Source organism: Psychrobacter sp. 1Y4 (genome assembly GCF_051847555.1).
Genome location: NZ_JBPYDE010000006.1, coordinates 115,343 through 173,013, shown reverse-complemented (window position 1 = coordinate 173,013; position 57,671 = coordinate 115,343). Strand labels below are relative to the sequence as shown.

Sequence of the window (57,671 nt, the reverse complement as noted above, 5' to 3'; positions counted from 1 at the left end):
CAATACGGCACTCGAAGGTTTGTATATGGCAGGCACTGGCAGTGATACCATGTTTGTCACTCAGTGTGAGCCAGAAGGCTTTCGCAAGATTACTTTTTATCCAGATCGTCCCGATGTGTTGGCGATATTTACCACGCGCGTTGAAGCGGATAAACGCTATCCGACACTGCTTGCCAATGGTAATTTGGTTGAGCAAGGGGACGTTGTAGAGGCGCCAGACCGTCACTATGCTATTTGGCATGATCCGACCAATAAGCCAAGTTATCTGTTTGCCTGTGTTGCCGCCGATTTAGATGTGCTTACCGATCATTATACGACCAGTGAAGGCCGTGAAGTCCTGCTTGAAGTGTACGCTAAGTCTACCGATATTGATAAATGTCATGTCGGTATGCAAGCATTAAAAGACGCCATGGCATGGGATGAGGTCAATTATGGCCGTGCCTATGATTTGGATCGTTATATGATAGTCGCGGTCAGTCAGTTTAATATGGGTGCAATGGAGAATAAGGGTCTGAACATCTTTAATACCGCTTGTGTATTATCTAGCCCTGAGACCACGACCGACGCGCGTAGCTTCAATGTCAAAGCCGTCATCGCTCATGAATACTTTCACAATTGGACAGGCAACCGTATTACCTGCCGTGACTGGTTTCAATTGTGCCTAAAAGAAGGCTTTACCGTCTACCGTGATCAATCGTTTTCGGCAGATCAGCAGTCAAGTGCAGTACAGCGTATCGATGACGTAGCGACATTGCGGGCGCATCAGTTCACGGAAGATGCAGGACCATTGGCGCATCCCGTACGTCCTGAAAGCTTCGTTGAGATCAATAACTTTTATACCACGACTGTCTATGAAAAAGGCGCTGAAATTGTACGCATGCTGGCTAATACATTGGGGTCAGACAATTTTCGTAAAGGCACTGACGAATATTTCCGTCGTTACGATGGTCAGGCCGTCACAGTTGAGGACTTTTTATCAGCCTTAAGTATCACTGACGATAAAATTGAGAACTTTATTGATTGGTACCGTCAACCAGGTACACCAATGCTGTCTGGTCATCAAGCCTATGATCGCGAAACGCAAACGCTGACCATTATTTTAAGTCAGAACACGCGCCACGTGAACGGATTTGAAGCGCCTAAGCCTTTACCAATTCCAGTCGCGACAGCGTTATTCGATAAAGCGTCTGGTGACATAGTTGGCGAGCGTATGTTGCTATTAGATCAGGCTGAGCAAACTTTTAGCTTCGATAATATTACTAGCGAGCCTGTGGTGTCATTGCTCCGTGATTTTAGTGCCCCAGTACAGCTCAATTATGATTATCAAGATGAGGACTTGGCATTTTTGCTCAAGCATGAGACCAACGGTTTCAACCGCTGGCAAGTGACGCAAATGCTCGTCAATCGTATTTTACTGCAAGGTCAGGGCACTAAAAGCAGTCCTGAGATATATCTGCAGGCATTGGCACAGACATTGCCAACGTTGGCGACCGATGATGCCATGTTGGCTGCGCGCTTGCTTGATATTCCATCCGCGCAAGAGCTGGCCTCTGCTATCCACAAAGACTATGATCCAGTATTGATTAAAGAGCAGCGTGAAGGCTTGTATCGCCAAGTAGCAGAGTCGCTATCGCAGCAGTGGACAGCGCTATATGAACAACTACCATTACAGTCTTATGAAGATAGCTCTGAGGCTCGTGGAAAGCGTGCATTGCGTAACGTAGTATTGGATATGGCATTGACTGCCAAAGTTGCAGGCGCAGCTGAGTGGGCACAGCAGCAGTATGATAATGCCAGCTGCATGACCGAACGCTTTGGCGCTTTAAAGGCGATGGTCAACCATCAGGTCGCAAAGGCTGATGAGTATTTGGCAGATTTTTATAATCGTTTTCAAGCAGACGATTTAGTTATTGACTTGTGGTTCAGTGTGCAAGCCGCTGCTGACAATGTAAGTACGGATAAGATTAACGATCTGCTGAATCATGCAGATTTTGATTGGAATACGCCTAATCGTGTGCGCTCAGTCATTAGTGCTTTTGCTTCTCAGCCGACCGTACTTTGGACATCAGAGGGCCTCAGGATTTATACTAATGTTATTCAAAGACTGGATGAGTCTAATCCTGTCTTGGCCTCGCGCTTATTGCAAGTGCTCGCACGTTGGTATACATTGGTTGAACCGCGTCGTCAAATGGCGCATGAGCAGCTTATCAGCTTGCAGAAAAAGGTATCTTCTAAGCATGTACTTGAGAGCTTAGATAGCGTGCTTGGTGCGACTAAGTGTTAGGTTGTTTAATAGTCTTTATTATCTAAACATAGAAATCTTATCTATTAAGCTAGACCCCATTAGTTGGATGCAACTTATGGGGTTTTTTTTCGTTACGATATATATTTTAGGTATAAACCCTCATAAGCTAACAGCTTTGAGAGATGGTTGCATAAATAGTAATCAATTAGTCTGTAATGTATTTGCATTCTTTGTTAGGCTAAATTAATAAATAAGGATTTAAAAAACAAGCGTTTAAGTCGTGTTAAGGGTTGATTTATAAGAAAAAATCAGGTCTGTATTAATAAGATTATTTGGATATCTTACGTTATTCTCGGAATAATAAGTTCCACTGTAAGACCGCAATGAATGTAGCGGAAATACGTTAGAGCCAGTTATCCTAAATCAGGAAGAGGGCATATGAGAATAAAGGGACAACAAATTGACAGCTCAGCGATCGTAGCGCGGCTGCTACTATTCTCAATAATCTGGTGGGCTCTCTCCGATGGTTCAGCTGCTTCATGGTTAATTGGCGCGCCAGCGGTGCTCTGCGCGTTGGTAGTCAGCATTACATTGTTACCTCCGGTAAGGCTGGTATGGTGGCGGCTGGCAGCTTTTATACCCTTTTTCTTTTGGCAGTCACTAAAGGGCGGTGTGAAGGTGGCACAGCTAGCATTTCAACCGAGTATGCCTTTATCTCCAAAGCTTGTTGAATACCACCTGCACCTGTCCTCAGGCCTAGCACGAGTAGCTATGATTAATATAATAAGCCTCTTGCCTGGTACTTTAAGCACCAAAATAAACGGAGATACATTAACCATACATGTGCTGGACAGCCAAGGGGATTTTCTAGTCGCTCTACAAGATTTAGAACGGGGTTTGGCGCAAATATTTCCAAACTCTGTTGAACCTGCTTTGATGGAGGATGAATGATTATGCAAAGCCTATACCTTGCACTAGCGTTGTTCTTGCTGCTCAATCTGAGTGCTGGTATATGGCGTGTACTGCGCGGACCCACGGCTGCTGACCGTATGTTAGCGGTGCAGCTATTTGGTACTACCGCTGTCGCTGTTTTATTGCTGCTGGCCGAAGCATCAAGTAGTGCAGCCCTGCGTGATGTGGCGCTGGTGTTTGCGTTGTTGGCTGCGGTGACTGCAGTAGCCTTTGTACGCCGTGCTTGGGACTTTGTGGAGGATAACGATGACCGCAAGTGATTATTTCTCTGCCTTAATGTTGTTCACTGGTAGCGTGTTCTTTCTGGCAGGTACGCTAGGTTTGCTACGCTTCCCAGATGTTTTTACTCGGCTACACGCGCTTACCAAAGCCGATAACTTGGGACTGGGTTTTATAGTGGTTGGCCTAGCGGTACAAGCGGAATCTTGGGCTGTGGTGGTTAAATTAATATTTATATGGCTGCTGGTGTTGCTTGCTAGCGCGAACGTGTCTTATCTGGTCGCACGCGGAGCACTGCAACGGGGGATTCGGCCATGGAGACGCTGATTGGTTCTGTTATTGATTTAGTCATTGTACTGCTGGCGTTAGGGTTGGCTTGGGGTGCACTTGCTAGTGCTAAGCTGTTTAGAGCTATTGTGCGATTTATTGCCTTTGGCTTAGTGATGGCGCTGGCTTGGGTGCGCCTGAATGCACCAGATGTTGCACTGGCAGAAGCCGCTATTGGAGCAGGTTTGACCGGTGCGTTATTCCTGGCAGCCTACGCCAAGCTGCGAGGAAGTACATCGATTATCGATATAGAGCTTGCCAGCCGCTTTAGCGGTATTCGTGTGGTCACGGGTCTGGTGCTTATGCTGTTTGTAGCGGCAGCACTGGGATATGCTGTATGGATGTTACCACCAGAGGCTGCTGGACTCAGCGCTATTGTCGCCGCCGATCTTGATAACAGCGGTGTCAGTAACCCAGTGACGGCGGTACTACTGAATTTCCGTGGTTATGACACCTTGCTTGAGTTATTTGTACTGTTGCTCGCGCTACTGAGCGTATGTTCGCTGGGTTTGCCAACACCACAACGAGAGGCAGCGCCGGGATTGGTTCTGGATACTCTGTCGGGGCTGCTTGCGCCCTTACTGATTCTGGTAGCGGCGTATTTACTATGGGTGGGCGCTTATGCGCCTGGCGGTGCTTTTCAAGCTGGCACTGTACTGGCAGCTGCAGGAGTACTAATGCTCTTGTCGGGTGCGCAGTTACCGGCTGCGCTGGCCAGTTGGCCTCTGCGTTTTGTGCTGGTGCTCGGGCCGACGATATTTTTGCTGCTTGGCATTATCATGGGACTTTTAGAAGGCAAACTTTTACAGTTTCCACCGGAGTGGGCTGGAGCACTTATCCTGGTTATTGAAACCACCGCTACTATCTCAATCGGGACTACACTTATTGCGCTATTTTTGGGCATACGCCGACAGGAGAAGCTGTAATGAGTACAGTGCTTATATATGGGCTAGCGGGTATAGGGCTTTTTGCAATTGGCTTGCATGGTTTGCTGAGCTATCGCCATCTACTACGCAAGATTTTGGCGTTAAACATAATGGGTAGTGGCGTATTTCTGGTGCTTGCAGCGTTGGCGACGCGCACTATTACAACCATACCAGACCCAGTGCCTCATGCCATGATCATCACTGGTATTGTGGTGGCAGTGGCCGCTACTGCGCTGGCACTAGTACTCATGCTCAAGTTGACAGCAGTGACCGGTCAGCCGGTACTACCAGACAAGCACAAGGAAACAAACACCTAATGGTTGATGTTTTGTTGAATGTTCCATGGGCGGTTACCCTGATTGTTTTACCGTTTATGACTGCGATGATAGTTTTTATGTGGCCCCGCGCTGCGCGATCACTGGTGCTGCTGTGTAGCTGTTTGATGGTGGTGGCCGTGTCGGGTTTGGCCTTGCAGGTCTGGAATCAAGGCGTGTTTCAGCACTCGATTGGGGGGTGGGGAGCGCCGCTGGGCATCGAATGGTACGCCGATGGCTTTAGTCTTGTGCTACTGGCTGCGACGGCTCTAGTAGGAGCTGGATGCAGTTTTTATGCCTCGGTGTATTTCAGTGCAGAACAGGCGCAACGGTTTTGGCCTATATGGCTGCTTTTGCTAGCCGCTTTAAATGCGTTATTTTTATCAGCCGATTTGTTTAATCTGTACGTTACGCTAGAGTTGATGGGACTTGCCGCTGTGGCCTTAACAGCGTTGTCTGGCAGTCGTGACGCTCTTAGTGGTGCTATGCGTTATCTGTTAGCGACGATGGCAGGGTCTATCACTTATCTGCTGGGCGTGGTGCTACTGTATCACACCTTTGGCAGCGTCGATATTTTCATCTTGGCAGAGCGTATAACCCCAGAGCCCGCAGCTTGGGCGGCATTGGTTTTGATGATCGTTGGGCTTGTGCTTAAAACCGCACTGTTTCCGCTGCATTTTTGGTTGCCACCTGCTCACGCCAGTGCTCCATCTCCGGTCAGTGCTGTGCTCTCATCGTTGCTGGTAAAGGCTTCGTTCTATATTTTAGTGCGTTTATGGGTGTCAATTTTTGACCCTATGTCCGGCGATGTTGTGGCAGAGCTTCTTGGCATGATGGGGGCAGTAGCCATTCTATGGGGGTCTGTTCAGGCCTTGCGCCAAACTCATTTAAAACTGCTGGTCGCTTATTCTACAGTGGCACAGATCGGCTATCTGTTTTTGGTATTTCCACTAGCAGCGTCGCCACGCGCTTGGAGTGCGGTGGCGATACTAATACTATCCCATGCGTTGGCGAAGTCGGCGATGTTTTTGGCAGCGGGTAACCTGTTCCGCTTTGGCGGTCACGATCGCATCTTAGATCTTGATCGTGTTGTGCAGCGCTTGCCTATCAGTGTCTTTGCCTTTGCTTTAGCTGGAGTTGCTATTATGGGTTTGCCGCCAAGTGGTGGGTTTATTAGTAAGTGGTTATTGTTAGAGGTAGCATTGGTACAAGGACGTTGGGATTTGGCGTTAGTGATACTGCTTGGCGGGCTGATTGCCGCACTTTATGTTTTTAAAGTGCTAGGACGCTGCTTTACACAAGCTAAGGTCACCCACGAGCCCAGGGCAGTTCCTGCACGTATGGAATGGGCAGCATTCTTATTGGCATGCGGCGCCATTATTCTGGGCTTTGCGGCAGTACCTTTCATCTCTTTATTGCAGATTGGTACACCTTTTAGCGGGAGCGGATTATGAATTCCAGTGCTCTATTGCCTTGTTTGGTTGTGCTAGGCTCGCTACTACCAGCACTTATCATATTCAAACTATCTGAGAAAAGTGTGACAGTTCGTACTGTGCTCAATTTGGCTGGTGCTATCTTCAAGCTGGGGCTTGTAGGATGGATGCTATGGGGCGTTACTCAGGGTTATAGCTATGAGGTGCAGTTCGTCTTGCTACCAGGTATTGAGCTGGAATTGAAAGCTGATCCACTGGCCTTATTTTTTATGAGCTTATCGGCATTTTTGTGGCTACTCACCACAATCTACGCAGTGGGTTATTTAGAAACTGAGCCCCACCGAAGTCGCTTTTTTGGTTTCTTCAGCCTATGTGTTACCGCAACCACTGGTGTGGCTTTGGCTGGTAATCTGCTAACCTTCCTGATTTTTTATGAACTACTAACGCTCACAACATATCCGCTGGTAGTGCATCGCGGTAGTGAAGCGGCGCGTAAAGCTGGGCAAACTTATCTGCTGTATACTCTTGGCGGTGGCAGCCTGATGCTGCTGGGGACGGTGTGGCTTTATACTCTGACTGGCAATCTGGAATTTATCGAGGGTGGTTTTCTTAGTAGTTTGAGCGCGCAGCATCATACTTCGTTGGTGGTTGTTTTTATTTTGTTGATGATTGGACTGGGTGTAAAAGCCGCGTTAGTACCGTTACATGGTTGGCTGCCAAAAGCTATGATAGCGCCTGCGCCCGTCAGTGCTTTGTTACATGCTGTTGCAGTGGTGAAAGCCGGCGCTTTCGGTATCGTGCGTGTGGTCTATGAAGTGTTTGGTATAGAGTTTGCGCAGCAGCTTAATCTTTTGAGGCCACTGGCTATTGCAGCGGCTGTGACCATTATATGGGGCAGCCTGCGTGCACTGTTTCAAAACGATCTAAAAAAACGGCTGGCCTATTCTACCGTCAGTCAAGTCTCCTATATTGTTCTAGGCGTTGCCTTATTTGGCCCTATGGGCACTATTGGGGGGCTTGTACATTTAGTGCATCAGGGCATTATGAAGGTTACCCTGTTTTTTTGTGCAGGCAACTACGCTGAGACTCTAGGTGTTCACAAGATTAGCGAGATGAATGGAATTGGACGACGTATGCCGCTCACCACAGTGTCATTTAGCATTGCCGCTCTAGGCATGATGGGCGCGCCCTTAACGGCAGGGGCTGTTAGCAAAGCTTGGCTCATGGAAGGTGCTGCAGCCGCACAAATGCATTGGGTGGTCTGGCTATTATGGACATCAAGCTTGCTGAACGCGACATATTTTCTCCCTATCTTATGGCGCGCATGGTTTCGCCCAGCACCTTCTGCATGGCCGAATAAATCCTTGGCCGCGCAGCCTTGGCCAACCACTTCTTGGCTACTGCTGCTACCACCAGCGATAACCGCCGCGACAGTGATTGCCGCTAGCATATTGGCAATGTATGATATTGGACCAATCGCTTGGGCACAGCTTATTGCTGATCGTGAGTATTTTAACACTAAGCTATGACAATAAGACTGCTTCGTAACGGTGTGGCTATTTGCTGACTGCTCCAAATAGTAATACAAGCTTCGGACATAAAAGACCCTATGATCCAAAGCAAAGCATATCGACAAATGGCTCATAATAAACTGACAGTCTGGCAGTGGCATGCTTCATTGAATTTAGAAAAAGACATATATACAGTCAAAGTCAAATCAATATTATACTGTCATTAAATGAGCTGTAACTATTATAATTGTCAAAAAACCTAGGCTGCAATCGATGATACTTAGAGAGTATAATAGCAGTACCTTGCACCGTTTTAATAACCGCAATGACAGAGGCATCAGCATCATAAGCTTTATTGGCAAGCCAAGTTTGGCTCATACTACATCCAAAGCTTAATGCTTGATAAGCAAAAAAACGCTGATGCTATTGCTGTTCGCCAAACCAAAGAACAAGGGGTTATAAATCATGAAAGCTAAAAAAATAATAAAAATGGTAGACGAATATATGGAGGTTGAAAACGTAAAGAGAAGATAAAATACTTAAAGCAAGCCCTCAAAAAGCTGAGCAAGCCTGAAAAAAAGCTGGAACTAAAATTTGTAGAAGAAGATGGCAGTAAAGAGAAAATATCTAATGAGCTTGCCTTGATTCATGCCCATAGAAAAAAGGACTACGCCTATTAAAACAACTTGAAGAGGAGCGTAGAGAAGCAAAAAAGGCGAAAGAAGCCAAAAAACAAGCGAAACCAAAAGGATAAAGAAACATAACCACGAACTAATACAAACCAATATGAAATATGACAACCAAAAAGCCCATCTAGCACTTTATTGATAGCACAAGATGGGCCTGATGTTTTTTATAAACGGTTATTAATTAGCGATTGGGCAAAATGTCTTTAACCATATCGCGTAGATTATGTATAGCAGTGACGGTACTATCCCAATCGAGACAACCATCGGTGATAGATTTACCATACTCAAGCTGACTTAAGTCCGCTGTCAGTTTTTGGTTGCCGCCTTTGAGATGGCTTTCAATCATCATGCCAATGATAGACTTGTTGCCTTTTTGAATTTGCTCTGCGACATTTTGAATGACCATAGGCTGTAAATATGGGTCTTTGCCTGAATTTGCATGACTTGAGTCAATCATAATTTTGCTGTTGGTTTTACCTTTTGCTAGCTCGTTTTCAGCTTGAGCAACTGCCGTCTCATCGTAGTTGGGCTTGCCATTACCGCCACGCAGTACGACGTGTGCATAAGAGTTGCCTTTAGACTTAATGATAGAGACCTGTCCATCTGATGATAAGCCTAGGAAGCTATGACCTTCTTTTACTGCTTGCATAGCATTCACAGCGACTGTCATGCCGCCATCAGTACCGTTTTTGAAGCCTACTGGGCATGATAAGCCTGAGCTCATCTCGCGATGTGTTTGACTCTCTGTCGTACGTGCGCCAATCGCTGACCAGCTGATCAAATCTTGCATGTACTGCGGCGTATTTGGATCCAAAGCTTCAGTGGCACAAGGTAAGCCCTTCTCATTTAAATCAAGCAAGAGTTTACGAGCAGTACGCAGGCCTTTTTCGATATCGAAACTGTCGTTCATATCAGGATCATTAATCATGCCTTTCCAGCCGACAGTGGTACGCGGCTTTTCAAAATAGACACGCATCACGACAAAGATAGTATCTTCGACTTCTTTTGCTAATACGGCTAGACGATCAGCGTATTCGTGTGCCGCTTTAATATCGTGAATAGAGCAAGGTCCGATAACCACAAATAAGCGCTTATCTTTGCCATCTAAGATGTCTTGAATAGTATGACGACCCTTTGAAACAGTTTCATAAGCTTCGTTTGAAAGAGGTAGCTCAGCTTTTAACTCAGCGGGAGTAATCAAGGGGATGAGTTGTTCAATATTCACGTCATCAATATCTGCGTTGTGGGTAGCTGTTGTTGTCATAATTCTACTTCATATAGCTAATATATAGGGATATTCATTATGCGGTCAAAATAGCGGGTTGGCAAGGGCAGTCGGCGAGTTAATTGACTGATAACTGGAATGTTAAAACCAAAATTTTGTTATACTTGCCTATTATTATAGGATGTAGGGCATATTTTTGATCTGTATAGCGCAGTTATAGGCTATGTTTTTATGCACTCTATATATAAACGTGCTTAGTAGGTCGATTAACATACATCATGTCTGTCGGATTTTAAGCGTATGATTATTATATGTTTAGCCTAAGCGTCGATATATTTTAAATGGTTCGTCATTTGTCTTTGCGTTGTTAATATTGAGAGTTTGTCATGATTGATTCTGCCTCACCTTTTCAAGGTACCCAAGCGTCTGCCGACCCGTTTGGTATGGTAAAGGATGAACAACATTTACCCCATAAACCGTTGGTGATTGGTATTGTAGCAGGTGAAGTATCTGGCGATAGTTTGGGCGCAGACTTTATGCAGCAAATGAATAATCTGCGTGATGATATCGTATGGGTCGGGGTTGGCGGTGCAAAAATGCAAGCGCAAGGGCTACATAGTATTTTTCCATTAGCGCGTCTAGCAGTGATGGGATTGGTAGAGGTTTTGTCGCAATTATCTGACTTGCTTAAAGCCCGCCGTGAGTTGCTATCTGCCTTTCAAACTGCGCATATAGACTGGTTTGTCGGTATTGATGCGCCTGATTTTAATCTAAGGGTTGCAAAGAAGCTCAAACCAAAAGGGGTGTTCTGCGTGCAGTATGTCAGCCCATCAATTTGGGCATGGCGTGAGTCGCGTATACATGGCATCAAGGCGGCGACCGACTTGGTACTGTGCTTGTTTCCATTTGAGCTGACAGTGTATGAGCGCCACAATCATCCTGCCGTATGCGTCGGTCATCCGCTACTACGAACCTTAAACCAAGACTTGGTAAATACTCCAACCAATCAGCTGCGTAGTGAGCTGGTTTGGCAAAATGATGGTTTACAGCAGTTCTTCGTTGAACGTTTTGATGAGGTAAGTCAGCTGATTTGTGTGATGCCAGGGTCGAGACGCGGCGAGATAACAGCGATTTTGCCACTGATGTTAGAGGGTATTCAAAAGTTATTATTGGTCGATCCTAAGTTGTGTTTTATCATACCGACTGTTGATCAAAACCATCAATATATCGTGCAAGATGTGATTGATCAACGCTCAGAGCAGTTGCGTGCAGCCATCGTCGTAGTCTATGACCAAAGTCAGCCAACCTTTAGTCAACAAGCCATGGCGGCCTCTGATATTATTATGCTAGCGTCAGGTACAGCGACACTTGAAGCCATGCTCCTTGAGCGTCCTATGGTCGTTATCTACCAATTAAACCAGCTGACTTATCAAATTGCCAAACGTTTGGTAAAAGTGCCTTATGTCGCATTGCCCAATATATTGGCAGCAAAAGCCATCGTGCCTGAGCTGATACAAGAGCAAGCAAACGGAGAAAACATTTGCCGAACAGTCACAAAACTATTGCAGCCTCGCGCCTATGCCGAGCAGCTACAGGCTTTGGTCGATACCAAGCGAACATTACAGCAGCAAAGCAACCATGAACCGGCCAATAGTGTCATTATGCAATGGTTTGCTCAAGATAGTCAAAAGCAGCAAAGAGATAGCTATTAATAGCAATCAATAAAAATATATACAAGAAGTAGGCTGTTTATGAGTCACAAAACCAGTTTAGATAATCATATTATCCATATCAAAAGCGATATTGTGCTTATAGATATCAAAGGACAATTTATAGACTTAGTCGCTCCAGTTCGTTTGCATGGTCACGTAAAGCTTACTGACGATTTATGTCAGATGTTTGCAACTACAGGTCATGAAACAGAAATAATGCCGCTACAGATTGGTGTTGATGAAGCAGGGCGGGGGCCTTTGCTTGGTAGTGTGAATGTTGCTGGCGCAATTTTGCCGCGCATATGGTCAGATCTGATAGAAAATCAGCCATTGCTAAATACCCCTCTATCGATATTGACGGACTCCAAAAAGTTAAGCGAAAAAAAGCGCGATAAGCTCTATCCTTTGGTGCAGCAACATGCTTTGGGTTATGTTATCGCTGAGATCCCAGCTGCGGTCATTGATCAGCTCAATATACTGCGAGCGACTATGCTTGGTATGCGTTTGTGTACAGAAGCCTTACTGATGGCAGTGGCAGCGCATCATGCAGATACTGTCGATAGCACATCTTGTAAGCTGCAAGCCCGAGTATTATTCGATGGAAACCGCTGTCCAGATCTGGATTATCTGACACTTGCAACGCTTGGTATATCTGAGTCCAGTATTGATTGCCAAGCTTGGGTAAAGGGAGATGCACGGCACACTAGTATTGCAGCTGCCAGTATCTTAGCAAAGGTGAGCCGCGATCAAGCTATGTATCAGCTAGATTCATTGTATCCACAATACGGTATTGCCAAACATAAAGGTTATCCTACTCGCGCTCATATGGAAGCTGTGGACCTTTATGGCCCATTGCCAGAGCATCGTCGTAGCTTTGCGCCGATAAGAAAAGCATTAAATAACGAAAGATAGAGTAACCATAAAAGGGCTATTTACTTCATTGATTCCTGTGAGTCTTAATTAAGCTAGGCAGAAGAAAATAGCCTAAGCAAAGAATTATACTATTCCTAAAATGTCCCTTAAAACCATCCTTCAAGTTGTGTCTTTAAGCACTTACAAAATTCACGTTTTATCAAACCGTCTACTACAGACGGTTTTTTTATGGTCATAAACGGTTCTATTTATCTTCAATTGGCATACTTATTGCTCATTCTGATTATGGTCACCCAATATGCTCATTTTACGATATAGGATAAACGATGAATTTTATTACCTCAAAGAAAAGCCTTGTCATGGCTCTCTCCTCAGCGCTTCTTTTAACGGCTTGTGGCGGTGGTGGCGGTAGTGACGGTGGCAGTGACAAGAGCGCTGATACAGGTTCGAGTAGTAGTCCAGACACTTCTAACTCGTCTGAAACTGTAAGCCCAACAGTACCTAACGACACTTATACACCCTCAAAGCCTACCATCTCTCCTGAAACATCAGAACCTACTACTCCAACGCCATCAGATACTAATACGACAAATACAAAGCCTGTATTGAAGACTGAAGTTGATATGAGAGGCGTTGAAAGCAAGAGCCATAAAGGGGCTGCGCAAGTAGGATCAAATCTACTAAGCTCACAAAGACAGGCGTGTGCGCTTGGCGGAATGGCAGATAACGATGAGCTAACCAAAATAGCCACGCAGCATGCACAGTATATCCAGCATGTGTTTTCAAATAGCAGTCCGACGATTTTTAATGCTCATGGCGAAGAAGAGATTTCAGACATAAGGAATTGGTCAGGAAAAAATAATCCGTTCTTTACAGGTACTAGCTTTAAAGATCGTCTGCTTAAAGCGAGGTATTCAAATTTGGCTTATGGCGTCGTGGAAAATATCTCGAGAGTTACCTACTACAGCTCAGCTGGTAAAGTTGCCTCACCAGATTATGCAGCACACTCAATGACAAAATCTTTATTGGCGGCCCCTTATCATATGCGTCTACTGGTAACGCCTAACCTTAGCCAAACAGGCTCAGGTATGATAGCTTACAAACCTTATGGCAAAGCTGCTGACAAAAGCCAAGGTTATGTCCTTGTCAACGCATCATCAGCCGATAAAAAAACAGAAAATCGTACGGTTAGTGGACTGTTTACTTATCCTTGTACTGACGTAGTAGATACTAATACAGCGCTTTACAATGAATTTCCAAGCCCAGTCGCAGGGACAGGCCGTAACCTAGGTACTGACCCTATTGGCCAGCCTATCTATATCAATATGCCATCAGCAAAGAGCATTAAAGTGAGCAACATTAAGTTTCGCGACGTCAAACGTAATATAGATGTGCCAGTTGATTTATTGGACTATAGTAACGACCCTCATAAGAGAACCGCTTATGAGTTACCGAAAAATGAAGCCTTTATTTTACCCCTTACCGATAGTTTACAAAGTTGTGAAAAAGGGCGGAGGAAAGGTAAGAACTGCGGGCTTTATGGTGATAGTGAATATCAAGTTAGTTTTGATGTCTTAGTGGACAACAAGACCCAAGAGACTAAGAAAATCACCTTTACTACAGGTGAGGTTAACTACTAGCTAAATAGTTCATATAAGTATTATATATACCTCACAAAAGAAGGGCTGAATCGCATTACTGATTCAGCCCTTCTTTTATAAGGCGAAAAGCTTTAAAACGACGAGTTCGGCTGTTTTAAAAACTCTTCTTCAGCATCAGTGGACTCTCGATCTAATACCCCGTTACGATGGGGAAAACGACCAAACTGGTCGATAATGTCTTTATGACGATGCTCAAAATCCAATGTTTCAGAGTCGTCTAATTGCTCAAACAGTGGCAGATAGCGTTCATGAATCATTGCCGATTCAGAATGCATAAACGGCATGATGATAAATTTGCGCCATGACGTTGGTAGTGTGTCAAAATGTGGTTGTTTAATAGCTTCTTGAGCCAACACCAGCGCCATTCCATCTTGTGCAAAAGCGTCTGCTTGCTTGCGACACAGATTGCGCGAAAACTGATCTAACACGATAATCTCTGCCAATCGTCCTGCCAAAGCAGTGATTGAGCTATTACTGTCTGCTGGCGCGTCTGCAATACGCCATGTTACGCATTCGCCTTGCTGGGCTGCTTGCCAAATATCACCAAACTTCTCTTTTATTTGATTATCAAAGTTATTGTTTTGTTCGAACCAATACTGCTCGTTATCTTTATCGAACCAAAAATTTAAGACCGCACGTGCATCAGCGTCAAGATATTCTAAATTAATATGTTCTAGATCAAGTTGCGATAAATTAGCTGAGCTGGTAGAGGTGGAATAATCAGTTGATAGTGACATAAGATATTCTAATTGTGATGGATTTAGTCTACTATAACGCAAATCTTTATATCTGTCATGATGCCGACAGCCGCTATTAGGTAACCTCTTATGCATTCTAACAATCCCATAAAAACCAGCCATTCGTTAACACCGTCAACGCCTTATTATTTGCTCGATGAAGCGGCAATCGTTACCAATATGCAGATTATTGCACGGCTATGTGAGTTATCAGGGGCAAAGGCATTGCTTGCGCTAAAGTGTTTTGCCACGTGGGGCGTGTTCGATGTGATGACTCCCTTTTTGCATGGCACAACCTCGTCTTCGCTCAATGAAGTACGGTTAGGCTATGAGACTTTTGGTGATAACGCGCCTGATAGTGAGAATAAAAAAGAAACCCATGCCTATAGCGTTGCCTATAGTGCGGATGAAATCGATGAGGTATTAAACTACGCCGATAAGATTATTTTTAATTCCATCTCCCAGCTAAACGCTTTTAAGGGTCAAGCAGTGGCAAAAAATGTCCCAGTTGGGCTACGATTAAACCCCAAGACCAGCAATTCGTCGTTTATTATTGCAGATCCGGCACGCCCTTTTAGCCGTTTAGGCGAGCATGATAAGGATAAAATCAAAGCTGTGCTCGCTGATATTACAGGCGTCATGATTCATAACAACTGCGAAAACGACAGCTTTGACGCTTTTAGTGAGAGTTTGGCTGATATTGAAGCCAGGTTTGGTGATATTTTAGCGCAGCTTGAGTGGGTAAGCCTCGGCGGCGGTATTCATTTTATCGCCCCCGACTATCCACTAGAAAAACTGGCGGCGCGTCTAAAAGGCTTTAGTGAAAAATATGGCGTACAGATTTATCTTGAGCCAGGTGAGGCCAGTATTCATGGCGCAGGTACGCTTGTCACAACTGTCTTGGATACCATGCACAATGAAAAAAACCTCGCTGTCGTCGATGCCTCTATTGAAGCGCACATGCTAGATTTGCTGATTTATCGTGAGTCTGCGCCTATTACAGCGCTCAATGCAGAGTCAGTAGAGGTGATGCCTATCAGACAAGAACAACAAGACGCTGCGGACAATACTATTATCTATGGACGCTCTTGCTTGGCAGGAGATATTTTTGGTGAATATCAATTGGCAAAACCGTTAAAAATTGGCGATACCATAAGCTTTGGTAATGCGGCAGGCTATACCATGGTGAAGAAAAACTGGTTCAATGGGGTCAACATGCCAGCGATTATCATTCGTCGTCTAGATGGCAGTATCGATGTGCAGCGCGAATTTGATTATCAAGATTACAAAGCCAGCTTGTCTTAAATTAACCATTCTCTTAACTTATTTAAACTTTTAGAAACAAAGGTTTAGGTCAAGTTGTTGAGATTTTTAAGCAGTCTATTTTTTAAACATTATTTTTACCGTTAACTGAATAAAAATTGTTATAATCGCCTCGGGCAAATCACCATTAGCAAAATGGTGCTTGCTCGACGGGTGCGTGGGTTTTCCTCGGTCTTCCTTTTTAATTCACGCATATCATTCACTCGTTTCTGTTTTGCATAGCCAATATCAATGGTATCGACAGGGATACAAAGGAGGATTGTTCATTGAACACAAACCAACAAGTTAAGCCCAGCAAAAAAGACGTACTCATCATCGGTGCAGGCGGTGTCGCTCAAGTGGTCGCGCATAAGTGTGCGATGCATAATGATGTGCTCGGCGAGATTCATATCGCTTCACGTACTAAAGACAAATGTGATGCCATCGTTCAAAGCGTAAAGGATAAAGGTAGCTTTAAGCAAGCTGCCGTCTTGCATACGCACCAAGTCGATGCTATGGACAGCCAAGCTGTCGTTGATCTTATCAATGATACCGGTATTCAAATCCTAATCAACGTCGGCTCGGCATTTATCAATATGACGGTATTGGAAGCTTGCATTGAGACAGGTGTGGCTTATATCGATACCGCCATTCATGAAGATCCGCGCAAGATTTGTGAGACGCCGCCATGGTATGAAAACTACGAATGGAAACGTAAGCAGCGCTGTGCGGACAATAATGTCACGGCAATCTTGGGTGCAGGCTTTGATCCCGGTATGGTCAACGCTTATGCGCGTCTGGGCTATGACATGATGGATGCCGGTTCAGTGACTGATATTGATATTATCGATATCAATGCGGGTAGCCACGGCAAATATTTTGCCACTAATTTCGATCCTGAGATTAATTTCCGTGAATTCACTGGTACGGTTTATTCTTGGCAGGACAGCCGCTGGCAGTCAAACAAGATGTTTGAAGTCAAGCGTACCGACGATCTGCCTGTGGTCGGCGTGCAAAACAGCTACTTAAGTGGTCATGACGAGATTCATTCACTATCGGCCAATTTGGACGTGCCAAACATTCGCTTTTGGATGGGCTTTGGTGAGCACTATATCAATGTCTTCACCGTGCTACAAAGTTTAGGTTTACTCTCCGAGCAGCCGGTGATGACTGCGGAAGGGCAAGAAGTAATACCATTAAAAGTGGTCAAAGCGGTACTGCCAGATCCAAGCTCGCTTGCACCAAATTATACAGGCAAGACCTGTATCGGTGACAAGGTTAAAGGACAAATAAACGGCGTTGAGACTGAAGTGTTTATCTACAACGTCTCAGATCATAAAGATGCTTACAACGAGGTCGGTAGCCAAGGTATCTCGTATACTGCAGGCGTGCCACCCGTCGCTGCTGCGATGCTGGTTGCGACTGGCGAGTGGGATGCAGGCAAGATGGTCAACGTCGAAGAATTGGATGCCAAGCCATTTATTAATCTATTGAATAAGATTGGTTTGCCAACGCGTATCAAAGATAGCAAAGGTGATAGGGCGCTAGAGTTCGATATTTAAAATTGAATTATTTATGAGCACTGACACCATATCAAGTTAGCGTTTGATATGGTGTTTTTTAGTTTTAATAACTTTAATAGCTCTGCCAATATAATAAAGAGGATTGGTAATGTCCCTTACTCAATACGAAGTTGGTGATTTAATTATCAATGCTGAAAAATTAAAGGTCTTGATGGTTTTAGAGTCGCCATATGTCAATGAAATTATCCATAATCATCCAGCGGCAGGCGAGTCGGCGCTTGATCTGACGCGCTTGTTAACCCGCCAAGGCTACGTACCATCCTTTAACCCAGATGTGCCTGTAGGCTGCAATATCCAAGCCTTAAACTACGCGCCGCTGGGTATTTTAAACTGCTCACACCTGCCCATGAACGCTGATGCTTATCCATGTGGTCTGCCCAATAACGCGCAATCACAAGTCGATAATCTTGCCACTCTCAAGCAGCGTTTGGCACCGCATCATCAACCAGACGTCTCAATAATATTGGCAAATACCGCCGTTTTTACAGACTTTTCGCGGCGTCTCACGTCGGTACTGAGGCAAAACCCTAACGTGGCCATTGTTCCTTGCGGTCAGACGGCATCAGGCTTTATCGATAGCTTTGTCGCTACCACGGATCAGTCACCAAACATCATCGCACGCCTGCCGCATCCCACAGAAGACGCGTGGCAAAATGTAGCCAACACAGATTTGCATGCCATTATTGGCCCTGCGATGTTGCCCTAAGCTTGTCAAAATACACTATGATTGCTTTGACAACCAAACATAGCAGTCAAGGACGATAGCCATGAGCGATAACGCGCCGCCTGTCACACCCATATGCTTAGACTCAATCCGCACCTGGCTGATTGCCACCACGCGCCTGTTTGCTAGGTTTTCGGTCATATTGATCGTGCTGGCTGGCGCTTTGATTGCCAGCTTTTTGCTGCACTTGCCGCTCATCATGTCTTATGGGCTAATTCTTAGCATATCAGCTGTCCTCTTTATCATGCTGATTATGATGTCCATTAAAAACATCGTTTATCTGTATCTAAAGTCCAGCGTTTGGGGGCAAATCGTTTTGTATTTGCTCGTCGCGCTCATCAGCGCGCGCTCGTATTTGTGGGCGATTGGGGCCATCAATCGTATATTTTTGGTCGATCCGAGCAACCTTGCGCTGACCACGACGGTATTGACCGCCATTGTCTTTTTTAGATACGCCATTATGATTTTGCTTGCAACTTATCTGTTGGCCCTCAGCCTGTATTTTTATGTGAGGCAAAAGGATGGGGTTCAAAACAACGACCGGCAAAAACTGGCCAAAAAACTATACGCGGGCGCCGCTTTTGTGGTCATCGTCGGCTTGAGTGTCATCGCTGCTGGCAATATCTCAAAATACAGCGATCAGATGATTCAAGCGTTTGCGATCCATATTGATTTTTATACCCATCATGCTTGTATCAATGATGATAAGAGCATGAAGGACAGTGATGGGATTTTGTTTTTATCAGCGCGTGATATTTTAGTGGCCAAAAAGGCGGGGCCCATGCAATGGCAATACCAACACGTCCGCTGTCAGACGCTCCAAAACCCGCTACGCTAACAAATCGCCCACCAGCCAACCCATAGTGAAACCGTGAGGCTGTGCTAAAATTTTCGCCTTTGGCACATTAATATAAACCATCCTAATGAGACCGTTATTATGAGTTCGCATCCTACAGACGACAAGCCTACCCAGGATTCGTCGACGCCCGCCCCATCCGATACAGGTGACAAAACAGCGCAAACCCCCTTTGAGCGCAAGCAATTTGGCGGCTCAGAGCGTCGATCTAAGCCTCATTTGGATGAGGATATGCCCATATCGCGTAGCGATCTAAAAAAGGGCGCCCAAGCGTTGTCACAAGACACCGAAGCGCATGTGAATTGGAGCGTGCTCATCATCTCATCAGTTGTGATTGCAGCTTTCTCCATTTGGGCCATTATCATGCCGATGGCTGCCAGTACCACGATGAAGACCGTCGTCGATTGGATCGCCACCAATCTTGGGTGGTATTACGTGATTACGATGGTGATAGTGATCGGTTTTGTTTTGTGGGTGGCGTTGTCCAAGGCGGGCAGTGTGCGGCTTGGGCCGGATGACTCACGGCCGCAGTATAAGCTGGGTACGTGGGCGGCGATGCTGTTTGCCGCAGGTGTCGGTATTGACCTCTTGTTCTTCTCAGTGACTGGGCCTGTGGTGCAGTACCTAACCCCGCCATCCGGTAGCGGCGCGACTGCCGATTCGATGCAAAACGCGGTCGTCTGGACGATGTTTCATTATGGTATTGCTGGCTGGTCCGTTTATGCGCTGCTTGGTATGGCGATGGGCTACTTTGCCTATCGCTGGGGCATGCCACTATCGATTAGGGCGGCGCTATACCCCTTATTCGGCAAGCGTGTCAACGGCCCTATCGGTCATGGTATCAGTATTTTGGCACTGGTAGGTACTGTGTTTGGCGTGGCAACCACGATGGGCATCGGGGTGGTGCTATTAAACGTCGGATTCTCGAAGATTTTTGGCTTAAATGAAGGCTTGAGCTTGCAGATTGCGCTGGTGATCGGCGCGGTTGTCTTAACCATTTTGGCGACCACCTCAGGGGTTGATCGCGGTATCCGCTGGATATCAGAATTAAACCTGTGGAGCGCGGTGGCGATGATGGCGTTTATCTTAATCGCAGGTCAGACGGCGTTTTTGTTAAATGCACTGGTCGAAAACTTAGGACAGTTCTTTGTCACTTTGCCTGCGCGCATGTTCAAAACCCTAGCTTACGTGCCGGGCAGTAGCGAGTGGATGGGCAGCTGGACGCTGTTTTTTTGGGCGTTTTGGCTGGCGTGGGGGCCCTTTGTTGGGGTGTTTTTGGCACGAATATCACGCGGCCGCACGCTACGAGAGTTTGTGATTGCTGCCATCACCGTACCTGTGCTGTGTGACTTTATCATCGTCTCATTCTTTGGTAATTCAGCACTTTATGAGGTATTACAAGGCAATACAGCCTTCGCCCAGCTGGCGATTGAGAGTCCCGAGCGCGGCTGGTATGCCTTGCTTGATATGTTCCCTGGGGCGACCTTTTTAGTGATACTAGCGACGCTCTCAGGCTTGCTGTTTTATATCACCAGTGCCAACTCAGGGGCGATGGTGATGTCCAACTTCTCCGCCTCCATCCCTGATCCTAGCGAGGATGGCCCTAAGTGGCTGCGTATCTTTTGGGCAGTACTGACGGCTATTTTGACCATCTCTATGCTGATCGCAGGCGGCGTGATCACCATGGAATACGCAACGCTCATATTTGCGCTACCTGTGACCGTTATCGTCTATTTGGTGATGTTTTCGTTTTTTAAAGCGCTTAAGATAGAGCAGGCTGAGCGCGAAGGCACCGTACTGCGTCGCCCCTCTATCGCGCCTAGTGGCGGTCACGTTCCGGAGCGCTCATGGACGCAGCGTTTAGGGCAGATGCTTACTTATCCTTCTAGGCGTGAAGCTATCAGGTTCCTTGAGCGTACCGTCCGCCCGGCACTAGATGACGTCGCTGATGAGTTTCGTCGCCAAGGCTATGTCGCTGAGCGCATCAACGCCGACCACAGCCTAACCGCACCTCTTGACGCGATGAGCGGACCCTTGCTGCGCTTATCGACCGCTGCCACCGACGATTTTTATTATCAAGTGTTTATGGTTGAGACCCCAGCGCCCACCTTTAGCGGTAAGCTGGCCTCTGACAGCGACATCTATTATCGGCTTGAGGTGAGCACCCAAACCGGCTCCGGCGGTTATGACCTTATGGGGCTCACTCGCCAGCAAGTCATCGATGATGTACTCGAGCAGTATCAAGCATATCTGACATTTTTGAGCATGCCTGTCTCAAAATAAAAGCCGAGGTTAAACGCTTATTTTGTAGGTTGGGTGTTGCAAGCGCCACCCAACCTACGAGATATTGGTGCACCAAATGTGCTTTATAACCTTATTGTTTTACATGGGTAGGTTGGAGCCGAGGCACAAGACCTAACATTTTGTTGATTTTAATTAACGGTTTAATGTCGTAAGCCACCTAATATAAAGACTAAAAATTCCAACGTACGCTTTTAAACACGCCTTCTGCATTTGCGCCAGTATTTTATTCTTCTTCTGTACAGACCTCTATGAGCAAAAAGGCACCATCAACATTCGATAAGCACTCTAATCACCTAAACTGTAACCCGCCTTTTATCACTCAAATAAATCAAGTACAGCGCCCCTGCCAGCAATCCTAACGCCGCTGTGCGTTTGATATCAAGTGGCAACTGACCATTGCCAAACCAGCCAAAGTGATCAATGATTAGCCCCATCATGACTTGTCCTGCGATGATGCCCACAATCGTCGCTGCCGTACCGATGCGCGGCACGCCAATCACGATCGCCACCATACAAAAATTACCAAACAGCGCGCCGGTATATTGCCAGATAGGCACGCTAAGTATTTTCTGTATATCTAGTGGCTCAAATAGCAGTATAAGCATTAGTAAGATAACAGAGGCTACCACATTAGTCAGCCACGCTGTCGTAACCACATCGGTATGTAGGCTTAGTGACCCATTGATAGTTGACTGCACAGCGATCGCCATACCGCCTAAGAGCAACAATGGAAAAGCAAAGGTGAGTAACATCATCGCCCCTTAATAGATTAGCACCAGTGCTATAAGTATCAATACCAGCGCACCGATACGATAGCCATCAATTTGACGGCGCACGCTACCCAATATGCCAAAATGATCAATAGCAAGACTTGCGGTAATCTGCCCGCATAAGATACCTACCATCGTTGTACCGACGCCCACCAATGGCGTGGTGATGGTCAATACAATAGTATAAATAAAACCGATAACGCCGCCTGTGAGTAACCATAATGGCTGACGCGTTAGTGCCATAATACGACTACGCTTGCGAATAAGCATGACAAGACTAAACACGATGACGCCGATGATAAATATCGATAGCGATGCGGATAATCGCCCAATCTGCTTACCTAATGGTCCTAATATCGCCGCTTCAATCGCAAGCGACATTCCGCCTAATGCGACGAATAACAACATCAACATTTGTCTCATAGTTTATCTACTTGGTCTTATTTAGCTTTATTAGCTATTGTTTAACGACACAAAAGCGCCTATTGTATGAACAAATAATTGTAATCACAACCAAGTACATTTTGATGGGTATTATTTAATCTCTAATGCTTGTTTACTGTCTAAAAAGTTATGTTTTAAGGAGACACTGTTGTCAAGTAACCTAACCGACATTACCAACTATCTATTAGAGCTTGACGCGCTAAAGCTTATCAATCGGCGCACCTATCTTGATGGCGGCTTGCGCGTTGAAAACTCCGCTGAGCACTCATGGCATTTGGCAATGGCATGCTGGACGATTGCTAGAAGCTTTAAGCTTGATGTATCAGAAGAAAAACTGCTAAAGCTGGCTTTAATCCATGATTTGGGCGAAATTGACGCCGGCGACACCTTTTTATATGACACCAAAAGAGGGGACGCGCACAACGCTGAGCGCGAGGGGGTCAAGCGGTTGGAGGCGCATAATGGCAATGCGGTGACTGAATTGTCCACGCTTTGGGAGGAGCAAGAAACAGGCACAAGCCCTGAGACCAAGCTATTAAAAGTGGTCGATAGACTGCTGCCGTTTTTACACAACATCAATAGCGAGGGCAAAACGTGGCGCGAGTCTGATGTCAAGCGCTCACAAGTGGCTGGTGCACATGCTTTTATTGCCACTGATTTTCCTAAAATTCATGCATGGATGACGCAGGAATTAAGTCTAGCAGTACAAAAGGGTTGGCTAATTGATGCTTGATGTGCTGGTGTCCAAGCGGTTTATTGAGGGGTGATAATGAAATTTTTAGAGCTAAAAATACCTCCAGTCGCACAAGTGCTTGCAACAGGGGCGGCAATGTACGGCGTGTCGAAAACGCTGCCAATGCTACAAACCGTTATACCAGGCGCAAAGTGGTTGGCAGGCGGGTTGACGCTCACTGGTATCGGCATTGGCATTGTGGGTGTGAACGAGTTTAAAAAGGCACAAACCACGGTCAATCCGCATAAACCAAATAATGCCACAAACCTTGTTGCCGGTAGCATTTATCAGTATACACGCAATCCGATGTACTTAGGGTTGACGCTGGTGCTATTAGCTTGGGCGCTGTATTTGGCACATCTTTTGGCTTTTTTTGTCATTCTTATTTTTTTGCTGTATATGACGCGCTTTCAGATTATTCCAGAAGAGCGCGTGATGCAGCAAAAATTTGGCAAAGCATATCAAGCGTATCTAAAGAAGGTACGGCGTTGGATATGAGATATGGTAAGTAGAATGTTTCATTATTAACGAATGGACAAACAAATCAGGGAGACGATGTCATGGAAATGAAGAGCATACCGTTTGGGGTTACTGACTGGACAGAAATAGAAGCAGTAGAAGTTAAAGGCGAGACTGGTACAGGATACTGGAAAACATGTGAATTTAACAATATCAATGTACATATGGTTGAGTATTCTGCAGGCTATCTTGCTGATCATTGGTGCTATAAAGGGCATATTTTATTCTGTATTGAAGGAGAGCTAAATACCGAACTAAAGGATGGTCGTACTTTTACCTTAACATCAGGAATGACTTATCAAGTGGCGGATGATACGATTGCCCACCGCTCGTCAACGCAGACAGGCGCTAAGCTATTCATCGTCGATTAAACCTACTGTGCATTGTTTAATGGGATTTATCACAGTCGAGGAGTAATAGTTTTGTCTGAATTAAAGACTGTTGGTCTTTTCTTTTTAACCGCACTTGCAGAGATTGTCGGCTGTTATCTGCCTTATTTGTGGTTACGAGAAGGTAGATCGGTTTGGCTTCTTGTCCCTGGGATACTTAGTTTGGCAGCCTTTGTGTGGTTGCTGACGTTGCACCCAACTGCGGTAGGCCGTGTTTATGCCGCTTACGGTGGGGTGTATGTTTCAGTGGCAATTTTATGGTTGTGGACTGTCAACGGTATTCGTCCAACTACATGGGATATAATAGGCTCTGCGGTTGCATTACTAGGGATGGCGATTATTATTTTCGCCCCGCGTCAGTAGGTGAGGGGTTTTATGAGTAAAGACGTTAATAAGTGCTTACTTACGGATACATATTGATTTGCTATAATAAGCAATAAGCCAACGATTAAGTCAGGCAAACTTCTATATTGTTAATATTTAGCACAACAGTGCCTATTGTTTTGGTCAAAATTATTATGCGTATACGTAAACTATTCAAATTCGAAAACGCTCATATTGTGCGTAACTGTAGCTCTGAGCGCTGCAAGCACTCTATTCATGGTCACAGTTATCAGATTGAGCTCATTCTTGAAGCCAAACGTTTGGATCATGGGCAGATGGTCTACGATTTTGGACTGCTAAAATCTTCCATCAAAGACATTATTGATAGTTTTGATCATGCCATTTGTTTTTGGAGTAAAGACGATCCTGAATATATCGCTGCTTGCAAAAAATTCAGCGCGCGCTGGATAAGTTTGCCAGTATCACCATCTGCAGAGCAGTTTTCGCGCGTTATCTTTTTTTGGGCTGATGAGATTTTAAAACAAACCCAAATGCAAAACGGTGAGGCGGACGTTAAAGTTTACTCAGTTATAGCCCATGAGACTGCTACAGGCTATGCGCAATGCTTTGCTGATGATGTAAACAATGAGCAAATGGGCAAGCTTAAGCTAGAAGATTTCGAGTTTAGCGAGCAAGTAAGCGCTGAGTGGCACGATCCTGAGTTGTATGCCAAATTGATTCGCGGCGAGCGTTTTGTCAATCCGTCGGTCACTATGCAGGTTCACGAACAACAAGCGGGTACAGTCTGATGTCTAACCATAATGATACCTCTTTTACTGATAAACAATTGCGAATACTAACCCTATATTCAGAAGCCGATACTGAGCGTTTGGCTGAGCAGCTTGCAGCTTTGCTACCCTCAGGTAGTATCTGGTTGGCAGGCGATTTGGGCGCAGGCAAGACCACATTGACACGCTATTGGTTGCAAGCATTAGGACATAAGGGCGCAGTAAAAAGCCCGACGTATACTTTGGTTGAGCCTTATAGTATTGAGCAGGGTGACGGTACGACTAAGCCGGTCTACCATACTGATTTATACCGTATACAAGATCCTGAAGAGTTGTCTCTTATTGGTTTTGATGAGTATCTTGAGGACGAAAATGCGCTAGTAATCATCGAATGGCCAAGTCGCGCTGATAATTATTTACCACCGCCTACGTTGTTTATTGATATTACTCAAAGCGTTGATGAGACACGTCAAGTTGAGATACGATTATCAAAGGTAGGGCAAGCGCAAGGGCTAGATTTGTCATTACTAAAAGTTTAGTTTGATAAAGTATGTTTGCGATCCACAAAATATGATATTCATCAATGCCAGATAATTATCCTAATACACGTATCAAAAAACTATCGCCATTGCTCATCAATCAATTAGCAGCGGGTGAGGTCGTAACACGTCCAGCAGCAGTGGTCAAAGAATTACTAGAAAACGCAATTGATGCTGGTGCCTACCATATTGAAGTACATATTACTCAAGGTGGTATGGGTATGATAGAGGTGATGGATGATGGCGTCGGCATTCATCCTGATGATATGGTCATGGCAATTACCCGTCATGCGACCAGTAAAGTTGCGGATGTGGCTAATTTGCATGGTATTACGACGTTAGGCTTTCGCGGGGAGGCGTTGGCTGCGACAGCAGCTGTTTCTCGTCTGACTTTAACCAGCAGTCATGATAATAGCGGTATTGGTCGACAGCTACAGGTTGCAGGCGTATTAGAAGACATTCCAAAACTGATACCAATCGTACATAAACGCGGGACGACAGTCACTGTCAAAGACATATACTTTAATGTACCAGCACGCCGTGGCAGTCTGAAGTCTATTGCAACTGAGTTTGGTCATATTGAGACGATTGTACGTGAAGTCGCTTTGGCACGTGCTGATGTAGCGCTCACATTATTTCATGATAATAAGAAGCGACTGTCGCTGTCTGCAAAGTCTATTAATAGCAGTAATGAGAATCCTAATCGTCTGCCATTATCACGCCTTGAACAAGCAACAGGGGCGTTATTAACGCCTAATGCGCTAGAAGTAGTGGTCGATTTATCCAGTCTAGTGCAGCAGCCTATGGGGTCTATTGATAACAATTACTCAGGTCAGCAGGCAAGTATTAGTGGTTGGTTATGGCCTAGTACTAATTCGCAGGATACCTTGCCAAAACTACTATATGTAAATGGACGTTTGGTAAAAGAGCCAATCGTTAATAATCAGTTACGCCAACTTGCGCACAAAGCGGGCGCTATTAGTATCGGTTACGCGCTTTATTTTGATTTGCCAATTCAGTGGCTCAATGTCAATGTCCATCCATCTAAACAGCGTATCAAAATCAGTCCACTTAATAATATTATGGCACATTTAAGCCATGCAGTTCGTTTGAAGCTAAAAACTGTTATCACAACGCAAACAATGGTGCCAGCTGACAGTCATAAGAAGCGAGCGCCAGAGACGAAAACTGCGATAACTAAATCATTTGATGATTTGTCATTTAACACCTCTACTACCAACGATTTAGGACAAGGCAGGCAAGTACAAGCGCCTAAACAACCGTATCAGACATCAAAAAGCAAGCCGTTTTCTATTCGTAAACCGGATTCTCATACAAAAAAGCCTTACATTGATGAGCTTTCAGAGTCGCGTGTCAATGTTTTGAATATGTCTTTAGATGATAGCGTTAAGCACTTAACTAGCTCAAATATAGCAACCAAATCTCTACCAGTTTGCTTAGACATTATTCATAGTATGGATAGCGGGATAAGTAAGTTTTCAAACACTGAAGCCATTAATAATAAGTCGCTGCCTTGGCTATTATTTTATAATCAAAGCCAGTGTCTGTTAATCAGTGCAGAGGGTTGGCAGTCAAAGATGCGAGTATTGTTTGAGTCACATATACTGGATAATGAGGCCTTTAAAAGAAGGCAGTTGCCGGATAGTCCAATATATATTAACCAACAGCTTGCAACTATAAGCACTCAGATGTCTGCGCAAGACTTGGTGGTTTTTATAGCAGATATGGAAGAAATACTGTTTGATGAGGCAATCATAAATATTGACCGCAATCAGTTGGTTTCGTTCATGTTGTCATCTACATCTGAATAAACCACGCTTCAGTTTAATCATAGCTCCACTCTAATTATAAAAGATAGATAACAGGCTTCTAAACAGCTAGTCTCTAGTTCGACTATTTAAATTATTACTCATAAAGGCAATTTTATGCAGCTTACGTCTAATAGTATCACTCCTAAATTGGCGGATAACAGCGTGGTTTGCCTAATGGCGCCGACCGCCAGTGGCAAGACCGCCTTAGCCTATGAGTTATACGATACTGGTCGTTATGAGCTAATCTCAGTAGATTCAGCACTTATATACCGTGATATGAATATAGGTACGGCCAAACCTACGACTACTGAGCTTACGCGTTACCCGCATCATCTAGTCAATATTATCGATCCTATGCAAAGCTATAGCATGGCTGAATTCGTCAGTGATGTCATTCGTTTAATTGATGACTGTCATAATAATGGCAAAATCCCGCTGTTGGTAGGCGGCACTATGATGTATTACATGGCGCTACTCGACGGGCTATCTCCAGTACCAGATAGTGAGGACAGCGTTCGCGCTCATGTAGAGCAGTGGCGACAGACAGAAGGCTTACAAGCGTTGTTTGACTATCTTAGTAAAGTCGATCCTATTAGTCATCAGCGTCTTCATGCAACTGATACCCAGCGTATTACGCGAGCCATAGAAGTATATCTACAAACCAACATTGCTATAAGCGACTGGCAGCGTAAACCTAAGCAAGCAATAGCAAACAATCCACATCAGCAGTGGCATGCACTTACAGTAATGCCAGATCGTCCCTGGCTGCATACGCGTATCGAGCAGCGTTTAGATATCATGTGGCGTGAAGGACTAGTAGATGAAGTACTTGGTTTGCTTGAACAATATCCGCTGACACCTAATTTGCCATCTATGCGCTGCGTTGGCTATCGGCAAGTTTTAGAGTACCTGACACATATTAATCATTCAGTATTTGAGCAGCCACATCTTGATAAGACCCAGTTTGAAGATGTTTTTGGTAGATTTGAAGACCCAAGCAAACATAAAATAAAACCACAAAGGGCGCTGCAATCACAGTCGTCAACCCTTGATAGTCAAACCGAGGCGCTTGCTTGTTATCAAATGCAAAATAAGGCATTATATGCTACAAGACAACTGGCTAAACGCCAATATACTTGGCTACGTAAGTTGGCTCAATTATCGAACGTAAATAACGATTTGCATAATAACAACGAAGTTGTCATATCATCCTACGAATCTATGACGCAAGCTAGAGAATATCTGATCTGAACAATCATTTGTCATCTATTAATAATGATAGACAAGAAGCTTATGGTATTACGTTCTAATAGATTTTAATAATAGTAAAAACAAGTTATAAATATTTGCAGATTATGAGAACCAATCACAATAAGTTTCAAAATTTGGCTGAGACAGCTGTTATAATTTGTTAATCTAACAGTTACAGTATGCTTTGCCAACTATGATTGTTACTATTGTTATAAAAGCAAATAATCATTTATTTACAATAATATAGTAGTTAAACAAAGTAGAATTAACAAAGAAAAATTGGTGCTCATTTAGATACGTTTTATTAGTAAAACTTACTACTGTATCTTTTTCTAACGATTATAATTAAACAAGCACTTATAATATAATTATATAATATTCGGGAGAGTTTTTATGTCAAAAGGACAAACATTACAAGATCCGTTCCTAAACTCATTACGTAAAGATCGTATTCCAGTGTCTATTTTTTTGGTAAATGGTATTAAATTACAAGGCCAAATTGAATCATTTGACCAATATGTCGTTTTATTAAAGAATACAGTTAGTCAAATGGTTTATAAGCATGCCATCTCAACTGTAGTTCCAGCACGTAATCCACGAGGCGCTAGTACTACTGCATCATCGAGTAGTGGTATGCAGACTCAAGGTACTAACGGCTACCAAGGCGGCAGTAATAACAGCGGGTTTGAAAGAGGTAGTAATACAGGCGCAGGTGGCGGCTTTGAAGAACGTGGCTTTGCCTCTAATCGTAGTGGTTTTAATCGTGGCGGCTTTGGTCAGGGACAAGATCGCGGGTTTGAACGTGGTGGTCTAGGTCAAAGTCAAGATCGTAGTTTTGAGCGCGGTGGTTTTGGTCAAGACCGCGGATTTGAGACACCAGCAGAAAACACGGGATTCAATGAAAAGCCCAGCAATGACTTTGATGACGATAACAACAATAACTAATTGATGCTATTTACGAAGGTATATTGTTGAAGTCTATTTTAATAAAAAGATCTGCTATTGAGTGGGTCTTTTTTTTATCAACAACTTCACTATTGTAAGACTATCAAGCATTTGAACGGGGCAGCTAATAAGATGTCTGAATATTCTTTAAACAATATAGTTGATATGTTTTTTTAATCAAGATTACATTGTACAGTTCTAAGTCATATTATTAAAATGGCTCTTAATATAGTAAAATATATTATTAATGATAATTACCGAGTCAAACCATGAGTAACTGTACAAACAATCTTACTGACGACCAATTTATGACCACTGCCATTGACGCTATTCAAACTGAGATAGCCGCGTTGGCGTTATTAACTGAACAGATAGACGATAGGTTTGTGCAAGCTTGCAAAATCATTTTGGCTTGTAAAGGTCGGGTAGTCGTGACTGGTATGGGTAAGTCAGGTCTGATCGGGCGCAAGATAGCAGCGACGTTTGCTTCTACTGGTACGCCAGCATTTTTTATGCATCCTGGTGAGGCAGGTCATGGCGACTTAGGAATGCTTGTAAAGGGTGATGTGTTACTGGCTATCTCCAACTCTGGAGAGTCGGATGAAATCAAGACCCTATTGCCAGTGGTTAAGCGTTTAGGCATTCCGCTGATAAGTATTAGCCGAGACAAGCGCGGTATGTTGCCACGCGCAGCCGATATTATATTGACCCTTGGCAAGTCACAAGAAGCTTGCCCGCTTAATCTGGCACCTACTTCTAGTACGACGGCAACTTTAGCGTTAGGAGATGCTTTAGCAGTGGCTTTGGTACATGCGCGTAATTTTACTTCAGAAGATTTTGCCTTATCGCATCCAGCAGGTGCGCTTGGTCGACAGCTATTAACACGAGTAGAGGATTTGATGCATAGTAATGTAGATAATTTGCCGCTTGTTAATCAAAAAGCGCCATTACAAGATGCATTATTTACAATGTCTGCAGGCCGTTTGGGCATGACTGTTGTAATCGACGATGAGCAAAAAGTCGTCGGTGTGTTCACAGATGGGGATTTGCGCCGTGGTTTGGAAAAACGCATTGATCTTGCAACACCCATACAAGACGTAATGAGTACTAATCCACGCCAAGTAAGTAAGTCAATGCGTGCATCTGATGCCTTAAGTGTCATGAATGAAAATGCAATCAGTCAACTACTAGTGATAGATGAAAAAGAGCATTTAGAAGCCATCATTACTGTGCATGATTTGCTACAAGCAGGTGTGAAATAAGCGCTTAGACTAAATAGGTTTCACATTTAAATAATAAGACTTTATAAGAGATAAATTATGCAAGACTTAATCGAAAGAGCAGGACAGGTTAAAATGTTGGTCTTGGACGTTGATGGTATCTTGTCAAACGGTCAGATTATCTATGATGCTAATGGTATTGAGACTAAAGCGTTTTCGGTACAAGATGGGGTCGGTATTAAGTCTTTGGCACGCTATGGTATTTTAACTGCTATTATTACTGGCCGTAGTAGCCCTATGGTCAATAAGCGTGCAGCAGAGACTGGCATCGATTATGTGGTGCAAGGTCGTGATGATAAGCTTATCGCTTTAAAAGAGCTACTCTCTACCTTAGATCCAGCGCTTAATATTACGGCTGCCGACTGCGCTTATATGGGTGATGATTTGCCTGATATTAAAGCCATGCAAACCGTCGGCTTTGCAGCGACAGTACCTAATGCGCATGCTGAGGTTGTCAATCGCAGCGATATGGTAACGACGTGCACTGGCGGGATGGGGGCAGTACGTGAAGTGTGTGACCTGATCTTAAAAGGTCATGGACAGTATCAAGACTTTATTTCACACTATACGCTTGATAAAGTGCCAGCGCAGGATGATTTATCGTGAATACTCGTGTCCTAGTTGTTTTGGCCTTAATTATTGCCGGTATTGCTGGTTGGTTTTTTCAACAACAAGGTAAGATCACACCGCCAGTAAACATAGAAGCTTCTGAGGTGGATTATGAAGCGACTGATATAAAAGCGGTACAAACCAATGAAGAGGGTGAGACCGAATACGAGTTAAATGCCGATTCACTTACGCATAATCCAGTGACCAATCAAGATGAGATGTCGGGTATTACCATGAACTGGGAGCCATCTGATGAACAGCGTTATCAAATTCAAGCAGGTAGTGCTACGATCAACCAACAAACAGGGGAGCTGCTTTTGTCTGGTGGTTTTACCTTAGTTAGCGAAGACAAAGCGAGTGGATCATCAGATATTGAACCTATTGAAGTCACAGGTCAAACGCTTAAAGGCAATACCAAGTCTCGTCAAGTCTATAGTGATGAGTCCGTCAAAGTTGTGCAGGGTATGAATCGCTTTGAGGCTTCTAGTATGCAGGCCAATCTTGAAACTGGCGAGTATGAGTTTGGACAAGTGGCTGTGACTTTCACACCTGCTGAGCGTCAGGATCAGGCTTTATTTTAATGTCTTGTATATTACGTATTATTGTCTTAGATAGTTTAAAATAGTTGGTAAAGGTAATAGCAGCAATTGGCTCGCTTATTGCTACTTATCCATTAAATCAATCTAGGTTGCTCGTACTACTTAATAGCTTTTGCTTTTCTACTACTTATTACCTTCTTATCATAAAAGAGTAACTGCTTATGAAATCTAACTTTTTGCCTGCCACTAGTCAAAATTATATGTCGCAAATTTTACGCGTATTGCCAATGGCTATGCTAATAGCATTACCACTATATAGTCATGCATTGCCATCAGATGCCAACCAGCCCATTAAGTTATTAGCAGATAAAGCGACCTATAGCGAGCGTACAGGTATTACCAGTTACTCCGGTAATGTCATTATTACCCAAGGCACATTAAAGCTTACCGCTAATGATATTACGGTAAATCTCTCGCAGCAGCGCAGCATTAATTCAGCAGTGGCAACCGGACGGCCAGCGACCATGCAACAAGTTATCACTCAAGAAAAAGGCCTAGCAAAAGGTCAAGCAAACAAGATTGATTACAATGCAGTGAGCGGTATTATTACTTTAACGGGTAATGCAAAACTGGTGCAAAACGGTGCTAGTTTTGCTGGTAATGTCATCCGTTATAGTCTCAAGGCTGGCGATGTTGAAGCGACAGCTGGTGGTAGCCAGCGTGTTGAGTTGGTATTGCCGCCAAATAATAGTACCAACCAAAATAGTATACGCTAAAATAATATACCAAATAAGCGCTTAAATTTGCCTTAGTACGAGTAACATATGAGTGATAATAGTAGTTTGAATAGCGACTTTGATAATCAAAACATATCTGTGATAAACAGTACGCCTACGCCCAGTGTTGAACGTCTAACAATGCAAAATCTAGGCAAACGTTACGGTAAGCGCTGGGTAGTCAAGGATGTCTCTTTTTCAGTCGAGCAAGGGCAAGTTGTTGGGTTATTAGGGCCCAACGGCGCAGGTAAGACAACCAGTTTTTATATGGTAGTCGGTTTGGTCAATATGGATAAAGGCCGTGTGACCTTAGGTAAAATGGATTTGTCTAAATATGCCATGCATGAGCGTGCTCGAGCTGGCATTGGTTATCTGCCACAAGAAGCTTCTATCTTTCGTAAGCTATCTATCGAAGAAAATATTTTAGCTATTTTACAAACTCGTAAAGAGCTATCAGCTACTCAGCAGAGGCAAGAGCTTGAAAAGCTCATCGGAGAGTTTCATTTAGAGCACGTGCGTCAATCACTAGGCATGAGTGTCTCAGGCGGTGAGCGTCGCCGCTGTGAGATTGCGCGCGCTTTGGCCGCTGATCCCAAGTTTATCTTGTTAGATGAGCCTTTTGCTGGGGTTGATCCTATTTCAGTTGGTGATATCAAGGAAGTTATTTTAACGTTGAAAAACCGAGGCATCGGCGTGCTCATCACCGATCACAATGTACGTGAAACACTCGCCATCTGCGAAAAAGCTTACATTGTCTCAGAGGGAGCCATCATTGCCGAAGGTACAGCATGTGAAGTTTTAGATAACGAGCTGGTAAAATCAGTTTACTTAGGTAAGGATTTTCAAGTATAGATAACGGTTTGCGTTATCTTTTTATTGCTTAAAAAACTCTAGAACATATGATTAAGCGTACATCTATAAAGGTCTTATTAACCTTGATTTTTTACCTATCAGTACCATTTAATCAAAGTAATTCAACTATTTACTAATGATCTTGGTCAATGCTCATTGGTAAATATTCAACATACCCAACCTCATTCTTTCTTCTCAAAACTATTATTAATTTATTATAAATTATAATGTCTCTTTTTCTATAAAGAACAGTATTTTGACCTTTTCTTATCTCGCAACTTAAACAGGGTGCATATACGATGGCAAAAAATAAAAGTAGCTACGTCTGTCAGCACTGCGGTGCGCATTTTGGTAAATGGTCAGGACAGTGCTCTGATTGTGGCGAATGGAACAGTTTGGTTGAAGCACCAAATGTCAGCATGCCACATCATAATAAAAATACAGCCAAACCCGCTGCGAATCGAGGAGCACCGCGCGGTGCAAATGGTGGTACTCCAGCAGGAAACTATTCAGGAACGCAAAGTGCGGTGATGCCGCTTAATGCCGTTAGCGTGACTTTAGATACACGATTACCAACAGGTATTAGTGAGTTTGATCGAGTATTAGGCGGCGGTTTGGTAGCGGGTTCTGTGGTATTGATAGGCGGTGATCCAGGCATTGGTAAATCTACTATTTTGCTTCAAACAGCGACCAATATGGCACGTGCCGATTCATTGGCAGGCAGTGCTCTGTATGTCACAGGGGAGGAGTCACTGGCGCAGGTTGCAATGCGAGCCAAACGCCTAGACCTACCAGCCGATCGCTTGCGAGTGTTGGCTGAGACTAACGTAGAAACCATTTGTGCTGCCTTGACCCAAGAGCAGCCTGCGATTGCTATCATTGATTCGATTCAGACCATTTATACCGATGCGATCAATTCAGCGCCCGGCGGCGTCAGTCAAATTAGGGAGTCTGCGGCTATCTTAACGCGCTATGCTAAGCAAACGGGTACGGCTTTATTTTTGGTGGGACATGTGACCAAAGAAGGCACGCTTGCAGGACCACGTGTACTTGAGCATATGGTTGATACGGTTTTGTACTTTGAAGGCCAGTCTGATTCACGATTTAGAATGATACGTGCGGTCAAAAACCGCTTTGGCGCGGTCAATGAGTTGGGCATCTTTGGGATGACAGATATGGGTCTTAAAGAGGTTGCCAATCCATCTGCTATATTTCTAAGCCGCTATGATAAGCCTGTTGCAGGATCAGTGGTAATGGTCAGCCGCGAAGGTACACGTCCATTATTGGTTGAGGTACAGGCGTTAGTCGATGACTCACAAGGACAGCCAAGACGTATGGCTTTAGGGCTTGATTTTCAGCGTTTATCGATGCTGCTTGCTGTGATGCACCGTCATGGCGGTATCCATACTAGTGGACAAGACGTTTATGTCAATGTAGTTGGCGGCGTCAAAGTAATAGAAACGGGCTCTGATTTGGCAGTACTATTGGCTTGTGCATCCAGTATTAGAGAAAAACCATTACCCTCATCATTGGCGGTGTTTGGTGAGGTAGGTTTGTCAGGCGAGATTCGTCCTGTACCAAACGGACAAGAGCGCTTAAAAGAAGCTATGAAGCATGGTTTTACTCATGCCATTATTCCAAAATCAAATGCACCTGCTAGTGATTCACCGCAGTTTAAAGGTATTGTCGTACATGCTGTAGAGCGCCTAGATGATGCAATAGAAAGGGCGTTTGAAATTTATTAACTACGTCAATAAGACAATGTGTCAATAACATAACTGCTAAAAAAGCAGTCATAAAAAAAGTGTCAAACTTATACAAGCTTGACACTTTTTTGTATTTTAATCACTTTTCACACTGCTAATTTCGATACATCTAAATTCTAAAATCGTTTACAGACCTAATACAATCTTATAGGTATCGATCTTAAACTATGGACCTGAAACACGTTCAATTGATACATTACCAACACCTTTATTGGTAATACCTAAACGTTTGGCTGCACCATAAGACAAATCTAAAACGCGATTACCGTGGAATGGACCGCGATCATTTACTTTTACAACCACACTTTTGCCATTGGTTTTGTTTGTCACTTTTACATAGCAATTCAAAGGTAGGGAGCGGTGAGCGGCAGTCAAACCGTTCATATCAAAAGTATCACCGCTGGCTGTTTTGCGACCATGAAACTTACGTCCATACCAAGAAGCAAGACCAGTCTGTTTGAATTTACTGACAGAATTAGAAGCGACAGCAGTCAATCGCTCTAATACATCCTCATCATCAGTAACTTGGCTAGTATCATCGGCGAGCAAAGAGCTGTTAATAGCCAATGACACTGGTTGACGCGCAGATTTAACTAAGCTTGAAGCGTTATCATGTTGACGAGTAAGCTCGCCAAGGACACGATCAATATGAGAGGTGTTGTCTTGAGATAAAGTAGAGAGAGACGTTTTTGCTTCAATCGCATTAGTATTAGAGGCTGCTGCAGAGCCAGCAAACAAACATACCGATATTGTAAGTAAACCAGATAGACGCTTATTCATAGGTACCTCTATAGCTTATATATTAAGACCTGATATCTAAAACCTTGTATTGTGCGCAAAAAATTCAGCAAATTTATAAATGCGTCAATTTTTTTATCCTTTCCTACAACGTAAAAGCTAATACGTAGGAACAGTAATTAAACAGGCTTTAGGATAGGGATAATTTTTATGTTGGAAGTTTTTAATATAAAACCAATTATTAATCATATAAAAATGCAATTACTTGGATTTGTTATGAGTACGTTAACTTAGGTAGTAGCTTTGAAAGATAATTGCTGACTATACGTAATAGCTACGACTAGAATATAATTAATTGCAATCTTTCTTATTAGAACTGTATTGGTTATGTATCAAGTATTATAAAAAAGAGAGTAACGCAATTTTTTGTAAATCGCAAGTGTTAATACTGACTTACAAATGTTAGTTATTTAAGTAAATACTATAGTGCACTTGAATAATAAAATAAATATTTAGGCAATAATAACAATGTCTTATATATTATAAGCGATGAATTTTTGTCTATCTTTTACTTTAATCGCTTTTATGTTGCACAAAGATACTTTAGAACCTTTACAAAATTCGTTTGTATTCATTTATACGAATTTTATTATTTATAATATGTTTTTCTATATGCTATATATTGAATATATAATTAATCATTTATAAAATTTTTATTATGTATGCCAGGGCTTATTATTTTTTATAGACTTTTTTTGATTTTAAGTTGTACCTTCCCAACAGTTATTTAAAATTGCAGCCGACAACGTATCTTTTTACCTATAATATTTAGGATAAGCTGTATGTACTAGTTGGTTTAAGCAATAAAAATCTGCTACATGATTTTATGAGCAGATTTTGTATCGTATTATAGGATGATGAACTTTGTTTGAGTGTTTATTCAGCTTTGTGGGTATGGATGGACATTAAAAGACCAAATCCTCCCATTAATGTTACGATTGCAGTACCACCATAACTGATAAAGGGTAGAGGGACGCCCACTACCGGCAGAATACCTCCTACCATACCGACGTTGACGAATACATACACGAAAAATGACATGGCGATAGCGCCAGCCAATAGGCGACTATAAATATCAGGTTGCGTAAGAGCAATATAGAGTGCACGTATCAATAAGCACGCATATATTAGCATCAGTAATATGACGCCAAATAGACCAAATTCTTCTGAAAAGGCTGCAATAATAAAATCAGTATGACCTTCAGGCAAGAAATGGAGTTGTGATTGTGTACCTTCTAAGTAGCCTTTACCTGATAACCCGCCAGAACCTATGGCCGTCTTTGACTGAATGATATTCCAGCCGGCTCCTTGAACATCGGCTTCAGGGTTTAGCAATGTTAATACGCGTGTACGCTGATAGTCATGTAATAAAAAATTCCAAGCGATAGCGATGAGAGGTACGGCTAGGATGGCTGCAGCTGAAATCAGTCGCCAAGATAGACCTGCCAAAAATAAAACAAAGAGCCCGCTCGCGGCAACCAGCAAAGAGGTACCAAGGTCTGGCTCTTTTGCAATGAGTATGACTGGCACAATAATAATGCCCAAGGTAATTAAAATACTGGAAAATGATGGTGGCAAATCTCGTTTGGACAAAAACCATGCACACATCATTGGCATACCAAGCTTCATAAACTCTGATGGCTGAACGCTACCAAATCCTGGTAAATTGATCCAGCGCTGTGCTCCCATTCGTACTTCACCAATAATCTCAACCAATACCAGTAGTATCAGTCCCATGACATAAAATACAGGCGTCAATGTACGATAGAGGCTAGGCGGTACTTGAGCCATAATGAACATAACTGTAAAAGCCACGCCATAGCTGACCGTCTGCCTCAAAACCATACCAACGTCTTGAGTTGAAGCACTATATAAGATAGTTAACCCAATACAGCAGATAAGTAGTAACAGTATCGTTAGCCATGGGTCTATATGAATATGTTGCCACAGCGTTCGTTCATGACGTTGACCGAAATGATGGCTTTGGCGAGAAAAGCGGTACTGTGGGTTAAATGACATAGGCGAAAATGACTGTAATCATGGAAGGTGTATGGAAAGGACTGGTTTGTAAGTGCTTATTATATAGCGGTAAAAGAGTAATCTAATCATCAAACATGACAATGGCAGCGGTAAATAGCCAAATTATTCACTATTATTAGGAGCGATAGTTTAGCTTGCTTGCGTAAAATTTGATAGTATCGATAAAATATTTGTTGATGATAACGACCTACATGACTCACGTAAATAATAAGCTTGATAATTTTGTCCATAAATCTGTATGTAAACAGACCGAAATTTTTACTTCTCAAAAAGCCATCCCTCCTACAATACTAAAACCCTATATGACATCAATTATAAAACCCTTAGTTATATTTATTTTTTGTAGTAGCAGTGTTGTTGGCCATGCTGCGATTTTGAATGATAGCGAACGACGTATTCAAGTACGTCATAGCAGCAGTAATGCTTATATTGCACCTTCTGCCAGTACCAGTAGTCGAGCGACTGTACTGGGTGGCGATAGTATGCAGGGTTTAATCGAACAAAAACAACGCGAATATGAGCTTGATACCAAGCTATCGATCGAAGAGAACAAACGGATGAATGTTAATACTCGTCGTCCAAATTATAATACATCAAACATTAGAAAAGTGACTTATAGTCCTAAATACAATACAGCCAGTAATACTTATAATAGTATGATCAATATGGACTTTGATAGCTGGTTAAATAGCAATAGTTTTCGCGCGCAAGAGGTTGCCAATTATCATCGTTACCTGAGCGCACAGATTGGTGCTCAAAACGTACCGCCACTTAAAGAGCTGCTCACTACTGCTCGTAGTTGGGATAAATGTGGCTATGAACCTTATCAGCTACCGCCGCAAGAGCTGTGGTCAAATATCGTTCCTACTTTGAGACTTTATGCCAATCTAAAGAATCAGGGTATCTTACCTGCAAGTAGTAAAATACGCTCGGTATATCGTAGTCCAGGACTTAATGGTTGTGCAGGTGGTGCAAACAGTAGTAAACATATGACCGCAGGTGCTATAGATATTTGGGTGCCTGAATACGAGAATGATCTTTGGCAGTTAAGTAGTTTACAAGACAATTTATGCCAGTATTGGCAATATCAAGGTCAATCACACAACTTTGGACTGGGGTTATATTCAACCGGTGCAATTCATTTAGATACGCAAGGTTATCGAAAGTGGGGCTTTAATCATACTAGTAGTAGCTCATCATGTCGCTATTAAACACAAACAATATTGTGACTTAAAGGATAAAATACGGTAAAACTTACAATCTTAAATGTTTTAAGTATGATGACCCTGTCAAACAGGATTCGAGCGCGAGATAAGTGTCATATTATCGTGTGATTGAACCTTTAATCACTAAAAGCTGGTAACTTAGTCTCAAATAATGCTTTAATATTGATAAATAATTGTCCATATTTTATACAGTTTCTTGTTAAAAGACAGAAAACTCAGGTTTGACACAAGCAGGTTTTATGAAGTGTTTCCGGTCTATAATATCAAATGCCTACCGTACTCAATCAAATATGTCATATCTAGCCCTGATTGTTGTTACAGTATCAATTGTACTCTTTAGTTATTCTTGTAGTCCAAAACTATCTGTCGATAGTCAAGCTAATACTGCAACAAACACGCAAAAACAGCTTGAAGCAGCAAACATCGAAGATAACATTACCAACTCTTATGCAAGGCTGGCGGCTCAGCGTGCAGATATCTGCCCCAAACTGCTACAAAAAGACATGAATAGTAATGATATCGAGCGCGTAGCCGAAGTGATGGTCAATGATTACTGCGACTATTTTTTATATCTAAATACGGGGCAGCGTCTCGATGTCAATGTCGACAATAGACAAATAGAGGCACTACTGATTGTACCTACTTTACATAATTTTGCTAATGGGGAGTATGAAGTGGCATCTTATGATAAGCATGTGATTCGGTTAGCTTATAATGGCGCTACCTATAAGCCTAAACACTTGAGCTATGATGTGGCGATAACGGTTACGGACTAAATATCCGTAACACGGTTTCTGATCTTCTATTAATAATTTTTGCTAAAAACGCTACTCAGCATGCATTTCTTTGTTCTTCCAAGGATCATCCTGCCCAACTGTCACGATTAAGAATTTGTCTGGTTCAAGAGTATTGCGCAAAGTCTGGTTAACCCCTGATAGCTTTACATTGTCAATACGCGTTATATAGTCTGTCAGATAGTTATCTGGCAGTTGATAAAAATTCATCATTCCTAGCAAGCCATTAATCCCCGCATTACTTGCAAAGCCCATTGGGAAGCTATTCTTCATATTGTCCGTGGTCAGACGCATCTCATTACTAGTAATCCCACTATCTAACGTATCATCAATGACTGCTAGGCTTGCATCAATGGCGTCACGAGCCTTGTCATTGCGTGTTGAAAAACCTATCTGATAAGGACCACGAGCCAGCATTGGATTCATAGAGCCAGATATACCATAGGTATAACCGAGGTTTTGACGAATCTCTGTCATTAAGCGCGCATTAAAATTACCACCTGCTAATACTTCGTTGCCTACTGCAAAGTTGGTTTGTTGTTGCTGCGCTTGTGAATCGGTAGCGCGCTTATTACCTAATTGGCCCATCAATACTGTGGTTTGGGTGCTAGGAAAAGGGATATGGATATGCTGTGCTTGGGTGAGGGGTTTTGGCTCGGCTAAAGTGTCCGCTGCCACACCTTTAGGTAAATTAGCAGTAATGTCTTCAGCGAGTTTTTTAGCTTGAGCAAGCGTCAAGTTACCAGTCATTGCTAAGGATGCATTGGCAGCGACAAGGTAGCGGTTTTGAAAATCAGTCAGATCTTTTTTCTCGATGTTGGGCACAGTCTCAAGTGTACCCGATGAAGGATGGGCATACGGATGGCTGCCATATAAAGCTTCATCAAAAGCAAGACTGGCAAGGCTATTAGGATCTTGTTTTTGCTGTTGCAGGCCGACTAGTAGACGTGCTTTGTTACGCGCTAAAATTGATTGTTTAAAATTTGGCTTGGTTAGTATTTGCGTCATCAGATTAACGGCTGGTAAAAGATGCTCGTCATCAGAGAGGCTACGTAATGAGACGATAAACATATCTTTATAAGCACTACTATTTAACTGAATCCCTAATGTCTCAACCGCTCGTGTAAAGTCATCTTCATTCAAGCTCTCAGTGCCTTGTGTGAGCATCGTAGCGGTCATATTGGCAATGCCAAAACCGTTCGAGCGTATATTAGCATCGCGTGCGCTACCTGCGTTAAAACGCAAATCAATATCAACGATAGGTAGCGTGGTTGCGCGTACAAATGATACGGGTACGCCAGCTGTCGTTTTAAAATGTTCGATAGTGGGTACAGTCACTTGTAACGGTTTGACGTTGTTAAGACTAGTCAGCTTAGACAGAGCAGCAATGGGCGCGTTTGCATCGACTGCAGCAGCAGGCTCACGATATTCTTCGGCGCTGACTGAGTCTGCATAAGCTGGAGTGATAAACGCAGTTAATCCTACTACGATGCTGGCACTAAGATAAGACTTACGAGTAGGTTTAGACTTTTTTATATCTTTATGTTGAGGCGTTTTTTTTATAATGGGTATCGAGGTTTTCTGAGTCATATTTGTCTTCTTATAATGTTCTTAAATAACGAGTTTCTTAAAAATGGAGTGAAGTACAATCTTGTTCCCCGCACTGAGTTTTGATTATTGATGATCAATTATTTGCTTGAGCCTTGCTTATCTTAGCTTTATCCATTTTTTCTTTAGGTGGCACGATATGCATGACAGTTAGGTTATCCTTTACAAGATACTTTTTACTAGCAGCTTGAATATCAGCGACGCTCACACCATCGAGCTTGGCAGGTAAGCTTGCCAGCAATCTGTCATCAAGCCCGATAGATTGCAGCGAACCTATCATGCGTGCTTGGCCTTGCATACTGTCTTGCGCATAGACTAAGCCCGTAACGGTGTTGGTTTTGGCACGACTGATTTCATCGGCATTGATAGGATCAGTGGCGAGTTTATTAATTTCAGCCGTAATAGCATCCTGTGCTTGCGTTAAGGTCACGCCCTCACGCGGAGTCGCCTGTATTAAAAACAGTCCATCACCGCGATCAAGCAGATCATAAGAAGTTCCGACACTAGTGAGTAAACCCTGCTCGCGTATGAGTCGGCTTTCTAAACGCGCCGATAGACCACCATCTAAGACATCTTGGGCAAGTGATAGCGCATAAGCTTGCTTTTCATTATCCGCGCCAACGGTTGTTAGGCTAGGGACGTTGTAACCCATTAATAATACGGGCACTTGTACTGCCTGCTCAGAGTCAACCTTTTTATAACCACGGAAGCCTTGCTGCTTTACCTCAGGACGTGTTGGTAATTTGCTGGCAGGTAAGTCACCGAAGTAGCGTTTGACTTGTGCCAACACCTCCTTTGGTTTAACGTCACCCACGATAACTAAGGTTGCATTATTAGGTGCATACCAAGTTTTATACCAATCTTTCAATTCTGCTAGTTCAATCGATTTAAGCTCGCTCATCGGTCCGATAACAGACGCACCTTTAGGACTATCAGGTAAGGCTAATAGGCGAAATGATTCGTAAGCTTTGGCAAGTGGATTGTCGTCAGTACGCTGGCGGCGCTCTTCCATAACTACTTGATGCTCTTTAGCAAAAGCTTGGTCGTCAAAGACCAAGTTGGTCATCCGATCTGCTTCTAATTCTAAGGCTAAAGGCATTCTATTGGCTGGGAATAGCTCATAGTAGCCAGTGTAATCGTAGCTGGTAAAAGCGTTATTAACGCCGCCAAACTTAGCAATCAAGCGTTCATAGTCATCACTTGATACATTCGCTGTCCCTTTAAACATCATGTGTTCAAGCAGATGTGAGATGCCGCCTTTGTTTAACGGCTCATCTGCCGAGCCAACTCGATACCAGATCTGCGTCATCACCACTGGCGCACGATGATCTTCTTTAACGATGATTTTTAGCCCATTTTCTAACTGATATTCATGCCGACCTGACATATCGATAGCCAAATCTGAGCTCGCGGCTGGCTTAGCAATTACTGTGTCAGACGTAGCTGTTTGCTGGAAGTTACTGGTTTGACATGCAGTCAAGGTAGTAGCAAGCGCTAAGGAACAGGCAATACGCAACGAGATAGCAGATAACGATGAAGACAAGGACATAGGGTTTTCTACTTATAAAACAGTGAATGATAGATTTGGAATAAAAATGAAGAAAAAGTATAAACGATCAAAAGCCAAGCATTAGGTACTGTGTACTATAGTGTTTTGTGTCCACCAACGATAACGCTGGCGGTTGGTTTAAATGCTTGCGTCGTACTACAACCTACGGCTGATAACAGTAGTATAGAGATAATTAATGCATATCCCATGTTGACAATAAGTGCCAAATGAAAAGGTTTTTTAGCAGAATTATTTTTAGTTTTATGAGTTGGTATGAATGTTACTGTTGATGACATAAGTATTCCTAATATTCTAAAACCCAGTTTGTATAAAGAATGCTCTTGTAAATTTATCTTTAATCTTAGTATAGCGTTACAAATTTACAAAATCTTCTTTAGATCATTAATCAAGTCAGCCGTTGGCTCTAATGCTTGCAAAGATGCGCAGCCGACTGTTGAGAAAGATAGTATTGCGACCAAAGATAGAGCTGGCCAATTGGCTTTTTTATTGTCGAAAGCATGTTTAGAGTCAGACTCTAATAAATATTTGCGCTGCGGCAAAGATGCATATTGTGAGATGCCAGTTTGCTTTAAAGGTGGCATAGCAGCTCCTATTCAATAAATAAAAAGATTGGATGAGTAAAAAATAGCTCAAAACAGATAAGTATAAGCTTGACTGTAGCGAAACCTACGTTTGGTAAAGTCAGATTTATGTGTCTAAACCTTAACCAAATTTTATAATAACTCTACTATTACTGTATCATTCGCTATCATGCTCCGCGCTAAGCGCTACTTGAATTATGCTAAACTAGCACAAGAATGAAGCTTTCGTTTTGATGATATTAGATATACTGATGTCAATTTACACCATTATTCATTACAAAATAAATATATTACTGACATTATTAACCTTTAGGGCAAGCTTATGAATAATCCAAATAATGCCAATCGCGTGGTCATCAACCTTGATGGTAGCCTTGATGATTTAGATGACGATGATATTACCTTACCAAGTCTGCCGACGCAATCAGTCCCCATTATTGATGAGCCTGACGGCGTTATTGAAGCTGATAGTCAAAACCACAAAGGCAGTCAGACGTCAAGTGCAGACACAGTAGGTGTAGAGGCAGCAGAACAAATAGCGTTAGGTGCACCGATTATAATGCCTGAGGCGCAGCATACGGGTGATGATGCATTAGTTAGCAATGACCAAATCGAAAACAAGATTAATCCTACTGCTATACCAAAGATGCCGCTACAAGAGCAGTGGACGGATACTGCTAGCCAGCATCTACCAGCTGACACTAAACAAACCAACACTGACGATGCTGTAAGACAAGCTGCACCAAGTACTTCTCAGGCACTGGCTGACGATGATGCAAACCAAATGGATCAGCTACAAGAAGACGAGACGCAAGGTCGCCAAAAAGGAAGCTGGTTTAACCGCATGAAGTCGGGACTTAGTAAATCACGTAAAAACCTTGCAGAAGGTATGGTGAGCATACTTATTGGTGGCAAAGAGATCGATGATGAGCTGTTGGAAGAGGTAGAGGACCAGCTATTAGTCGCCGATATTGGTGTCAATGCGACTAACCGTATTATCAAGAGTTTAACTGAGCAAACAACGCGTGGCGATTTGATTTATGCGCATTCATTATATAAAGCACTGCAAAGTGAGCTCGTTGATATCTTAACGCCAAAAGTTGCGCCATTGGTTGTCGATACGAGCAAAAAACCATTTGTTATTTTGGTTGTGGGTGTTAATGGTGTGGGGAAAACAACCACTATTGGTAAGCTTGCCAAGCGCTTACAAGGCGAGGGTAAGTCAGTTATGTTGGCGGCTGGTGACACTTTCCGCGCTGCCGCCACTGAACAGCTACAAATCTGGGGTGAGCGTAACAGCATTCCGGTTGTGGCTCAAGGCCATGGTTCTGACAGCGCTTCTGTTATCTTTGATGCCATGCAATCTGCAAAAGCCAAAAACATTGATGTATTGATAGCTGACACTGCCGGACGTTTGCAAAACAAAACGCATCTGATGGCAGAGCTTGAAAAAGTAGTACGTGTCATGCGTAAAGCGGATCCAAGTGCGCCCCATGAGGGAATGATCGTTCTTGATGCGGGTACAGGTCAAAACGCCATTAACCAAGTGGAGCTGTTTAATAAGGTAGTGCCGCTGACAGGCATCACTATTACTAAGTTAGATGGTACTGCTAAAGGTGGCGTGGTGTTTAACATTGCCGAAACCACTGATGTACCGATTCGTTATATTGGGGTTGGCGAATCAATCGATGATTTGCGTGCCTTTAGTCCAAAGCAGTTTGTCGCAGCACTTTTTGATACAAATGACAGCTAAGCCTTTTTGCAGTTTTGGTATTATTTTACTGGCACTAAGCTGGAGACAGTTATGATAGTCACTACAGCACGACTTGATCAATATCAACTCATTCTAATGGCTGGTGCCAGTAAAGATAATACGCCCAAGCTTACTGAAGTTAATTGGCTTATGGAGGGTCAATCGTGGCGTCACTCCAAATCATCTGCCAAGCTTAAAAAACATTACCAGCTTAACGATGATGACTTTATATTTATAGACAAAAATGACTTGAGCAGTAGTGATGCTACTCAAGCTTTATTACTAGCAGCTATCGACCAGCTTTATGAGTATGCCAATGGCAAACGCCACACTTTTGACTTGCCATTAGACATCTCTTTGGGTACTCAGTTTCAGCAAAAAGTATGGCATGCATTACAAGGTATCAATCATGGCGAAACCATCAGCTATGCCGCACTGGCAAAGCGCGTTGGTAATCCTAAGGGCTTTCGTGCGGTCGCTAATGCTAATGGTAAAAACCCTTTTAGTATTATTGTTCCTTGTCACCGAGTGATTGCTAGTGATGGCAAGTTAGGTGGGTATACTGGTGGAGTAGATAAGAAGCGATATCTACTTGAGCTTGAAGAATTGACAGGTAAAGTTTAGTTTTGACACTCATGATAGAAGGTGGCTAAATGCAAAGAAGCCAAACGTTCTACAACGTTTGGCTTCTTTGTGTTAGATATGCCGTCCTAAAGGTAGGTTTAGATGACGAATAAAAACTATTGCTCTAGCTGAGCCATGACATCAGCAGAGAAGTTTACGTTGCTATAAACCTCTTGTACATCATCTATATCTTCTAACATATCAATCATTTTCATGACTTTTTCGGCATCATCGACATTGTCTATTTCAGCAATGGTGGATGGCGACATGGTCACCTCAGCATTGTCAGAGACCAATCCAGCTGCATTAAGGGCATCTTTGACTTGGCCGAAATTGTCTACATCGGTAATAACGAGTAGTGATGTTCCGTCATTTTCAATATCAAGAGCGCCTGCATCTAGTGCAGTGAGCATGACTTCATCTTCTAAGCTTACGTCATTAAAAGTGATTTCACCGCGCTTAGTAAATAAATAAGCAACTGAACCTGAAGTACCCAAATTACCATCGAATTTGGTAAAGGCATGACGTACTTCACTGACGGTACGATTGACATTGTCAGTCATCGTCTCGACCAATACAGCGACACCGCCCACACCATAGCCTTCATAGCTAATCTCATCCATATTTTCGGTATCGCCGCCACCTGTGCCGCGATCAACCGCGCGATTAATGGTATCGCGGGTCATATTGACCGATAAGCCTTTTTCTATAGCGGCGCGAAGACGTGGGTTTTTGTCAGGATCAGGATCTCCTTGCTTAGCGGCGGAAACGATTTCACGAATAACTTTGGTAAATACTTTACCTCTTACTGCATCCTGACGGGCCTTGCGATGTTTGATGTTTGCCCATTTTGAATGACCTGCCATAGTATGTCCTTAAGTGCTATATGCTTTTTAGTATGATATCAATGTGAGTCATACCTATTATATATACTGCGTTATAACCAAGTTTACATGTTTTAGTACATACCAATCTCAGCATAACTAAGCGCTGCATTTACTGTTGTGATGTTATAAGCTTACGCTGACATTAGCAATTTGTATGTTGTTGAGCGCTATTTTTTGCTACACTGTGGCATCTTACACGTTGCAACAATGGCTATAAGCGATCAATATTATAGACCAATTTTGCGTATTTTGACTAATTTGCGCTTATTCATCACACTTTAAATCATGAAGTGCTACCCAGCCATTGATTTTATGAAGCCACTGACTCTATGAAGCAACCAACCGCTGAAGCTATTACTCATTTGCGTAACCGCATTCACATTATTATTGAAGGCACAGATACTCGTTTGGGTAAGCTCTTTGATATTGTATTGTTGATTGCAATTTTGGCCAGTGTCGCCGTAGTAATGCTTGATAGTGTGTTATATATGCGCTTGCAGTATGGCACACTGTTTTTTTATGCAGAATGGTTTTTTACCATTTTATTTACGATTGAGTATAGTCTCAGGCTATTTTCGGCCCCCAATCGACTTCGGTATGTTTTTAGTTTCTTTGGTATAGTAGATTTATTGTCTGTACTGCCAAGCTATCTAAGTTTAATTTTTGTAGGGGTACAATACCTGCTGGTAATACGCATCTTACGTATTTTGCGTATTTTTCGTGTGCTTAAGCTCAAAGCCTACATGCAGCAGGCAGGTTTTTTGGCCTCTGCACTCAAAACCAGCCAGCAAAAAATCACCGTGTTTTTCTTGTCACTTGTCCTGCTAGTGACCATCTTTGGTTCGGTTATTTATGTGGTAGAAGGACCGGAGAATGGCTTTACAAGCATTCCATTATCTATCTATTGGGCAGTTGTTACCATGACCACAGTAGGTTACGGGGACATCTCGCCAAAGACACCGCTGGGTCAAGCAATTGCGACCATGGTCATGATTACAGGTTATTCGATCATCGCAGTACCAACGGGTATCTTTACATCAGAGCTGGCACGTAACATGCGACCACAGCTTAATCCTATTACTTGCCCTAATTGTGGAAAGTTTGGTCATGCCGTTGGCGCCACATTTTGCGATCGTTGTGGGCATGCGCTGCATGTCTAAACGTCTTTGATGCTACTATTGTATTTTTTATAGTTCAATGTATTCATCAACCAAAGATGAGAGATCGATTTCAACACCAAGGTTCACCAAATTCCAATATTGTCCTGACACAGTACGATCAAGCATCATTGTCGTTGCAGAAGGCTGAAACTGACCAAAGTATTTTAGGGACGTGCGCATTTGAGTGATGGCTTCATGATGCACCTGACTACTAGAAAAATCAAAAGCGTCTTGTTGATAAGGCAAAATAGATAAAGGTTTAAGACCAATAGCAAGCCACTCTTGGTAGAATTCGCCAGGAATGTCCGTATCATCAGTCCGGCGTATTCCTAGCGCAACCAAGTCCTGTTCAAGAGCAGTCACATCGGCTTTTATAGCATGCTTAGCAAACCGTCGAAATAACTGTACTTCGTTATCGCTATAGCTGCGAATACCACCAAAATCATAAGCGACTACGCTACCATCAGTCCGAAAAGCAAAATTACCTGGATGAGGATCACAGTGCATTCGGTATAAACCAAATAGCTGACCTGCGGTAAAATGAAACAATCTTTCTGCTATTTTTTGCTTGATATCATTGTCCCAGGTCGCAGCTACCGTCAAATTTTCTCCCATCTCTTCTGTCAAGGTCAAAATTCGTTTGGAAGAATGGCTGCCTATGACTTTGGGTATTATAAGACCTTTATCTTCGGCGTGAAATGCACCAAATACCCGTAAGTTATGCGCCTCTTTAGTATAATCAAGCTCATCATATAGGCTTTGCCGTATCTCACTAAATAGCTTATCTTGTAGCTCGCGGCTCATATTAAGCACACCAGCAATTTTTAGCGCCACACGTACTTGTTTTAGGTCACTGTCACAATTTTCATCCACATCGGGATATTGAACTTTTACCACGACCTTTTGGCCAGAGGGTAGAATGGCTTTATGTACTTGACCGATAGAAGCAGCTGCAAAAGGGGTTTCTTCAAATTCATCAAACAGCTCATCAATGGGCGCTTTAAGCTCGCGCTCTACTTGTGCGCGTATCTGTGCATACTGCATGGGTGGAGCATCTTTTTGTAGTTTTTCAAGCGCAGTTGCCACTTCTGGTGGAAATACATCTTTGTATTGCGAAGCGATTTGTCCCACTTTCATGACAGCGCCTTTCATCTCGCCAAGGGTCTCAGCGATTTGAACACCCACATCTTGCATCAGTGCCGAGCGTGCCTCCAAACGTTTTTCTTCGTCACTAGAGAGATGCTTTAGTGAGTTTTTAGCGGCCTTTCCCGCAATACTTGCAGTCATACCAGCAAGTTTCATAAAGCGTTTTCCGGACGATTTTGCCATTCATATCACCGTATATTATTTTTTTGGTTTTTGTCCAAAAATTAAGAGTTGTTCTAAGAACAAGCCATGTTTGATGCAATTTTCCTACCAATAAAACATTTCATACCAAAACCAAGTTGGCGTTTTTTGACAATGTGTCTCACTAAGACTCATTTGCAGTAGGTAATAGTGCAGTATTATTCAGATCAATACCGTATAAATTTATCAACCAGTAATCGAGTGCCATCTGATAACCTAAGTGACCTAAACCACATATTACTCCCATTGCCACATCGCTCAAGTAAGAATGATGCCGAAAAGATTCACGAGTATGAACGTTTGAAAGATGCACTTCTATGAACGGCTTTTGGGTAGCCAGTAAGGCGTCGCGGATAGCAACTGATGTATGAGTGAATGCAGCTGGATTAATAATAATAGCATCTACTTGTAAGCTTACATCTGTCAATAATCCGTGTTGTTGAATAGCATCAACGAGCTGACCCTCATGATTGGACTGAACGCAAATAAGTTCAACGTCATGACATGCTGCTCGCGCCGCCAGACATTTTTCGATATCGATAAGTGTGGTATGGCCATAAATTTCAGGTTCACGTTTACCTAGTAGATTTAGGTTCACCCCATTGAGAAGTAGTATTCTACGTGTTTGTAAACTGTCCGTTTTTGCGCTCGTAGCTGATAAAGAGGGGGCACTCATAAGTTTCTCTGTGGATTAAAATGAATGTAGTGTTGGGCACTTGTAGTACAAATAAAAAAACTGCTATGTTAGATATGGGACTTTATCACAATAGCTCAATCATAAGTTTATAAAAAATTACATAGAAAGCTTACCTAAATAGCAAAAACCATGTTAAATGACTTTGTGTTGCTAAAAACACATGCTATGATATTTTTAAGTAGTAAGTCTTACAACTTTGTTGCTCTCGTCTTTAAAGCAGTTCTAAAGATCAATTATCTATAGACGATGACGCAGTATCGTTACTAGGCATATTAGGATATAACAATTTCATCTGAGAAAACGTTTTTATTATTTAATAAAAATAAGTGTCCTGATATATTTTAAGTGTAATTTTTGAATAACCTTATTTAAATTGTTGTTAGTTAAATAAGTGATTTCATAATCTTAGACCCCGTTTACATGCAATGCTGCAAAGGAAGTTGGGGCTAGGTGTAATTTTAGGAAGCAATATTATGTCAGATCGTGAGCAAGGTGTCGTTAAGTGGTTTAATGATTCAAAAGGCTTTGGTTTTATTCAACGCAATAGTGGTGAAGATATTTTTGTTCATTTTCGAGCGATTCAAGGTGATGGTTATCGCTCTTTAAAAGATGGCGAAAAAGTCGAATTCAATGTGGTTGAAGGCCAAAAAGGTCTACAAGCTGAAGAAGTTAGAAAAGTGGAAGACTGATCCGTCTATTATATCAGTTTAGGTTTAATAGTTTTATTGACTACTGATATACTACTGAGTCAAGCCTGTCTAAATTATCGATATTGCAATATTGATATGTGGACCTTGGGCTTGGCTTTTTTACGTTAAAGCTTTACCAAAGTTTATGGTAGGCTTGTTATCATGCGAGTCTGTCATTACTACTATATAAGGATAATTTTTTGAGTCACTTTACAACATTTACTGATCTACCACTTTTGGCGCCAACATTGCGGGCAATCAGTGATTTGGGCTTTACTGAATTAACGCCTATCCAAGCTCAAATATTACCCCATACTTTGGCACATCAAGATGCAATTGGACAAGCGCAAACGGGAACAGGAAAGACGGCAACTTTTTTGATTACCATCATGGAGGCCTTGCTTAAGCGTCCTTTTCAGGAAGAAGAAGAGCGTCATTTGGGAGAGCCACGCGCAGTAATAATGGCACCGACACGTGAGCTTGCCCAGCAAATTTTTGACGATTGTATTGCTTTGACCAAATATACAGAATTGCACAGCGTATGTATTATGGGTGGCACCAATTATGAGACTCAGCAGTACGATCTTGAACGTCAGTATGTCGATATCTTGGTTGCGACACCGGGGCGTTTGATAGATCTTATGCATAAAGGTATGCTCTATTTGGATCGAGTAGAGGTGCTGGTATTAGATGAAGCGGATCGTATGCTTGATATGGGTTTTATCCCTGATATCAAGCGCTTAGTAGGTCGAATGCCAGCCAATACGGATCGTCAAAGCTTACTATTCTCAGCTACATTTAACCAAGATGTTATGAATCTTGCTTATCGCTGGTTGCATGAGCCAGAGTTTGTCGAAATCGAGCCTGAGCACAAGACCAGTGAGCTAGTAGACCAACACTTTTACTTATTAACAGAAGATCAAAAGCTAGAAGCGTTGCAGCGTATTATTACCGATAAGTCAGTAGAAAAAGTCATTGTCTTTGCCAATCGAAAGGATCAAGTAAAACGTTTGTATCATAAACTGCGTCAGTCTCATAAAATCGTTATGTTATCAGGCGATGTGATTCAGCAAAAGCGTGAAAAATATTTGCAGCGTTTTAAAGATGGTAATGCCTCAATCTTAGTTGCAACCGATGTGGCAGGGCGCGGCATTCATGTTGATGATATTAGCCATGTGATTAACTATACTTTGCCAGATCAGCCCGATGATTATGTACATCGTATTGGCCGTACTGGGCGCGCTGGCCAGACAGGTATTAGCATCAGCTTTGTAAGTGAAGACGATGCTTTTAATTTGCCAGCATTAGAGAAGCATTTGGATACCAAGTTTAGTCTTGAGCAATGGCAGTAATAATTTTATCAATATCAAAGAGTTGATACTGTCAGAAAGAAGCCCGCAGCGATATTAACGTTGCGGGCTTTTTTTCGACAGGCTTATAAGAGATTGGTTTTTCATGAGCTTAACTATTGAGAGTGGTTCATAGTGTCTGCGTCAGCATCCATATTGTGCATGCTATGGTCCATCTGACTCATGTCATGATAATTAGAGTCGCCTGCTTCAGATGTTATAGCAGCAGGGTTGCCATGACTCATGTGTGTATCGCCACCATGTCCGCCGTGCATATTAGCCATGATAATGGGCACAAACATAACAGCCATTCCCGATAGTACCATCACTACACCGTTTAGTTGGCGTAAGCGAAAGCGACCAATTTTATCACGCATCCAACCAACCGTTTCATGAGTGGCAACTAGCATCGGTACTGTACCTAGACCGAATACAAACATCAGCGCTGCGCCTCCTAAAGGGTTATGAGCGACGACTGCGATGAGTAGGGCACCATACACGAGTCCGCAAGGTAAAAATCCCCATAACAGACCAGCGGCCAATGCGCGTGGAAAAGTAGTGAGTGGAAATACCTTTTGGCGTAGCGGCCCAAGGAATTGCCAAAAGCGCATACCAAAACGCTCAAGCTTGGTTAAAAACGGAGCGCCCAGCATAGTAATTCCAACAAGTACGAGCACCAAGCCTAAAAGAATGCGCGGCATACTATTGCCTTTCATCAATGGCTCTAATACTGTTGTACCAATAACTCCTGCAGTCAAACCCAAAAACGAGTAGCTAAGTAGACGTCCAAGGTGATAAGTGGCGACCAAACCTCGGCGCTTGGCCGGGCTTACGTCCTTCATCGACAATCCAAACGCACTTACCAGTCCGCCACACATACCTAAACAGTGCGGTGAACCAAAAAAACCCATCAATAATGCTGCAACTAATAATGCTGTGGTCATAAGCAGCACCTCTTAAAATATGTAGTAAACGGAGATAGTATTTTATTAAAAGTCAAAATAATAACGCACTTATAAAAATCAAAGATTTTTAAAAATCTAATGCTATTCTTTAGTATTGCTATCAGTATTTAGTGGTTTACGAGCGTCCAGATTCAAGCTTTCGTCATCAGCGGTAGTGATTATAGTATCCGTTTTCTCAGCAGAATTAGCTGGTTTATGCGACTGGATAACTTGACGACGCTCTTGACGATCATCCAAGATAATGCGCTGTGAGGCATTATCTAAGTCCTCAAATTGATTGGATTTTACGGCGTAACGAACAGCCCAAATAGCTACCACGAACAGCATCAAGCTTAGTGGAATCAATAAAAATATACTGAGCATGGCAAACCTCTTGAATAGCCGCTTATTCTATTATTATACACTTATCGCAAGTGTAATAAATTTAACTTTATGATTGAAATTTATGCAATGAAATCTGCATAGCTTTGAGATACCTAAATCATTAATCAAAGGTTTTAACCGCATTACCTCGAGGGGTTAATAATTGTTGAATACTAACGTCTTCTGCAAGCCGGCAGTCTAATTGCGGGCGCAAGATATCACGTAGGTAGGCAGCTATTTCATAAACAGCACGTCTTGAATGGCTCAAGTTTTGTGCAGGCTCCATCCAATCAAGTGACACAGGTAATGGCGCGTTTATAGGCGTACTATTGACCCCATTTAAAGCAAATTGTCTGCGAGCTCGCGCCATATGGTAATTATCGGTGATAAGGTACACATGGTATAAAGGCACACGCTTGGCAGTAAACCGAGCGTTTTCACAGGTGTTCATACTGGCATTTTCGCTAATGGGTTCATCGATACCATGCTCTATAAGCCATTGACTCATCCAAGGTGCCTCAGCGCCACTGATGATAATAGGTAGGGGCAAGTCATGATAGGCAATGGCAGCAGTACGGATACGGTTGAGACTATAACCATTGAGAATGATTTGGTTACTATTGTCGTTAGTGAGACCGCCGCCAAGGACAACGTAGGCAGAGGGTGGTGAGCTCATAGCATCAGCTGGTATGGCAGGTAGCGTTAGATGATCGAACACATAAACGACTGCGCGAGAAAATAGCGGCGTGAACAGACTAACGAGTATTAATATGATGGCCGTCGAACCCAATAAGAAAGTTATATTGATAATACGGAACAACTTAATCATGCGTTCAGCGGAACGTAAGTAGTGGCGAGATAGCCTATGAGACCATGAACGCTTAGACCTCATGCTCACCATATCCAACTGTACCATCAGCATTAACCCAAACCGGCTCACGAGCTAAAGTGATAGCAAACTTTTCATAGATATAGTTTATGATATGGTTTTGGGCAGCTAACACATCAGCTTGAGTGGCTTGATAGGGACTATGATTGGTAAGGACTAACGCTTGTTTTTTATGAGTAATGATGGGTTCAATACCACCACCTTTTAAGCCCGCTTGCTCTATTAACCAGCCTGCTGCAACTTTAACTGTCGCATCTGGCATCGGGTAGCCAACGATATTAGGGTAGATGCTCTGTAATGATGTAAACAGGCTTAGATTGATTATAGGGTTTTGAAAAAAACTACCACAATTGGGAAGCTGCGCCGGGTTAGGAAGTTTTTGTTGACGAATATCGATGATAGCATGCATTACATCGACAGGCGTCAATTGTCCGCGTCCTTGCAGCTTGGCATAGTGTTGAGCCACTGTCTGTACATCACCATAGCTTGCCAAAACCTTTGTCGCATCAGTATGCAAACGAAAGCCCACCCGGCTAATCAGCCAAGTATTTGGTGTGCGCTTAAAAACACTATCGCGATAACCAAACTTACAATCAGTAGCAGTAAGATGATGCCAAGTTTTGGTCGGTAAATGATAAGCGCGAACATACTGCAGGGAGTCCTCTAACTGCACGCCATAAGCACCGATATTTTGCACAGGAGCTGCCCCAGTGAGGCCTGGTATCAACGCTAAATTTTCTAGCCCGTACCAGCCTTGATTGACGGTATGAATAACCAGATCATGCCAGTTTTCACCTGCCATCACTTCAATATCGACATGATCTTGGGTCTGATCGATAAGGATAATACCACGCATGTGTGGTCGTAATACGGTCGCTTGCAGTTGCGTGGGCAATAAGACGTTGCTACCACCAGATAGCACAAACAATGAGGAATTAAGTTCACTATCGTCTGTATAACTTGCCATAAAATGGTCTAGCTGTGCCTCGCTTGTCAAAGTCACTACAGTGTCAGCGATGCAAGCGAGCGCCATTGTGTTGGCGTAAGACAGATCATGCAAGCAATCGTACTGAGCATTAGGAGCATGGTGCAAATCTGTAGTCATAACACGACCTATTAGACAAATAAATAAAAAACATCAAAGCAGTAGCCAGGTATAAGCTAGACTTTAATACGCTGGCTATTATAAGGGATATACGGTATAAAAGCAGATAAAATGCTTAAGTTTTAGTGCTTGGTATCGTGATGCTGAGCAATCTAAATCTCCCTTACATGGCTTTCCAGCTTTCAATCCATGCTTTGGCGCTCGATTCAACACGTTCAATGACGTCTTCAAAATCATCTCCATCACCCTTATAAGGATCTGGAACGTCGTCGCCGCCATAAGTAGGATCTTCTTCGCTAAATAATGCCAATTTAGCTAGAGGCGCTTGCGATGTATTATTAATACTATCTTTTAATGCTTGCAGGTCAGCCAAGTTCTGAGCATCCATTGCTAGAATCAAATCAAATTCGCGAAAATCATCAGCATTTATCTGCCGTGCAACTAGCTTACTAATATTATAACCGTGACCTTTAGCGTGACGCTGAGATCGGACATCAGGAGCATTACCAATGTTCCAATCACCTGTACCTGCTGAGTCTACCTTGATAGAGAGTCCTGCAATGGCAATCTGTTGACGAAAAATTTCCTCAGCAGTTGGTGAACGACAAATATTACCTAGGCAAACCAATAGAACAGAAGATGGAGCGGAAGCTTTTACCAGCATAACATGACCTTTTATGACAAAAATGCTCTATAAGACCCATATGAAATGTATGGCTTATTAGCATGTCAATAAATAAATAAGTGAGGGCTAATTTATAACAATAACCGGCGGTTACTCTTGCAAATTTTAACGATTTTACTTGAAGACTATTATTATTTAGCGTGGCTTGATAAGCGTAACGATTAACGTCACAAACAACAAGCACACAGAGTCATCAACAAGCTTTGTTAATCTTGTTGATGTTTAAAGCGTTGTAAATCACGGCGCTGCTTTTTGTTGGGTTTATTATCAGGACGTGCAAGGTTGGCAAGTTTGCGCTGTTCAGCGTAGTAGGCACGGCGCTCTTCGCTCTCTTCAGTCTCTGAATACAACACTTGGGCAGCAGTTGCGTTGCCACGTTGCGCAGTTAATGCCTCGACGATGACGGTCTTTTCAGTCATAGCAGTGGCCGAGCCTTGCCTGATACTCAGCTCATCTCCAACCGTAATCTCCTTGCTCGTTTTGACACGGCTACCTGCATAATGCACACGCCCACTTTCGATCGCTTCTTTGGCAAGCGTACGAGTGCGATAAAACCGCGCTGCCCACAACCA

Annotated in this window: 57 protein-coding genes and 1 pseudogene (2 of these 58 running past the window's edge); 38 read left to right on the top strand and 20 right to left on the bottom strand. The window is 43.1% G+C overall.

Annotated features, from left to right (window positions below; genetic code table 11):
• From pepN to ACS8FC_RS07160, 8 genes are all read left to right on the top strand, one after another.
• Window positions 1-2,284, top strand: the 3' portion of a protein-coding gene (gene pepN, locus ACS8FC_RS07195; RefSeq protein ID WP_439296338.1) for an aminopeptidase N. The gene continues 317 nt to the left of window position 1, outside the view; only the last 2,284 of its 2,601 coding nucleotides appear in the window; its start codon lies beyond the left edge, outside the window; the stop codon is at window positions 2,282-2,284.
• 399 nt (window positions 2,285-2,683) lie between these two features.
• Window positions 2,684-3,196 carry a Na+/H+ antiporter subunit E gene (locus ACS8FC_RS07190; protein WP_439296296.1) on the top strand — a complete coding sequence of 171 codons (513 nt, stop codon included), beginning with the start codon at window positions 2,684-2,686 and terminating at the stop codon, window positions 3,194-3,196.
• Window positions 3,193-3,477, top strand: coding sequence for a monovalent cation/H+ antiporter complex subunit F (locus ACS8FC_RS07185; RefSeq protein WP_439296295.1), 285 nt, complete (start codon window positions 3,193-3,195; stop codon window positions 3,475-3,477). Before ACS8FC_RS07190 ends, ACS8FC_RS07185 begins: the two co-directional genes overlap by 4 nt.
• Window positions 3,464-3,763, top strand: a complete 300-nt coding sequence (mnhG, locus tag ACS8FC_RS07180; protein ID WP_439296294.1) for a monovalent cation/H(+) antiporter subunit G — start codon at window positions 3,464-3,466, stop codon at window positions 3,761-3,763. Before ACS8FC_RS07185 ends, mnhG begins: the two co-directional genes overlap by 14 nt.
• Entirely contained in the window at window positions 3,751-4,689 is a 939-nt protein-coding gene (locus tag ACS8FC_RS07175) for a hydrogenase subunit MbhD domain-containing protein (protein ID WP_439261575.1), read from the top strand. The genes mnhG and ACS8FC_RS07175 overlap by 13 nt, the downstream gene beginning before the upstream one ends.
• The gene (locus ACS8FC_RS07170; RefSeq protein WP_439296293.1) at window positions 4,689-5,006 is read left to right on the top strand and encodes an NADH-quinone oxidoreductase subunit K; all 318 of its coding nucleotides are present in this window, start codon (window positions 4,689-4,691) and stop codon (window positions 5,004-5,006) included. Before ACS8FC_RS07175 ends, ACS8FC_RS07170 begins: the two co-directional genes overlap by 1 nt.
• The gene (locus ACS8FC_RS07165) at window positions 5,006-6,457 is read left to right on the top strand and encodes a complex I subunit 5 family protein (RefSeq protein WP_439296292.1); all 1,452 of its coding nucleotides are present in this window, start codon (window positions 5,006-5,008) and stop codon (window positions 6,455-6,457) included. The genes ACS8FC_RS07170 and ACS8FC_RS07165 overlap by 1 nt, the downstream gene beginning before the upstream one ends.
• Complete coding sequence (locus ACS8FC_RS07160; RefSeq protein WP_439296291.1) at window positions 6,454-7,965, top strand: complex I subunit 5 family protein; 1,512 nt, start codon at window positions 6,454-6,456, stop codon at window positions 7,963-7,965. The genes ACS8FC_RS07165 and ACS8FC_RS07160 overlap by 4 nt, the downstream gene beginning before the upstream one ends.
• Before the next feature lie 183 nt (window positions 7,966-8,148).
• Here ACS8FC_RS07160 and ACS8FC_RS07155 read toward each other — a convergent pair whose 3' ends face one another.
• Together ACS8FC_RS07155 and ACS8FC_RS07150 are read right to left on the bottom strand one after the other, a co-directional pair.
• Complete coding sequence (locus ACS8FC_RS07155; RefSeq protein ID WP_439261571.1) at window positions 8,149-8,325, bottom strand: hypothetical protein; 177 nt, start codon at window positions 8,323-8,325, stop codon at window positions 8,149-8,151.
• 492 nt (window positions 8,326-8,817) lie between these two features.
• The gene (locus ACS8FC_RS07150; RefSeq protein ID WP_299220098.1) at window positions 8,818-9,900 is read right to left on the bottom strand and encodes a 3-deoxy-7-phosphoheptulonate synthase; all 1,083 of its coding nucleotides are present in this window, start codon (window positions 9,898-9,900) and stop codon (window positions 8,818-8,820) included.
• A gap of 404 nt (window positions 9,901-10,304) precedes the next feature.
• On the opposite strand from ACS8FC_RS07150, the gene lpxB reads away from it, so the two are divergent.
• The 3 genes from lpxB to ACS8FC_RS07135 all read left to right on the top strand — a co-directional run bounded on the left by lpxB (window position 10,305) and on the right by ACS8FC_RS07135 (window position 14,086).
• A complete protein-coding gene (gene lpxB / locus ACS8FC_RS07145) occupies window positions 10,305-11,573 on the top strand; it encodes a lipid-A-disaccharide synthase (RefSeq protein ID WP_439261643.1) in 1,269 nt (422 codons plus the stop codon).
• Between the two features lie 39 nt (window positions 11,574-11,612).
• Window positions 11,613-12,485, top strand: a complete 873-nt coding sequence (locus tag ACS8FC_RS07140; RefSeq protein ID WP_439296290.1) for a ribonuclease HII — start codon at window positions 11,613-11,615, stop codon at window positions 12,483-12,485.
• 287 nt (window positions 12,486-12,772) lie between these two features.
• Complete coding sequence (locus ACS8FC_RS07135) at window positions 12,773-14,086, top strand: CAP domain-containing protein (protein WP_439296289.1); 1,314 nt, start codon at window positions 12,773-12,775, stop codon at window positions 14,084-14,086.
• Window positions 14,087-14,178: 92 nt separating this feature from the next.
• On the opposite strand, the gene ACS8FC_RS07130 is transcribed toward ACS8FC_RS07135, so the two are convergent.
• Entirely contained in the window at window positions 14,179-14,844 is a 666-nt protein-coding gene (locus ACS8FC_RS07130) for a DUF924 family protein (RefSeq protein WP_439296288.1), read from the bottom strand.
• A gap of 90 nt (window positions 14,845-14,934) precedes the next feature.
• Here ACS8FC_RS07130 and ACS8FC_RS07125 point away from each other — a divergent pair, with 90 nt between their 5' ends.
• The 5 genes from ACS8FC_RS07125 to betT all read left to right on the top strand — a co-directional run bounded on the left by ACS8FC_RS07125 (window position 14,935) and on the right by betT (window position 21,592).
• Entirely contained in the window at window positions 14,935-16,149 is a 1,215-nt protein-coding gene (locus tag ACS8FC_RS07125; RefSeq protein WP_439296287.1) for a carboxynorspermidine decarboxylase, read from the top strand.
• A 284-nt stretch (window positions 16,150-16,433) separates the two neighbouring features.
• Entirely contained in the window at window positions 16,434-17,708 is a 1,275-nt protein-coding gene (locus ACS8FC_RS07120; protein WP_439261565.1) for a saccharopine dehydrogenase family protein, read from the top strand.
• 109 nt (window positions 17,709-17,817) lie between these two features.
• Window positions 17,818-18,435, top strand: coding sequence for a hypothetical protein (locus tag ACS8FC_RS07115; RefSeq protein WP_439296286.1), 618 nt, complete (start codon window positions 17,818-17,820; stop codon window positions 18,433-18,435).
• Window positions 18,436-18,496: 61 nt separating this feature from the next.
• Window positions 18,497-19,291, top strand: coding sequence for a hypothetical protein (locus ACS8FC_RS07110; RefSeq protein WP_439296285.1), 795 nt, complete (start codon window positions 18,497-18,499; stop codon window positions 19,289-19,291).
• A 99-nt stretch (window positions 19,292-19,390) separates the two neighbouring features.
• Complete coding sequence (betT, locus tag ACS8FC_RS07105; RefSeq protein WP_439261562.1) at window positions 19,391-21,592, top strand: choline BCCT transporter BetT; 2,202 nt, start codon at window positions 19,391-19,393, stop codon at window positions 21,590-21,592.
• 314 nt (window positions 21,593-21,906) lie between these two features.
• Here betT and ACS8FC_RS07100 read toward each other — a convergent pair whose 3' ends face one another.
• Together ACS8FC_RS07100 and ACS8FC_RS07095 are read right to left on the bottom strand one after the other, a co-directional pair.
• Window positions 21,907-22,368 (bottom strand): DMT family transporter, encoded by a 462-nt coding sequence (locus ACS8FC_RS07100; protein WP_439296284.1) that lies wholly within the window; start codon window positions 22,366-22,368, stop codon window positions 21,907-21,909.
• A 6-nt stretch (window positions 22,369-22,374) separates the two neighbouring features.
• Window positions 22,375-22,806: a DMT family transporter gene (locus ACS8FC_RS07095; RefSeq protein WP_439261560.1), complete on the bottom strand. Its 432-nt coding sequence runs from the start codon at window positions 22,804-22,806 to the stop codon at window positions 22,375-22,377.
• 169 nt (window positions 22,807-22,975) lie between these two features.
• On the opposite strand from ACS8FC_RS07095, the gene ACS8FC_RS07090 reads away from it, so the two are divergent.
• The 15 genes from ACS8FC_RS07090 to radA all read left to right on the top strand — a co-directional run bounded on the left by ACS8FC_RS07090 (window position 22,976) and on the right by radA (window position 35,948).
• Window positions 22,976-23,560, top strand: coding sequence for an HD domain-containing protein (locus tag ACS8FC_RS07090; protein WP_439296283.1), 585 nt, complete (start codon window positions 22,976-22,978; stop codon window positions 23,558-23,560).
• A 36-nt stretch (window positions 23,561-23,596) separates the two neighbouring features.
• A complete protein-coding gene (locus ACS8FC_RS07085) occupies window positions 23,597-24,058 on the top strand; it encodes a methyltransferase family protein (protein ID WP_439296282.1) in 462 nt (153 codons plus the stop codon).
• A 62-nt stretch (window positions 24,059-24,120) separates the two neighbouring features.
• Entirely contained in the window at window positions 24,121-24,450 is a 330-nt protein-coding gene (locus ACS8FC_RS07080) for a DHCW motif cupin fold protein (protein ID WP_299220130.1), read from the top strand.
• Window positions 24,451-24,501: 51 nt separating this feature from the next.
• Window positions 24,502-24,831, top strand: a complete 330-nt coding sequence (locus ACS8FC_RS07075) for a YnfA family protein (RefSeq protein ID WP_439296281.1) — start codon at window positions 24,502-24,504, stop codon at window positions 24,829-24,831.
• Window positions 24,832-24,986: 155 nt separating this feature from the next.
• Window positions 24,987-25,601, top strand: a complete 615-nt coding sequence (locus tag ACS8FC_RS07070) for a 6-pyruvoyl trahydropterin synthase family protein (protein WP_439296280.1) — start codon at window positions 24,987-24,989, stop codon at window positions 25,599-25,601.
• Complete coding sequence (tsaE, locus tag ACS8FC_RS07065) at window positions 25,601-26,119, top strand: tRNA (adenosine(37)-N6)-threonylcarbamoyltransferase complex ATPase subunit type 1 TsaE (RefSeq protein WP_439261555.1); 519 nt, start codon at window positions 25,601-25,603, stop codon at window positions 26,117-26,119. The genes ACS8FC_RS07070 and tsaE overlap by 1 nt, the downstream gene beginning before the upstream one ends.
• A 44-nt stretch (window positions 26,120-26,163) precedes the next feature.
• Window positions 26,164-27,951: a DNA mismatch repair endonuclease MutL gene (mutL, locus tag ACS8FC_RS07060; protein ID WP_439296279.1), complete on the top strand. Its 1,788-nt coding sequence runs from the start codon at window positions 26,164-26,166 to the stop codon at window positions 27,949-27,951.
• A 114-nt stretch (window positions 27,952-28,065) separates the two neighbouring features.
• Window positions 28,066-29,202: a tRNA (adenosine(37)-N6)-dimethylallyltransferase MiaA gene (miaA, locus tag ACS8FC_RS07055; protein WP_439296278.1), complete on the top strand. Its 1,137-nt coding sequence runs from the start codon at window positions 28,066-28,068 to the stop codon at window positions 29,200-29,202.
• 393 nt (window positions 29,203-29,595) lie between these two features.
• Window positions 29,596-30,147: an RNA chaperone Hfq gene (hfq, locus tag ACS8FC_RS07050; RefSeq protein ID WP_439261552.1), complete on the top strand. Its 552-nt coding sequence runs from the start codon at window positions 29,596-29,598 to the stop codon at window positions 30,145-30,147.
• A gap of 269 nt (window positions 30,148-30,416) precedes the next feature.
• Complete coding sequence (locus tag ACS8FC_RS07045; protein WP_299220151.1) at window positions 30,417-31,409, top strand: KpsF/GutQ family sugar-phosphate isomerase; 993 nt, start codon at window positions 30,417-30,419, stop codon at window positions 31,407-31,409.
• Window positions 31,410-31,466: 57 nt separating this feature from the next.
• Window positions 31,467-32,033 carry a KdsC family phosphatase gene (locus tag ACS8FC_RS07040; protein WP_439261551.1) on the top strand — a complete coding sequence of 189 codons (567 nt, stop codon included), beginning with the start codon at window positions 31,467-31,469 and terminating at the stop codon, window positions 32,031-32,033.
• Window positions 32,030-32,617 carry an LPS export ABC transporter periplasmic protein LptC gene (lptC, locus tag ACS8FC_RS07035; protein ID WP_439261550.1) on the top strand — a complete coding sequence of 196 codons (588 nt, stop codon included), beginning with the start codon at window positions 32,030-32,032 and terminating at the stop codon, window positions 32,615-32,617. The genes ACS8FC_RS07040 and lptC overlap by 4 nt, the downstream gene beginning before the upstream one ends.
• A 218-nt stretch (window positions 32,618-32,835) precedes the next feature.
• Entirely contained in the window at window positions 32,836-33,351 is a 516-nt protein-coding gene (gene lptA, locus ACS8FC_RS07030; protein ID WP_420884190.1) for a lipopolysaccharide transport periplasmic protein LptA, read from the top strand.
• A 141-nt stretch (window positions 33,352-33,492) separates the two neighbouring features.
• Window positions 33,493-34,203: an LPS export ABC transporter ATP-binding protein gene (gene lptB / locus ACS8FC_RS07025; protein WP_439296337.1), complete on the top strand. Its 711-nt coding sequence runs from the start codon at window positions 33,493-33,495 to the stop codon at window positions 34,201-34,203.
• A 299-nt stretch (window positions 34,204-34,502) separates the two neighbouring features.
• The gene (gene radA, locus ACS8FC_RS07020; protein ID WP_439261549.1) at window positions 34,503-35,948 is read left to right on the top strand and encodes a DNA repair protein RadA; all 1,446 of its coding nucleotides are present in this window, start codon (window positions 34,503-34,505) and stop codon (window positions 35,946-35,948) included.
• Window positions 35,949-36,134: 186 nt separating this feature from the next.
• On the opposite strand, the pseudogene ACS8FC_RS07015 reads toward radA, so the two are convergent.
• Window positions 36,135-36,476: pseudogene (locus ACS8FC_RS07015) on the bottom strand (septal ring lytic transglycosylase RlpA family protein); the annotation flags it as partial.
• A 1,167-nt stretch (window positions 36,477-37,643) separates the two neighbouring features.
• On the bottom strand, window positions 37,644-38,786 hold the full coding sequence (rodA, locus tag ACS8FC_RS07010) for a rod shape-determining protein RodA (protein WP_439261547.1): 1,143 nt from the start codon (window positions 38,784-38,786) through the stop codon (window positions 37,644-37,646).
• 395 nt (window positions 38,787-39,181) lie between these two features.
• On the opposite strand from rodA, the gene ACS8FC_RS07005 reads away from it, so the two are divergent.
• The gene (locus ACS8FC_RS07005) at window positions 39,182-40,018 is read left to right on the top strand and encodes a D-Ala-D-Ala carboxypeptidase family metallohydrolase (protein ID WP_439261546.1); all 837 of its coding nucleotides are present in this window, start codon (window positions 39,182-39,184) and stop codon (window positions 40,016-40,018) included.
• A 305-nt stretch (window positions 40,019-40,323) separates the two neighbouring features.
• On the top strand, window positions 40,324-40,809 hold the full coding sequence (locus tag ACS8FC_RS07000; RefSeq protein WP_439261545.1) for a hypothetical protein: 486 nt from the start codon (window positions 40,324-40,326) through the stop codon (window positions 40,807-40,809).
• A gap of 51 nt (window positions 40,810-40,860) precedes the next feature.
• Here the strand turns inward: ACS8FC_RS07000 and ACS8FC_RS06995 are convergent, their stop codons facing one another.
• The 4 genes from ACS8FC_RS06995 to ACS8FC_RS06980 all read right to left on the bottom strand — a co-directional run bounded on the left by ACS8FC_RS06995 (window position 40,861) and on the right by ACS8FC_RS06980 (window position 44,586).
• Window positions 40,861-42,417 (bottom strand): M16 family metallopeptidase, encoded by a 1,557-nt coding sequence (locus ACS8FC_RS06995; RefSeq protein WP_439296277.1) that lies wholly within the window; start codon window positions 42,415-42,417, stop codon window positions 40,861-40,863.
• Window positions 42,418-42,511: 94 nt separating this feature from the next.
• Entirely contained in the window at window positions 42,512-43,984 is a 1,473-nt protein-coding gene (locus ACS8FC_RS06990; RefSeq protein ID WP_439296276.1) for a M16 family metallopeptidase, read from the bottom strand.
• 95 nt (window positions 43,985-44,079) lie between these two features.
• Window positions 44,080-44,280: a hypothetical protein gene (locus tag ACS8FC_RS06985; RefSeq protein ID WP_439261542.1), complete on the bottom strand. Its 201-nt coding sequence runs from the start codon at window positions 44,278-44,280 to the stop codon at window positions 44,080-44,082.
• 84 nt (window positions 44,281-44,364) lie between these two features.
• On the bottom strand, window positions 44,365-44,586 hold the full coding sequence (locus ACS8FC_RS06980; protein WP_439261541.1) for a hypothetical protein: 222 nt from the start codon (window positions 44,584-44,586) through the stop codon (window positions 44,365-44,367).
• Window positions 44,587-45,370: 784 nt separating this feature from the next.
• On the opposite strand from ACS8FC_RS06980, the gene ftsY reads away from it, so the two are divergent.
• Together ftsY and ACS8FC_RS06970 are read left to right on the top strand one after the other, a co-directional pair.
• Window positions 45,371-46,339 (top strand): signal recognition particle-docking protein FtsY, encoded by a 969-nt coding sequence (gene ftsY, locus ACS8FC_RS06975; protein WP_439261641.1) that lies wholly within the window; start codon window positions 45,371-45,373, stop codon window positions 46,337-46,339.
• A 51-nt stretch (window positions 46,340-46,390) separates the two neighbouring features.
• Window positions 46,391-46,963 carry a methylated-DNA--[protein]-cysteine S-methyltransferase gene (locus ACS8FC_RS06970; protein WP_439296275.1) on the top strand — a complete coding sequence of 191 codons (573 nt, stop codon included), beginning with the start codon at window positions 46,391-46,393 and terminating at the stop codon, window positions 46,961-46,963.
• A 116-nt stretch (window positions 46,964-47,079) separates the two neighbouring features.
• Here ACS8FC_RS06970 and ACS8FC_RS06965 read toward each other — a convergent pair whose 3' ends face one another.
• On the bottom strand, window positions 47,080-47,829 hold the full coding sequence (locus tag ACS8FC_RS06965) for a YebC/PmpR family DNA-binding transcriptional regulator (protein ID WP_439261539.1): 750 nt from the start codon (window positions 47,827-47,829) through the stop codon (window positions 47,080-47,082).
• 350 nt (window positions 47,830-48,179) lie between these two features.
• On the opposite strand from ACS8FC_RS06965, the gene ACS8FC_RS06960 reads away from it, so the two are divergent.
• Window positions 48,180-49,010 carry an ion transporter gene (locus tag ACS8FC_RS06960; protein ID WP_299220185.1) on the top strand — a complete coding sequence of 277 codons (831 nt, stop codon included), beginning with the start codon at window positions 48,180-48,182 and terminating at the stop codon, window positions 49,008-49,010.
• 27 nt (window positions 49,011-49,037) lie between these two features.
• Here the strand turns inward: ACS8FC_RS06960 and ACS8FC_RS06955 are convergent, their stop codons facing one another.
• Together ACS8FC_RS06955 and aroQ are read right to left on the bottom strand one after the other, a co-directional pair.
• Window positions 49,038-50,339, bottom strand: a complete 1,302-nt coding sequence (locus ACS8FC_RS06955) for an ABC1 kinase family protein (RefSeq protein WP_439296274.1) — start codon at window positions 50,337-50,339, stop codon at window positions 49,038-49,040.
• A gap of 142 nt (window positions 50,340-50,481) precedes the next feature.
• Window positions 50,482-51,033 (bottom strand): type II 3-dehydroquinate dehydratase, encoded by a 552-nt coding sequence (gene aroQ, locus ACS8FC_RS06950; protein ID WP_439296273.1) that lies wholly within the window; start codon window positions 51,031-51,033, stop codon window positions 50,482-50,484.
• Between the two features lie 494 nt (window positions 51,034-51,527).
• On the opposite strand from aroQ, the gene ACS8FC_RS06945 reads away from it, so the two are divergent.
• Window positions 51,528-51,743 (top strand): cold-shock protein, encoded by a 216-nt coding sequence (locus tag ACS8FC_RS06945; RefSeq protein WP_058368907.1) that lies wholly within the window; start codon window positions 51,528-51,530, stop codon window positions 51,741-51,743.
• A 200-nt stretch (window positions 51,744-51,943) separates the two neighbouring features.
• A complete protein-coding gene (locus ACS8FC_RS06940; protein ID WP_439296272.1) occupies window positions 51,944-53,095 on the top strand; it encodes a DEAD/DEAH box helicase in 1,152 nt (383 codons plus the stop codon).
• Between the two features lie 113 nt (window positions 53,096-53,208).
• Here the strand turns inward: ACS8FC_RS06940 and ACS8FC_RS06935 are convergent, their stop codons facing one another.
• The 6 genes from ACS8FC_RS06935 to ACS8FC_RS06910 form a co-directional block, all read right to left on the bottom strand.
• Window positions 53,209-54,036, bottom strand: coding sequence for a sulfite exporter TauE/SafE family protein (locus ACS8FC_RS06935; RefSeq protein ID WP_439296271.1), 828 nt, complete (start codon window positions 54,034-54,036; stop codon window positions 53,209-53,211).
• A gap of 102 nt (window positions 54,037-54,138) precedes the next feature.
• Window positions 54,139-54,420, bottom strand: coding sequence for a cbb3-type cytochrome oxidase assembly protein CcoS (gene ccoS / locus ACS8FC_RS06930; protein ID WP_439296270.1), 282 nt, complete (start codon window positions 54,418-54,420; stop codon window positions 54,139-54,141).
• Window positions 54,421-54,541: 121 nt separating this feature from the next.
• On the bottom strand, window positions 54,542-55,312 hold the full coding sequence (locus ACS8FC_RS06925) for a YdcF family protein (protein ID WP_439296269.1): 771 nt from the start codon (window positions 55,310-55,312) through the stop codon (window positions 54,542-54,544).
• Complete coding sequence (murB, locus tag ACS8FC_RS06920) at window positions 55,302-56,414, bottom strand: UDP-N-acetylmuramate dehydrogenase (protein WP_439296268.1); 1,113 nt, start codon at window positions 56,412-56,414, stop codon at window positions 55,302-55,304. The genes ACS8FC_RS06925 and murB overlap by 11 nt, the downstream gene beginning before the upstream one ends.
• A 163-nt stretch (window positions 56,415-56,577) precedes the next feature.
• Window positions 56,578-57,078 (bottom strand): low molecular weight protein-tyrosine-phosphatase, encoded by a 501-nt coding sequence (locus ACS8FC_RS06915; protein ID WP_299220204.1) that lies wholly within the window; start codon window positions 57,076-57,078, stop codon window positions 56,578-56,580.
• Window positions 57,079-57,305: 227 nt separating this feature from the next.
• Window positions 57,306-57,671, bottom strand: partial view of an RNA-binding S4 domain-containing protein gene (locus ACS8FC_RS06910; protein WP_439261531.1) — the 3' portion only. 75 nt of this gene lie beyond the right edge of the window; only the last 366 of its 441 coding nucleotides appear in the window; the start codon falls outside the window, past its right edge; its stop codon occupies window positions 57,306-57,308.

Excerpts from the sequence above, each read along its gene's own strand:
- ACS8FC_RS07190 (WP_439296296.1), top strand. The coding sequence starts at position 2,684 with ATGAGAATAAAGGGACAACAAATTGACAGCTCAGCGATCGTAGCGCGG.
- ACS8FC_RS07185 (WP_439296295.1), top strand. The coding sequence starts at position 3,193 with ATGATTATGCAAAGCCTATACCTTGCACTAGCGTTGTTCTTGCTGCTC.
- mnhG (WP_439296294.1), top strand. The coding sequence starts at position 3,464 with ATGACCGCAAGTGATTATTTCTCTGCCTTAATGTTGTTCACTGGTAGC.
- ACS8FC_RS07175 (WP_439261575.1), top strand. The coding sequence starts at position 3,751 with ATGGAGACGCTGATTGGTTCTGTTATTGATTTAGTCATTGTACTGCTG.
- ACS8FC_RS07170 (WP_439296293.1), top strand. The coding sequence starts at position 4,689 with ATGAGTACAGTGCTTATATATGGGCTAGCGGGTATAGGGCTTTTTGCA.
- ACS8FC_RS07165 (WP_439296292.1), top strand. The coding sequence starts at position 5,006 with ATGGTTGATGTTTTGTTGAATGTTCCATGGGCGGTTACCCTGATTGTT.
- ACS8FC_RS07160 (WP_439296291.1), top strand. The coding sequence starts at position 6,454 with ATGAATTCCAGTGCTCTATTGCCTTGTTTGGTTGTGCTAGGCTCGCTA.
- ACS8FC_RS07155 (WP_439261571.1), bottom strand. The coding sequence starts at position 8,325 with ATGAGCCAAACTTGGCTTGCCAATAAAGCTTATGATGCTGATGCCTCT.
- ACS8FC_RS07150 (WP_299220098.1), bottom strand. The coding sequence starts at position 9,900 with ATGACAACAACAGCTACCCACAACGCAGATATTGATGACGTGAATATT.
- lpxB (WP_439261643.1), top strand. The coding sequence starts at position 10,305 with ATGGTAAAGGATGAACAACATTTACCCCATAAACCGTTGGTGATTGGT.
- ACS8FC_RS07140 (WP_439296290.1), top strand. The coding sequence starts at position 11,613 with ATGAGTCACAAAACCAGTTTAGATAATCATATTATCCATATCAAAAGC.
- ACS8FC_RS07135 (WP_439296289.1), top strand. The coding sequence starts at position 12,773 with ATGAATTTTATTACCTCAAAGAAAAGCCTTGTCATGGCTCTCTCCTCA.
- ACS8FC_RS07130 (WP_439296288.1), bottom strand. The coding sequence starts at position 14,844 with ATGTCACTATCAACTGATTATTCCACCTCTACCAGCTCAGCTAATTTA.
- ACS8FC_RS07125 (WP_439296287.1), top strand. The coding sequence starts at position 14,935 with ATGCATTCTAACAATCCCATAAAAACCAGCCATTCGTTAACACCGTCA.
- ACS8FC_RS07115 (WP_439296286.1), top strand. The coding sequence starts at position 17,818 with ATGTCCCTTACTCAATACGAAGTTGGTGATTTAATTATCAATGCTGAA.
- ACS8FC_RS07110 (WP_439296285.1), top strand. The coding sequence starts at position 18,497 with ATGAGCGATAACGCGCCGCCTGTCACACCCATATGCTTAGACTCAATC.
- betT (WP_439261562.1), top strand. The coding sequence starts at position 19,391 with ATGAGTTCGCATCCTACAGACGACAAGCCTACCCAGGATTCGTCGACG.
- ACS8FC_RS07100 (WP_439296284.1), bottom strand. The coding sequence starts at position 22,368 with ATGATGTTACTCACCTTTGCTTTTCCATTGTTGCTCTTAGGCGGTATG.
- ACS8FC_RS07095 (WP_439261560.1), bottom strand. The coding sequence starts at position 22,806 with ATGAGACAAATGTTGATGTTGTTATTCGTCGCATTAGGCGGAATGTCG.
- ACS8FC_RS07085 (WP_439296282.1), top strand. The coding sequence starts at position 23,597 with ATGAAATTTTTAGAGCTAAAAATACCTCCAGTCGCACAAGTGCTTGCA.
- ACS8FC_RS07080 (WP_299220130.1), top strand. The coding sequence starts at position 24,121 with ATGGAAATGAAGAGCATACCGTTTGGGGTTACTGACTGGACAGAAATA.
- ACS8FC_RS07070 (WP_439296280.1), top strand. The coding sequence starts at position 24,987 with ATGCGTATACGTAAACTATTCAAATTCGAAAACGCTCATATTGTGCGT.
- tsaE (WP_439261555.1), top strand. The coding sequence starts at position 25,601 with ATGTCTAACCATAATGATACCTCTTTTACTGATAAACAATTGCGAATA.
- mutL (WP_439296279.1), top strand. The coding sequence starts at position 26,164 with ATGCCAGATAATTATCCTAATACACGTATCAAAAAACTATCGCCATTG.
- miaA (WP_439296278.1), top strand. The coding sequence starts at position 28,066 with ATGCAGCTTACGTCTAATAGTATCACTCCTAAATTGGCGGATAACAGC.
- hfq (WP_439261552.1), top strand. The coding sequence starts at position 29,596 with ATGTCAAAAGGACAAACATTACAAGATCCGTTCCTAAACTCATTACGT.
- ACS8FC_RS07045 (WP_299220151.1), top strand. The coding sequence starts at position 30,417 with ATGAGTAACTGTACAAACAATCTTACTGACGACCAATTTATGACCACT.
- ACS8FC_RS07040 (WP_439261551.1), top strand. The coding sequence starts at position 31,467 with ATGCAAGACTTAATCGAAAGAGCAGGACAGGTTAAAATGTTGGTCTTG.
- lptA (WP_420884190.1), top strand. The coding sequence starts at position 32,836 with ATGTCGCAAATTTTACGCGTATTGCCAATGGCTATGCTAATAGCATTA.
- lptB (WP_439296337.1), top strand. The coding sequence starts at position 33,493 with ATGCAAAATCTAGGCAAACGTTACGGTAAGCGCTGGGTAGTCAAGGAT.
- radA (WP_439261549.1), top strand. The coding sequence starts at position 34,503 with ATGGCAAAAAATAAAAGTAGCTACGTCTGTCAGCACTGCGGTGCGCAT.
- rodA (WP_439261547.1), bottom strand. The coding sequence starts at position 38,786 with ATGTCATTTAACCCACAGTACCGCTTTTCTCGCCAAAGCCATCATTTC.
- ACS8FC_RS07000 (WP_439261545.1), top strand. The coding sequence starts at position 40,324 with ATGTCATATCTAGCCCTGATTGTTGTTACAGTATCAATTGTACTCTTT.
- ACS8FC_RS06995 (WP_439296277.1), bottom strand. The coding sequence starts at position 42,417 with ATGACTCAGAAAACCTCGATACCCATTATAAAAAAAACGCCTCAACAT.
- ACS8FC_RS06990 (WP_439296276.1), bottom strand. The coding sequence starts at position 43,984 with ATGTCCTTGTCTTCATCGTTATCTGCTATCTCGTTGCGTATTGCCTGT.
- ACS8FC_RS06985 (WP_439261542.1), bottom strand. The coding sequence starts at position 44,280 with ATGTCATCAACAGTAACATTCATACCAACTCATAAAACTAAAAATAAT.
- ACS8FC_RS06980 (WP_439261541.1), bottom strand. The coding sequence starts at position 44,586 with ATGCCACCTTTAAAGCAAACTGGCATCTCACAATATGCATCTTTGCCG.
- ftsY (WP_439261641.1), top strand. The coding sequence starts at position 45,371 with ATGGATCAGCTACAAGAAGACGAGACGCAAGGTCGCCAAAAAGGAAGC.
- ACS8FC_RS06970 (WP_439296275.1), top strand. The coding sequence starts at position 46,391 with ATGATAGTCACTACAGCACGACTTGATCAATATCAACTCATTCTAATG.
- ACS8FC_RS06965 (WP_439261539.1), bottom strand. The coding sequence starts at position 47,829 with ATGGCAGGTCATTCAAAATGGGCAAACATCAAACATCGCAAGGCCCGT.
- ACS8FC_RS06960 (WP_299220185.1), top strand. The coding sequence starts at position 48,180 with ATGAAGCAACCAACCGCTGAAGCTATTACTCATTTGCGTAACCGCATT.
- ACS8FC_RS06955 (WP_439296274.1), bottom strand. The coding sequence starts at position 50,339 with ATGGCAAAATCGTCCGGAAAACGCTTTATGAAACTTGCTGGTATGACT.
- aroQ (WP_439296273.1), bottom strand. The coding sequence starts at position 51,033 with ATGAGTGCCCCCTCTTTATCAGCTACGAGCGCAAAAACGGACAGTTTA.
- ACS8FC_RS06945 (WP_058368907.1), top strand. The coding sequence starts at position 51,528 with ATGTCAGATCGTGAGCAAGGTGTCGTTAAGTGGTTTAATGATTCAAAA.
- ACS8FC_RS06935 (WP_439296271.1), bottom strand. The coding sequence starts at position 54,036 with ATGACCACAGCATTATTAGTTGCAGCATTATTGATGGGTTTTTTTGGT.
- ccoS (WP_439296270.1), bottom strand. The coding sequence starts at position 54,420 with ATGCTCAGTATATTTTTATTGATTCCACTAAGCTTGATGCTGTTCGTG.
- ACS8FC_RS06925 (WP_439296269.1), bottom strand. The coding sequence starts at position 55,312 with ATGAGGTCTAAGCGTTCATGGTCTCATAGGCTATCTCGCCACTACTTA.
- murB (WP_439296268.1), bottom strand. The coding sequence starts at position 56,414 with ATGACTACAGATTTGCACCATGCTCCTAATGCTCAGTACGATTGCTTG.
- ACS8FC_RS06915 (WP_299220204.1), bottom strand. The coding sequence starts at position 57,078 with ATGCTGGTAAAAGCTTCCGCTCCATCTTCTGTTCTATTGGTTTGCCTA.